Origin of the sequence: Flavobacterium sp. UBA7663 (genome assembly GCF_002483315.1) — a bacterium.
In the GTDB taxonomy this organism is placed as follows: domain Bacteria; phylum Bacteroidota; class Bacteroidia; order Flavobacteriales; family Flavobacteriaceae; genus Flavobacterium.
Genome location: NZ_DLHR01000015.1, coordinates 57,672 through 108,860, shown reverse-complemented (window position 1 = coordinate 108,860; position 51,189 = coordinate 57,672). Strand labels below are relative to the sequence as shown.

Sequence of the window (51,189 nt, the reverse complement as noted above, 5' to 3'; positions counted from 1 at the left end):
GTTCGATTCCCCTACGGGCTACAGAATTAGTTGTAAATAAGTTTTATAAAATAATAATTGGTGTCTCGGTTATTGTTTTATTAGTTAAAACCAAAGTGATTGCAAATGTAATTGTGGGAGGTTTTTCTTTTTTAACTAGTAGTTTATAACAATTATTACAATTAAAAAAAGAACAAAATGGCAAATCATAAATCTGCTTTAAAAAGAATTAGAAGTAACGAGAAAAAAAAAGTGTTGAACAGATACCAACACAAAACTACTCGTAATGCAATCAAAGCTATTCGTTTAGCTACTGATAAAGCTGAAGCTTCTGCAAAATTATCAACTGTAATTTCTATGATTGATAAATTAGCTAAGAAAAATATCATTCATGATAATAAAGCATCTAACTTAAAATCTAAGTTAACTAAACATGTAGCTTCTTTATAGTCTACTGTTACAAATAATACTAAAGCTCTCATTATGAGGGCTTTTTTTTATGTTAAGCAATTATTATTTTCAACTAAAGTGTTGATTACTATAGTGTTTTTACAAAAATAAAGATTACCTTTGCACTTTCAAAAATAAAATAAATGACTTCTATTAGAAACATCGCAATTATTGCACACGTTGACCACGGTAAAACTACTTTGGTTGATAAAATTATGTACCACTGTCAATTGTTTCGTGAAAACGAAAACACGGGAGACCTAATCTTAGATAATAATGATTTAGAGCGTGAAAGAGGTATTACTATTACTTCTAAAAACGTTTCTGTAACTTATAAAGGAACAAAAATCAACATTATTGACACTCCTGGTCACGCCGATTTTGGTGGTGAGGTTGAACGTGTACTTAATATGGCTGATGGTGTTTGTCTTTTAGTAGATGCTTTTGAAGGGCCAATGCCTCAAACGCGTTTCGTATTACAAAAAGCAATTGACTTAGGATTAAAACCTTGTGTGGTTATCAATAAAGTAGATAAAGAAAACTGTACTCCAGAGGAGGTGCATGAAAAAGTTTTCGACTTAATGTTTGAATTAGGTGCTACTGAAGCGCAGTTAGATTTTCCAACAGTTTATGGTTCGGCTAAAAATAACTGGATGTCTGATGATTTTAGAAATCAAACTGAAAACATCGAACCTTTATTAGATATGGTTTTGGCACATGTTCCAGCTCCTAAAGTATCTGAAGGAACACCTCAAATGTTAATTACCTCTTTAGATTTCTCTTCTTTCACTGGTCGTATTGCTATTGGTCGTTTAGAAAGAGGTGTTTTAAAAGAAGGAATGCCAATATCTTTAGTAAAAAGAGATGGTAAAGTAATCAAATCAAGAATTAAAGAATTACATACTTTTGAAGGTCTTGGACGTAAAAAAGTAGACGAAGTAATTGCTGGTGATATTTGTGCAATTATTGGAATTGAAGGATTTGAAATTGGTGATACTATCGCTGATTTTGAAAATCCAGAAGCGTTACAAACTATCGCCATTGATGAGCCTACGATGAGTATGTTGTTCACAATTAACGATTCGCCTTTCTTTGGTAAAGAAGGTAAATTTGTAACATCGCGTCACATTAGAGATCGTCTAACTAAAGAATTAGAGAAAAACTTAGCAATGAAGTTAGGTGAAACCGATTCTGCTGATAAATTCATGGTTTTTGGTCGTGGAGTTCTTCACTTATCGGTTCTTATTGAAACAATGAGAAGAGAAGGTTATGAATTGCAAATTGGTCAACCACAGGTAATTATCAAAGAAATTGATGGTCAAAAGTGTGAGCCAATTGAAGAATTAACAATCGATTTACCAGAAAATCTTTCAGGTAGAGCAGTTGAATTTGTGACTATCCGTAAAGGAGAAATGTTATCAATGGAAGCTAAAGGTGATCGTATGATTATTAAATTTAATATTCCATCTCGTGGAATCATTGGTTTAAGAAATCAATTATTAACAGCTACTGCAGGTGAAGCAATTATGTCTCACCGTTACATTGGATACGAACCTTTCAAAGGAGCAATTCCAGGACGTAACAATGGTTCTTTAATTTCTATGGAAAACGGAAAAGCTATTCCTTATTCTATTGACAAATTACAAGATAGAGGTAAGTTCTTCGTGGAGCCAAATGCTGAGATTTATGAAGGTCAAGTAATTGGAGAAAACTCGCGTGGTGATGATATGTGTATCAACGTAACTAAGGCTAAAAAACAGTCAAACGTACGTTCATCTGGAAATGATGAAAAAGCAAGAATTATTCCACCGATTATTTTCTCATTAGAAGAAGCGTTAGAATACATTCAAAAAGATGAATATGTTGAGGTTACTCCAAAATCTATTCGTTTAAGAAAAATTTATTTAACAGAAAACGACAGAAAACGTTTTAAAGTATAATTAATATGAATCCCGATGAAAATCGGGATTTTTTAGCATAAACAAGAATGGAAATTAAATTGAAATACGGAATTGACAATTTGCTTTTTGGAATGAAAGAGCAAGATGTTACTAAAATTTTGGGTAAACCCGATGCACAATATAAAGACGAAGAAGAAAACGTTGTTTTTATGTATAATGCCAGAAAACTTCGTTTGATTTTTTACAAAGAAGAAGCTTTTAGATTAGGGTATATGACGACATCTAATCCAATAGTGAAGTTATTCAATACGACTATAATTGGAAAGAATTGGAGCGATGTTTTTCCTGTTTTAGAGAAGAACAAAGTAAAATCATTTGAAACCGATACAGTAGAAGGAATGATGAGTTACTTTAATGAAGAAAACTGGTTATTCATCCACGTAGATTACAACGAAATTGTGAAGATTGAAGTTGGTGCAGTTTTTAGTGATAAAGACGAATTTGACTGGAGATTCTAATTTAAATAATAATAAAAAAAGCCGCTAATTTAATTAGCGGCTTTTTTTATTATTGATTTATCTTGATTAATTCAACTTCGAAAATTAAATCGGCATTTGGAGGAATGACACCACCAGCACCTCTTTCTCCATAAGCTAAATTAGATGGGATGTAAAATTTATATTTAGCTCCTTCATTCATTAATTGAAGACCTTCTGTCCAACCTTTGATTACTTGATTCAAACCAAAATCGATAGTTTCACCTCTTTGTACACTACTGTCAAATACTTTTCCGTCTAAGAACATTCCAGTGTAATGTACTTTAACATTACTAGTTGCTACAGGTTTGTTTCCAGTTCCTTCTTGTAATACAATATATTTTAAACCACTTGGAGTTGATGCTGCAGTTGCAAATTCTTTTAAAGCTTTTTCTTTCGCTTCCTTTTGCTTTTCAGCAGCCAATTTTTCAGCAGCATCTTTATTTATGAAATAGTCTGCAAATACTTTTTCAGCATTGAATTTTTTTGCTTCTTTTCCAGCTCTAATAATTTTTACAGATGAAATAACATCATCTTTAACTATTTTGTCAACTACTTCTTGTCCGCTTACAACATGTCCGAAAACAGTATGCTTTCCGTCTAAGTGCGGAGTTGCTTTATGTGTAATGAAGAACTGACTTCCGTTAGTTGCGGGTCCAGCATTAGCCATAGATAAAATTCCTTTTCCTGAATGTTTTAAATCAGCAACAATTTCATCATCAAATTTATATCCAGGTCCGCTAGCTCCAGTTCCATCAGGGCAACCACCTTGAATCATGAAATCAGCAATTACTCGGTGAAATTTCAATCCGTCATAAAATGGTTTTCCTTTGAATTTAGCATTTGCTTTTGGATTTTTTCCTTCTGCTAAAGAAATAAAATTAGCAACCGTAATAGGTGTTTTTTTGTATTCTAATTCAACCACAATTTTCCCTTTTGATGTGTTGAATTCAGCAAAAATACCATCTTGCTTTTTGTTTTGTGCTACAGCGAAAGTTATGCAACTTAACGCTAGAACTGCTATTTTTAAAATATTCTTCATTTTGTAATTATTAGTTTGTTGGTTTATTTTCTAAAAGTTCTACTTCAAAAATGATATTGGCATTCGGTGGAATTACATCTCCAGCACCTTGCTCACCATAGGCTAGGTTTGAAGGAATGTAAATCATTATTTTATCTCCATAACTCATCATGGCTACACCTTCATTAAATCCAGGAATAAAAGGTAAATTACCCATAGTCACCGGATAACCCGCATATCCATTTTGATTAGCTCTGTTTTGATCAAATTTTCCGTATAATTTGGCTACATCTTCATAACTCGTATCAAAAAGTTGTCCATTTTCTAAATAGCCTGCGTAATGAATCAATACTTGTGTGCCATTTGTTGGTTTTTTGTCTGTTCCTTTTTTAATAATTTGATATATTAATCCAGATGCTGTCTTAGTTCCAGTAGCTTTTAACGTAGTAATTTCTTTGGCTTTATTTTCAATAATTTCTTTGGCTTTTTCTTCAGCTTCCTTAATTTCTTTGGCTACAGAAGAATAGTAGTTTTTGAAAATTTTAACGGCATCAAATTTCTTTGCCGCATTACCAATTCTGATAATTGTAATTTTTTCAATAACATCATCTGCTTCAATTGTATTAATTACTTCTAATCCTTCTACAACTTCTCCAAAAATAGTATGCATATTGTCTAACCAAGGTGTTTCTTTGTGTGTGATAAAGAATTGGCTTCCATTAGTACTTGGTCCAGCATTTGCCATTGATAAAATTCCGGCTTTTGAGTGTTTTAAATCAGGATGAAATTCATCTTTAAATTTATAGCCTGGTCCACCTGAACCATCGCCCATTGGGTCACCGCCTTGAATCATAAAATCAGCAATAACGCGGTGAAATTTCAATCCGTTATAAAATGGTTTTCCTTTGAATTCTTCACTTACGAATGGGTTTTTTCCTTCTGCTAAAGTCACGAAGTTAGCAACAGTATTTGGAACTTTTTCAAATTCTAATTTCACAATCATGTTTCCTTTTGCAGTTTCAATATCGGCATACAAACCTTCTTTTAGGTTGTCGTATGATTTGGAACAAGAAGCAAAAAAAGTAGCAATGCTTAATAATAAAATGGAAGTAATTTTCATTTGGTATTAGTTTTTAGATTGGGTATCTACTTTAATATCGTTTAAACTTACGGTACAAATTAGAGGTTCGTTTGTGCCAATTTTTTTATCATCACCATGATAGCCATACGCCATGTGAGATGGAAATAAGAAAGTAACGGTTTCTCCTTTTTTCATCAATTTAATTCCGTCTCGCAATCCCATCATTATGTTTTCTTTATCAACATAGTATACTTGTGGTTTTGTATCCGCAATAGTGTAAATAATTCTACTTTTTAAATCTTTAATTTCATAATCGAAAAAAGCAATGTCACCTCTTTTAGGAGTTGCTGTTACTTCCTCTACTTTGGTTTCATATTTGTACCAATATCCTTTGTTTGAAGCTATGTAAGATTTAAGTGAGTCGTTTTTTATAATTTCAGCAATTAAATCTTCTTCATCTGCAATTAAAACTTTATTACGTTCGATAGATTCTTTTATGAAAGTTCCTGAAGTGTGAGAAATAGGTTTTCTCGCTTGTTGTTGTTGCGAACAACTGGCTAAGAAAATCATTGCTCCAAAAAGGAATAGGTTTTGAATTCTCATAATTGTTTTTTTTCTTCTGCTAAAATAGCAATAAATTGTTGTATCGTTTCGTCTAAACTTGAAAAAGATTTACCACCAGCTGCATTGATATGTCCACCGCCATTGAAATGATTTCGTGCAAATTGATTTACATCAAAATCGCCTTGTGAACGGAAAGAAATTTTGATAATTCCTTCTTCTTTGTGTTCGATAAAAATAGCGGTAAAATCGATTCCTTTGATGCTTAATCCATAATTTACAATGCCTTCTGTGTCTCCTTTTTGATGACCAAATTCGTTTAATTCGTCTTGAGTTAGCGTAATATAGGTCGTTTTATATTCAGGAAGCATTTTCAAGTTTTGAAGTGCTTTTCCTAACAATAACAAACGGTTGTATGATGAATTATCAAAAAGTAAATTGTGAATTTCGCTATTGTTGATGCCTTTTTCAATTAAATCAGCAACACATTTGTGAGTAGCGCTTGTTGTTTTTGGAAAACGAAAACTTCCAGAATCGGTAACAATTCCGGTATATAAACAAGTAGCTACGGTTTTGTTAATTAGATTTTCTAATCCTAGTTGGTAAATAAAATCATAAACCATTTGGCAAGTAGAACCATAAGCAGTATCCGAAAAAGTATAGGTTGCATAACCATCAGGAGCTTGATGATGGTCAATCATTACACTTGTAGCGGTTAGTGTTTTTAACACATTTTCCATTTGGTCTCCTGTTCGGTGTAGCGCATTAAAATCTAATGTAAAAATCAATTCCGATTTTTCTAAAATAGCTTTGCAAGTATCAAAACTTCTTTCAAAAATTAAAACTTTTTCGCTTTCGGGTAACCAAGCTAAAAAATCTGGAAATTCATTTGGAGCTATTACCACAACGTCGTGTTGTAGTTGTTTAAGGATGTGATATAAACCTAAAGTAGAGCCCATAGCGTCTCCATCTGGATTTCTATGTGGTACAATTGTAATTTTTTTTGGCGTAGCTAAAATCGATTTTATAGCTTCAATTTCGTGTATTTGCATCATACTGCGAATATATTATTTTGTAAGCTATTCTGCAATTATTATGCCTAACGTTTTAATGTAAAGTGTCCTTTTACCGATTTGCCGTTAGTTAATTTGATTTCAAACCAATAATCATTGGATGGCAATAGATTACCATTAAAAGTTCCGTTCCAACCTTCGCTTACTCCTGAAATTTGCTTTAATAATTTACCGTAACGATCAAAAACAGTAATAACACTATTTTCTAAGTTTCGTTTATCTAAGTTTTTAATGAACCAAGTATCGTTATAACCATCTCCGTTTGGAGTGAAATATTTTGGAAAATCTAAGATGTAAAACGTTTCGAAAACGATACCACAACCCTTTTTATCTTGCACATAAACCGTGTATTCGCCTGCATTTAGATTATTGAAAATATTAGAATCTTGGTAATTTACACCATCTAATGAAAACTCATAATCGCCTAAACTTGCACTTGAAATTTCAATAGTTGCAGTATTGTTTTCTTGAAAATCGTTAATAGCTACATTTTCAATTGTTGCAATTCCAGAGGCTTCAATTGTAAATGTTTTTGTTTTAGGGCAATTTAAGACATTGGTTACTGTTACTTCATATATTCCTCCTGAATTTACAGTAATTTGTTGGGTAAACTGAGGCGGAATTGTATTCCATTCGTAAGTTGAAAATCCACTTCCTGCATCTAAAGTTAAGATAGAATCTTCACACAGACCAATAGTTTCATCAACTAAAACAGCATCAAAAGTGTTTACTCTTAAATTTACAGGATAATCTGAATAACAACCTTGAACATTCATTATTCTGGCATAAATGATTTGATTGTTTGGAATTGTATTGGTATAACTTGTTGGCAAAGCTGTTGTGTTCGTAGGTATTTCGAAAAAAGAAATCACATAACCTGCAGGAAGGTTAGTAAATAATAGATTTTTAATGTTGTCTAAATTAAATACTGTTTTTCCATCTTGATCTGCATCTGCATCACATTCAGTAAATGAATTTTGATTGATTACTAACGATTCTGCGTATTCGATTTTTAGTGTTTCCGAAGGAGGAGAACAAGTGGTGCCATAAAAAATATTTACCGTATATTCTCCTGCTGATGTAATGTTATAAGTTGGATTTGTTGCGCCAGAAATTGGATTTGTATTTTGAAACCATTGGTAGCCTGTTGCACCAACCTGAGTAGCATCAACAGTTAATGTTTCGCCAGGACAAAGAGGATTTCCTGTAGCAATTAAGCGGTCGTCTCCTAAATCGATTCCGAAATTAAAACTACCACCGCCAAGGAAAATTGCAGAATCAAAGCGATAATTCCCTTCGTCAGCAATTACTAATTTAATGTGGTAGGTTTCCCCTGGTATAACATCAGATTCAGCTTTTAAAATTTTGGTTTGACCATTAAAATTTGTTGGGTGATTTGTGTCATTAAAAGCATCAAAATAAGCTTGGTTAGCTGGCGGACAAATTGTTCCAGAACCTCTTACTGTATTTACTTTTACAGGAATATTAGTATTAGGAACAACAGCTAAATTTTGATAGCTTGTTTCTCCGTTTCTTTTCAATAAAAAGGCAAATCCATCTGTATAATTACATTGATTAGAAGATGGATTTGATAAATATTGTTCGGATGAAAAAATGTAATCAAAACTTATTCTATTTCCTAGTGGAATAAAATCAAATTCTAAAATCGTTGCATTGAAAGTATTGCTTAATCCTAAAGCATCGTTTAAGTCTGAATCACCATTCCAACCCATATTCCCACCATCATCAGATAGATAGGAATTTGGGCCTGGAGCATTATTTATTTTTCCTGTTGAAAGAATAATTCCGTTTTGAAAAGGAAATGTAGTTCCAGTTCCGTCAAAATAGCCAAAGCTTTTTTCTCCAGTAGCAAAATTTCCTCCTGAAACACTTACGTTAAATACATTAGCGCAAGTACTGTTGATTAGAATATCTTCAACTAAATCTTGTGGTGTATATCCTTCGTCAACTGAAATGTTTTGCGCTTTTCCGAATTGGATTCCCAATAAGAAAAGTAAGATAGAAATGGTATTTTTAAAAGTATTCATAGCATCGGCAAAGATACTATAAATCGCGCTTTTTTAAGATATAATAAGATGTTAAAATAAATATAAAAGCCCATAATAAAGCTATGCTTATTTCCGAAAAGTGTACACTGTAATCTTTTGCTACTTTTGCACCACCAATAGTGGTTTCAATCGTTTTAATGGCGCTCAATCTGGTAAAAGGTTCTTTGATTAGATTGCTCATCGATTCCATAGGAAAAAATTGAATCATGGTGTCTCCAAAATTTTTGTGTTTATCATCACCACCTAAGATGACAAATTTAATAATCCAATAAAAAATGTTTTCTGCGATGAACCAAATAAATAAAAATCCTAATGCAAATGCACTTCGCTTTACTAATATTCCTAAGAACAAGCAGAAAGAGAAAAATGCCGTTAGCTTAACAAAAAATGCCAATAAATATTCTAAATCAGAAAATACAATTCCCATTTCATTGTAGGAAGAGAAAGAATATCCTAATATTAACGACATCACAAAAACAAATAGAGTAGAAGCAACAGCAAAAGTTCCCACCACTAAAAATTTGGAAAGAATAAATTCTTTCTTGCTCAATCCGTCAATTAAATTTTGCTTTAAAGTTCCATAAGTATATTCGTTTGCCATCATGGAAACAATTACAATAGCTAAGAAAATTTTGAATAAAGAGGCTATGTATGTGTTAAAATGCCAGATATATGGGAAATTAAAAATTCCTTGATCGGCAATTCTAATTTCGAAGGTTCCAATACTAAATTTTATGGATGCGATTAATGCGATGAAACTTAATAAAACAAAATAAGCAAGAAGTAATACACGGCTGGCTTTGTTTTTCCAAATTTTTTGAAATTCTATAGATAGTAATCTTTTCATGATTGTGTTAGTTTTTGGTTAATTCTAAAAATTGTTCTTCTAAGCTGTTTTTTCTTTTAACAAGATGTTCTAAAACAATTTTTTGTTCAAACAGATACGAGTTTAAATCTTTGGCGGCTATATCTTGTTTTAAATAAACCAATACTTTTCCTTCTTCTTCCTCTATTTTTTCAATTGAAGGATGATTTTGAAGTGCCAATTTAAGTTGCTCTTTATCGTCTGATTTTAACTCGAAAAAGCTATTGTTTTCAATCATATCATGAACCGAACCTTGATATAGCATTTCACCTTTACGCAAAACGACCACATGACTACATACTTTTTCAACTTCGTCTAATAAATGCGAAGCCAATAAAATAGTTGTTCCTTGCGAAGCGATAATTCGGATAATATCTCTAATTTGTCTAATTCCTTGCGGATCTAAACCGTTTGTTGGTTCATCTAAAATTAAAATTTCTGGATCATTCAGTAGGGCAGAAGCAATCGCTAAACGTTGTTTCATTCCTAACGAATAGGTTCTGAATTTATCGTTTTTTCGTTCTAAAAGTCCAACTAATTCTAATTTCTCGTCTACTTTTGAAAGTGATGTTCCTTTGATTTTACAGACCAATTCCAAATTTTCTTTGGCGGTCATGTATGGATAAAAATTTGGTCGTTCAATAATAGCACCTACTTTTTTTAGTGCGTCGTGTGTATTAGATTTCCCTCCAAACCATTCAAAATCGCCTGAAGTTTTATTGACAACGTTTAATACTATTCCTAAAGTGGTTGATTTTCCTGAGCCGTTGGGTCCAAGAATTCCGTAAACATTTCCTTTTTTGATTTCAAAAGACACGTTTTTAACTGCGTGCAAATGTTTATTGAAAATCTTATTAAGATTGGTGATTTTTAAAATGGTTTCCAAGTTTGTAAGTTTTTTGATTTATAAATAAGACGAAAAGTTGTTGTATTTGTTACTAACTTTAAAATATAAAACATAAAAAAATCCCTAACATTATGGCTTAGTTAGGGATTTTAAGTAAACTTGGAGCAAAATTAATATTTTATAAAGTTGTTGATTTTTACATTTTTAGCTTTTAAATCGTGCATTAAATTGTATAGACCAAAGAACGTTCTATTGATGTAAATGAAATGTTTCGAACCTCTATTTCCGTTCATATTTTTCAATTCGGTGCTTTTTGAATAGCGTTCGCCTAAATCAGCAATTTGACCAAAGAATTCATCGTCTGAAAAATCAAATTCTTCTACATGAAATGGTCTTGCGAATAAGCTTAACAATTCGTGAAACATCACAGTAAAAAACTCGGTTTCTTCTTTAGAATCGTCTGTTCTTAATATTTCTAATTCGTATAATTTTGATTTGAAAAATTCTGGATTTGCTAAATTTTCTTTCTTTGCCAATTCAAAATACGGCACATAAAAATCATTTGGAACTTCTTTAATGCAACCAAAATCTAATGCGATTAATTTGGTGTCTTTTGTAATTAAGAAGTTTCCAGGATGCGGATCAGCATGGACTTTTCTTAAATTATGCATTTGAAACATATAAAAATCCCAAAGTGTCTGACCTAAAATATTTGACTTTTCAGTATCAGTATTATAAGCGGTGAATTCTGACAAATGTTCGCCTGTCATCCAATCCATAGTAATAATTTTTTCCGATGACCATTCTGGATAATACTTTGGAAAAATTAAATTAGGAATAGTGGCGCAAGCTTCAGCCATTTCAATACTTTGCTTAACTTCATTGATGTAATTGGTTTCTTCAATCAATTTATCTTCAACTTCTTTGAAATATTTATCGGAATCTTTTCCTTTAATATTGAACATTTTGATTGCAATTGGCTTAACCATAGCCAAATCAGAGCTAATACTTTCTGCCACTCCAGGATATTGAATTTTCACAGCAAGATTTTTCCCATCCTTGCTCGCTTGGTGCACTTGACCAATACTCGCAGCGTTTATTGAAGTGGCATTAAAAGTGTCAAATATTTCGTTTGGCTGTTTGCCAAAATAGTTTTTAAAGGTTTTGTTTACCAATGGTGGCGATAATGGTGGAACCGAAAATTGTGCTAATGAAAATTTCTCCACATAAGCACGAGGCAAAATACTTTTGTCCATGCTTAGCATTTGAGCAACTTTCAAAGCGCTTCCTTTCATTTGTTTTAAACCGTCGTAAATGTCAGAAGCGTTGTTAATGTTTAGATTTTCTTTGGCTTCGGCTTCGGTTTTGGTGATTTTATCTCCGTAATATTTTATGTAATTTACACCAACTTTTGCTCCAGTTTGAATCAGTTTGGATGCTCTCTGAATTTTTGATGTTGGAATACTATCTATAGTTTTCATCTGTGTTTACATTTTAAATGAGGCTTTTTCTTGCCACATAAATTTTCCGAAGTCAATCAAACTTTTTAAAGGTGCAATATCCATTAAATCAAAACTGGTATTGACTGATTTTTCAATGAAAATATCGGTTTTTTCAAAAGATAACGAAGTGTCTTCTATCCAAAATTTCAAAGTGAATAAGAATTGGAACCAAGCCATTTCGCTCATGGTTTTTTCTTGAAATTCGATTAATTTTTCTTGTTTTAAATCGATTTTTTCAATTTCTAAAGTATCAAAGAATTTCTTGAAGTGTTTTCTCAATTCTGTCAATTTAGAAAGACTTTTCAATTTGTTTTTATCTTCTTTTAAAAGTGCAACCGTGAAACTTCTGTTTGCGGTTAACATTTCGAAATACGTGAAATAAAAACTTAATAATTTAGTTCGTGCATCATACGATTCGAAATCTTCACTTTTTTCTAACAAACCTATTGTTTGCTGAAATAATGAAGTGAAAAAGGTTTTTTCTATTTGTTCAAAAGATGAAAAATTAGCATAAAATACAGCTTCTTCAAAATTGTATTGCTTCGCAAATTTATATACCGAATGTGGCGCTTTGTTATTTTCTAAAAAATAATCAATGTAGAAACCTAAAATATCTTGATTAGTAATCTCTTTCTTCTTTGCCATGACTTTTAAAAATTTTATCAAAGATAAAGAATGTTTAATTTACAATCAAAAAAGTTAAACAAAATATTTTGTTAAAGTTCTTTCAAAAAAAACCTCAAGTACAAAGTTGTAATTGAGGTTTAATATTTTGTATTTAAATACCTTATGATTTCTGTTCTTTATTAAAGTAAACCAAATAATAATACATTTGCTTTTCTTCGTCCCAACCTTTTTCAACGAATTTCTCTGCACTTTCTGGGTTGATAAAATCCAATTTGATTTGGATGTTAGTATCTAATTGAATCGTGTTTTTTAACGTACGACGTACATCAGTAACGGCAGCATTCGCAATTGGAAAACTTGAAACGTCTTCGATGCTGTATTTTGCACCTTTATCTACTTTATAATTTTTGAATTCTGGAATGAACTCTGGATTTTGCATTACTTCATTCAAGAAAGCCGTTTCTTCAAATTCATCATTTTTCGCAAAGTGATTGATAGCACGGTTCATAAACAATACTTCTTGTTGTTTGTCTTCGGCTGGTAAAACTACTTCTTTAGCAAACTCTTGACAGAATTTCAAGTATTTCTTAGTCATGAAGTTTTCATCTTGAAACGCATCAACTGACAAGAAATGTTCTAACCAATAACGCGCATCATAACGATTGCTATCCACAGTTAAAATTTTGTAACCTTCTTCTTTTTTATAGTTGAAAATGATACAACCTTTGTCTAACTTATTCAAGTTGATTCCTTGTTGTAAAATCATTTCTAAGTTGCTTTCTTTTTCTTCAAATTGTAAGAAATCGGTTTGCACTTCACTTTTGAATACACCAATTGCATCAACCACATTGTTATCAATAGAAACGTGTGTAAAATAAGCTACATAAACTTCTCCATTTTTAATGTGCGGATGATTTGATTGCTCAAAAAGGTGTTTTGTGATTTTTTTAGAAACGTTGTGAATTTCGCTTGGGTTATTGAAAACTTCGGCAGCAAAATTGTACATTTCGTTATATTCTAAATCTACTTCGTGAGCAAACTGAAAGTAATTTTCTTCTTTTTCACGAAATGGTTTAAAGAAAAATTCTTTTAATAAAGGCATGATTTCATCATTCAACCCGTATGGATTTTCAGATAAGAAGATAGCTTCGTTTCTGCTTTTATTTCCTACGCGGTGAATTGATAAATTCTCAATATGAGCATTAAATAGATTGATCATTTTTTATAGTTTAGATAAAAGAGCCAAGATAGAACAGGTTTGTTTTTTCTTGGCTTTTAAAGATTGTATTTTGGTTTATTCTTTTTAATTCTTTGGCTTTTAGTTCCAATTTTCTTCAAATCCCATGTCTTCAAAACTATCGTCTCCGTCAAACATGTCCAAATCGTCGTCGTCTAAATCATCTTCAAATTCACCGAACATATCTTCATCTGATAAATCACCTCTGAATCCACTTTGAAGTGCTTCTGCAGGAAGTTCACCATGAGAGAATAATAAAGCAGGATATGTTTCTCCAACTTGTTTGTCTGTTTCAATAGCTGCTAATTCTAAGAAAAATGTCCACATCGAAAACAAATCGTACACATAAACTAATTTAGTGTTTTGTTCGTGAACTAAATCGTCTAATCTATATTCAGCCATAGTTTTGATTTCGCCAGGAATATCACCTGTATCAAACAATGGAATACCATCTTCTTCATGCCAAGACCAATCGTTTGCACAGGTATAAAAAGCGCCTACTTCTGTACCATCAAAACCAAATGCATTGATTAAAGCATTGTGTAAATCTTCTAATGAATTGTCGCTTTCGATGGCAATATCTCTAAAAATATCTTCTTCAGCATCGAGAATAGCTCTGAATTTATAAATCATAATCGTTGAAATTTTAAGAACTGCAAAAGTAATTATTATTTACGAGAAACTTTTTTGCTTTTGCGAATTGTTGATAAGATTTTAAAATATAGATAATGAGGTTTCTGTTGTTAATCGTTCTAAGGTTTCTAAACCATAAAATGAATTTCCTTTTTTGTTTAATTTCGGACTCCAAACCGCTACGGTGTAATGATTTGGAAAAACAGCAACGACGCCACCACCAACACCACTTTTTCCAGGAAGCCCAACTTTAAACGTAAATTCACCCGCTTGATCATAAAAACCACACATTTGCATTAAGGCGTTCATGCGTTTACATTTACTTGTAGAAAGGAATTTTTTATCACTTTTTGGAATCACACCATTATTAGCGAAAACTTGAAAACACTTGGCTAAATCAACGCAACTCATTTCAATAGAACATTGATGATAATAAAAGTCTAATACCGCTTCTGGTTCGTTTTTGATGTTGTTGAATGATTTGATAAAGTTTACCAAAGCTGCATTTCTGTAACCAAAAGCTTTTTCAGATTGCGCTACATTTTCGTTGTAATTGATATTTGGATTTTCGGTCAGTTCTCTTACGAAATCAAGAAGGAAGGCTTTTGGATTTTCAAAATGTTCTAACATTAAATCGGCAATAACCAAAGCTCCAGCATTAATAAACGGATTTCTTGGAATACCATTTTCGTTTTCCAATTGCACCAACGAATTAAATGAATTTCCAGAAGGTTCATAACCTACGCGTTCCCATAAATCGTTTCCAATTTTAGAAAATATTAGCGAAGTCGTAATGACCTTTGAAATACTCTGAATCGAAAATTTCTCTAAAGCATCACCTTTTGTAAACACGTTTTGATGTTTATCAACTAAAGCAATTCCATATTTATTCGCATCAACTTTTGCTAATTCTGGAATGTAATCGGCTACTTTTCCGGTGTTTTCAATTTGGATAACTTCGTTATAGATTCCGTCTAAAATATCTTGAAATGCCATAAATCTAATTTTGGTAAAAGTAATTAAATTCGGGAAAGATACAATTCATCCTCAAAAAATGACAGTTGGGTTAGTTTCAATTTTAAACGTGATTTTTCAGTTGCAACTTTGCTTCATCAAAATCAACAAAAATGAAATCAATTCTAACTTTATTAATCGTATTAACTTCACTAATTTCTTTTGGGCAAACCGAAATCAAAGGACAAATTATTGACGAACAGGGAATGCCATTTTCTGGTGCCAATGTTTTTGTAATCGGTACTTATGATGGTACAACATCTGACGAAAAGGGAAATTTTAGTTTTAAAACAACTGCTTCTGGAAATCAGAAATTGCAAATTAGTTTTCTGTCGTATGAAACGATAATTTATGATTTTGTGGTAGAAAAATTTCAATCAAAAGTTTTTACTATTAAAGAAAGTCTCAATACTTTAAATACAGTAGAAGTTACTGCAGGAACTTTCAAAGCTGGCGATAATAGTAAAGCAACAGCTCTTAAAGCGATGGATATTGTAACAACAGCTGGTTCGGCTGGAAACATTATTTCAGCTTTAGAAACTTTGCCAGGAACACAAACGGTTGGTGAAAACGGAAGATTATTTGTTCGCGGTGGAGAAGCAGACGAAACCCAAACCTATGTAGACGGAATTCGCGTTGGACAACCTTATGGAGCAAGTGCCAATAATGTGCCAACAAGAGGTAGATTTTCGCCTTTTTTGTTTAGTGGAATTACATTTTCTACGGGGGGTTATAGTGCAGAATTTGGCGATGCTCTATCGAGTGTTTTGTTGCTAAATACTATTGATGAACCAACTCAAAATCAAACGGATATTTCAATTATGACGGTTGGAGTTGGATTAGGAAAGACTAAAAAATGGGAGAAAAGTTCGTTTACATTTAATACAAGTTACATCAATTTGGCGCCATATCAATTGGTGGTTCCGCAGAATTTAGATTGGAATAAACCTTATGAAACTTTAGCTGGAGAAAGTGTTTTTCGATATAAATTTAAAAACGGCATTTTAAAAGTCTACGGGGCTTTCGATTATTCTACCTTCGATTTGAATCAGAAAGATGTAAATTTTGATGAAAAAATTCGTTTTGATTTACAAAACAATAACTTCTATTTCAATACTTCGTATAAAGGTTATTTGAATGATAATTTACAACTTCAAACCGGATTTAGTTATGGTTATGCGCAAAATAAAATCGGAATTTCAGCAGATAAAGTTGCAAATAATGAACGAACATTACATAGTAAATTCAAATTAAGAAATTCATTCTCAAACCGATTCAAATTGAGTGTTGGTGCCGATTTGTTTCACACGAATTTTGATGAGAATTTCAATGTTTTCGGTTATGGCTATCAAAATAACTCCATTGCTTTTTTCTCTGAAGCGGAAATTTTATTGTCGAGAAAAGTAGCTTTTAATGTTGGATTACGTTCTTCAAATGCTTCTATTGTTGATGAATTTACAGTGGAGCCGAGAGTTTCTTTTGCTTACAAAGTGGCTGAAAATAGTCAGTTTTCTATGGCTTATGGAAATTTCAATCAAACTGCACGACAAGATTACTTGAAATTCAACTCTAATTTAGATTATGAAACGACGTCTCATTACATTTTGAATTATATGTACAACAAACAAGGAAGAATGTTTCGTGCGGAAGCGTATTTTAAGGATTATAAAAATTTAGTAAAATACGATGGAACGCAAGCCAATTTTGACAGTAATTACAATAATAAAGGTTTTGGTTATGCAAAAGGTTTGGATTTGTTTTGGAGAGACAGCAAAACCATCAAGAATTTAGATTACTGGATTTCGTATTCGTTTATCGATTCGGAACGCGATTTTAGAAATTATGAAACACAAGTTACGCCTTCGTTTGTTGCGAATCATAATTTTTCATTGGTTACTAAGTATTTTGTAAGTAAATGGAAATCTCAGCTTAGTGCAACGTATTCTTATAATTCAGGAAGACCGTATGATAACCCAAATGTTGCTGAATTTATGTCTGAAAAGACAAAATCATTCAACAATTTAAGCTTTAGTTGGGCTTATTTGTTATCCCAACAAAAAATATTGTTTTTCTCAGTAACTAATGTTTTAGGAACCGAAAATGTATTTGGTTATCAATATGCGAATACGCCGAGTATTTCGGGACAATTTCAGCGTCAAGCTATTACACAAGCAGCCTATCGATTCATTTTTGTAGGTTTATTTTGGACCATTAGCGACAATAAGAAGACGAATAATTTGGATAATTTGTAGGCTGGATGATGGAAGTTGGATGATTAAAGAAAACAAATTATTACTTAAATCTACAATTCATCATCAAAAATCAACAGTTCGGTAAGTATAAGTTTTAATAGAATAAAATCTAACGGAAATTTGAATCATCAAAATAAAACAACATTAAAATCAATTTTAACAACAAAAAACAAGTTCAACAATTAAACAATAGAAATCATGACAAAAATTATCACTATCATCGCATTATTTGTAGCTTCAGTAGTAAGTGCTCAAGGACAATTTGAACAAGGAATGGGCAAAGCTTTACAAACTTGGAAAGAAGGAAAACCAGCAGAAGCGGTTGCGCAATTAGAACGAATTGCTTCGGTTGAAAAAACAAATTGGTTACCTAATTATTACATTGCTTTTATCAATACAACCCAAGCTTTTGGTGAGAAAGACAAAGCAAAAATGGAATCTTTATTAAGAGTAGCTCAAAAAGCACAAGATATTTGTAATGAACTAGCACAAGATAATCCGGAAGTTTTAGTAATGCAAGCTATGATTCACACCGCTTGGATTGTTTATGATCCAATGACAAACGGACAAAAATTATCGGGAGATGTGATGTATATTTTAAATAAAGCTTACAAAATTGCTCCTGAAAATCCGAGAGTTGTGTTTCAAAAAGCTTCGTTTGAAATTGGAATGGCACAATATTTTGGTCAAGATACAAAACCAATGTGTGCTCAAATTGAAAAATCTATCGAACTTTTTGCTACTTTTAAACCTGAAACAGCTTTTCATCCAAGTTGGGGATTAGATAGAGCGCAGGCTGAATTAAAAAAATGTAAATAGAATCAATTATGATTGATAAATTAATAAAACAGTTTCCGAGAGCTACCTTTATAATGTTAGTTGTATTCGTAGTTTTAATTATTATAAGATTGCTTTCTGGAGGTTCTGTGGGGTTGAATGAAGGATTAGCTTGGCAATTTTTCTACACCATGCTTTACGGATATACGCTTTATTATGCCAATGCTATCATTTTTGTCAAGTTAGATGATGTTTATCAAACGGATAGGTTTTCAAGAAATAGAATCGTTCTAGGCTTTACTCTTTCATTTTTTGTTTCAGTACTTGTAATTTTTTTACTTCGAATTGTAGAAGATGTAGTAATTGAAGGGCAAACAATTCAACAATTTTTAGCGAATGAAAAACCTTCTAATTACATTATTTCAGTCGTAATTACGTTTGTTGTAACCTTAGCCATTCATGCGATTTATTTTTACAAAGCCTATCAAGAAAACAAAGTCAAAGAACAAAAAATTATTGCAGGAACGGCTTCTGCACAGTTTGAAAGTTTAAAAAATCAAATCGATCCACATTTTTTGTTTAATAGTTTGAATGTATTGAGTTCGTTAATCGAAGAAAATCCCGAAAGTGCTCAAAAATTCACAACTTCGCTTTCCAAAGTATATCGCTATGTTTTGGAGCAAAAAGATAAAGAATTGGTTTCGGTAGCAGAAGAATTAAAGTTTGCCAAAACCTATATGAATTTACTAAAAATGCGATTTGAAAACAGCATCACATTTGAAATTCCAGAAGGTTTTGATAATGAAGAAGCAAAAGTAGTTCCGTTATCGTTACAATTATTATTAGAAAACTGTATAAAACACAATGTAGTAAGCGAAGCAAAACCGCTTCATGTAAAAATTAGTATCGAAAATAATCAGTTGGTCGTAACAAATAATCTTCAAAAGAAAGAAGTATTATCAGACCGAAAAGGCGTTGGATTGCAAAATATCGTTAACCGATACGCCATATTAACTAAAAGAACAGTTTTAGTAGAAGAAAACGAGCAAGAATTCAAGATTTTTCTACCTATTTTAACCAAACAAATTACCATCATGGAAACACAAAATATATACAACGAAAACTTAGCTTATCAAAGAGCAAAAGATAAAGTAGAACAATTAAAAGGATTTTATGGCAATTTAATTTCGTATTGCATTGTAATTCCGGTTTTGATAATTATTAATTTACAATCTTCAAATAATTTTCAGTGGTTTTGGTTTCCAATGTTAGGTTGGGGAATGGGATTGACATTTCACGCTTTAGAAACATTTGGTTACGGAAAATCGTGGGAAGAACGTAAAATAAACGAATTGATGAATAAAGACGATAATTCTAAAAACTGGAAGTAATCATGGAAGCAAATCAATTTGACATAGAAAAATACAACAAAGCAAAAGAAAGAGTAAAAGAGTTAAAAGGTTTTTACGGACATTTAGCAAGTTATGTAGTTGTAATTCCGGTTTTGATTTTTATTAACTTATATTTTTCGCCTAAACACATTTGGTTTTATTGGCCTATGTTAGGTTGGGGAATCGGTTTATTTTTTCATGCTGTTGGCGTTTTTAATATCATTCCGTTTTTTGGAAAAGATTGGGATGACAAAAAGATTAAAGAAATAATGGAAAAAGAAAAAAATACAAAATGGGAATAATTTCATTTCCAATTAAAAAATAGAAATCATGAGCACACAAGACGAAATCAAATATCAAGAAGCTTTAAAACGAGTTAAAAAAATTAAAGGCTTTTACACACACGCAATTGTATATGTTTTTGTTAACATAATGATCGTTTTTCTTAATGTTAAGAATTTAGATCCAGGAGAAACTTATTTTCAGTTTAAGAATTTTTTGACGGCATTTTTCTGGGGAATTGGTTTGTTAGCGCACGGACTTTCGGTTTTTGTACCTAATTGGATTATGGGACAAAACTGGGAAGAGCGTAAGATAAAGGAGTTTATGGAGAAAGAAAAAAACAATCAAAATCAGTGGAATTAGTATGAATATCATTATTATTGAAGACGAAAAACCAGCTGCAAGATTATTACAACGTAAAGTTGAAAAATTAGGTTTGCAAGTAAATACGATGTTACATTCTGTAGAAGAATCAATTGCTTGGTTTCGAAATAATGCACATCCTGATTTGATTTTTTTGGACATTCAATTGTCTGATGGTTTGTCGTTTGAGATATTTGAGCAAATCGATATTAAAAGTGCTGTGATTTTTACAACTGCTTATGATGAATATGCTTTGCGAGCTTTTAAGTTAAATAGTATAGATTATTTATTGAAACCAATAGATGAAGAAGATCTAGAAATCGCAGTCAATAAGTTCAAAGCCAGAAATCAAGCGCAAAATATTTCATTAGATTTTGAAGCGATTAAGCGCATGTTAGTTAATCCTGTGGAAAAGGAATATAAAAAGCGTTTTTCGGTGAAAATTGGCCAACAATTAAAAGTGATTTCAATTGAAGAAGTAGAATGTTTTTACAGCGAAAACAAAGGAACTTATATTCACACTTTAGACAATCGCGATTATTTAATCGATTCCACTTTAGAAGTTGTAGAAACCGAAATCAATCCAAAAGATTTTTATCGCGTAAGCCGAAAATTCATAGTTCCGTTGAAAGCCGTTAAAGAAATTCAGGTGTATTCGAATTCAAGATTAAAAATCATTTTACCAACTTACAAAGACGATGAGGTAATTGTAGCTAGAGAACGCGTAAGTGATTTTAAGGAGTGGATTGGTTGATTCTAATCCACTCTTTCGACTTGCAACAAAAATTGATTAAAATCATCAATTATAAAGTAGAATTGTTCAGTTAAATAGATCGTTTTTAAACCCATTATTGTGTATTTATCTTGTTCAGTACCAATAGAAATACGTTTATTTACTTTATTAAATTTCCACTTTTTCCCATTAAGTTCACCTAATAATCCTTTTTGGATAACTGCATTTTTAATTTTTGAAGAAAAGGTAAATTTTTTGTCGGCAGAAAAAGTAAAAATCGCATCATTAAAAATATCCATTAAAACTTTATCTTGTTCGTTCAATTTTTTTTCAGTTATAATTTTGGTAACTTTCCATTTACCAGTCACAAATTGTTCGTTAACAGTTCTAGATTCAACTATTTCTTCTACTTCTTTACTATATTTTATAAATACAGGTAATTTTGTACCGTCGTTTTTTTCAAAATCTAATTTGTATACATCATTGTTTATTCTTGTGTTATTTTTTAACGCATATCCTTCGGCATGATAATTTGTATTTATATTAAACTCAGGAATTAAATAGTATGCTGTTTCGGCTGTTTTTCCATCACCAGAGTTTTTTATAGTTTCCATTAATGAGCTAAAAACAGCTTTGTTTCTGGCGGCTTCAATTTTTAATCCTTTTGCTTCGTAAATATTTTCATTTAATAAGTATAAATCGATATTGAAGGGGTTCTTTTTAATTAGTCTGCTTGATAATGATAATAATTTATCAAAATCAGGTATTTTATTTTCTAATAGATATGAAATACTATCTAGTTCAAGTTCTTCTTCTTTACGATTTGTTTTTTTATTTTGAAATGGACTACCATATAAAAAATAATGATATTCTTCTTTTGTTAATATAGAATCTTTGCTGTGGAACTTATTTTCTAAAGTTTGGTAATAAAATTTAGAAGATTTATTAAATGTTTCTAGTTCTATTTTTTTAAAATTTGGTTTGGGGTTATTTTGTGAAAATAATAAAAGTGGAAGTATCAATAAGAGATAAAATAAAATTTTCATGTTGGCTTTAATTTTAGGTATTGACTAAAAACAAATATATAAATATTTCAATAAGTTGAATATTTTTTTTGAGATTTATCTTATAATTTAATGATTATATGATTTCATTAAAAATTAAAATAAAAACGCCAGTACACAAAAAATCCAATTAAAATTAGATACAATAAACTGTTTAAACTTATTGTAACTAATGCAAAATTATTCCAAAGTTTTTCTTTGATCAGTTTTAAATTGAATCGAATTAGTGGAATGATAATTACTAAAAGTAAATAGGGTAAATAAGAAGTCAAGCTTATAAGTGAGTTATATGAACTTTTATAAGGTGAAGCAAAATAGAAAATATTCACAGTTGTATTTAAAACATACATGTAGTAAAATAAAATGAGTCCAAACGGAATTAAAAGTAATTTTATACTGTTGAACTTATCGGTTTTTCTATTTTTTAAATAATTTAGTAAAAAGTAAACCGAACTCATAAAAAAGAATAATCCGCAAAACACTAAAAATAGACGTAAAATATCATTGTTATGAGGTATTTGATACGAAGCTAGTTTTTCAAATTCATCATTTTTTGGAAATAAAGAATCGACTTTTAGAATGTGATTTCCCTTAGCTAATTCATCTTTAATATTGAATTGAATAGTTTTGTCATATTTATGATAGAAGTATAAATTCACGGTTCCGCAAGTGTTATCCCAAATAGACGTTAATAGTGTTCCGTCGCCAATTTTTTCTCTGCAAACATGCATGGTGTCGGATAATTTTCGGCAAAACTCTAAATCGGTTTCAATTTTGTTATTTAAAAACAAAACACCATTTTGATAGCGTTCTAATTTAGAAGCATCTTCTTTTGACGTTATAGATGGACAAAAATTAGACAAAACATAACTTGCCTCATTTCCTAAAATAATTTTGTAAGGTTCTACCACAATGTATTTTCCAGATGCATCTATATAGATGAAAACGTCTTCAATAAAGTAACTGTAATCGTATTTTTCAATATATTTTTTTACATCTTCAACTGTTTTGCAAGTGTGAAGAATATCTTTTAGATATTGGGTTGGATTGGTTATTTTTAGACGGTTTTTGAAATTAAAATTTTTGCTTTCAGGATGATATGATGCTAATCTTGAAAATATCAGTCCGTGTTCATTCATTCCAGATTGTGGTGCATAACCATTTTTTCCATCAAAACGCGAACCTGTAAAAGCAGCACCAAAAGGAGCTTTTTTGTTCCCAATTTCAAACCAAATATGAGAAGTTGTTCTCCAAGCGTCTTCATTACAACCCACCATGGTTTTTCCATTTTTGGTCACTTTGTACATACTACATGGATTTGCAATATTTATCGATAAAAGAAATAAAAGAGCAAAAACGATTTTAATACTTTTCATACAATTCCATTTGGTTCAATAATAAAACGATTGAATTGCCAAAATGTTACATTCTTAATAAAATTGAATTAATTGAATTTGTCTTTAATTGGGTTGATAAAGAATTGTTAATTAACAGCTAACAAAATAAATATCTCACTATTTTTGATAAAAAAGTAGATGAGATATTTTCGTTTTATTGCATTTTCGTTATTCTTTTTGAGTTTTTCAGCGAAAGCTCAAGACTTGATTACGTTTCAAAACTTTGACGAATTGAATGCTTATATTCAAAATAATTCGGATAAACCTTTGGTAGTTAACTTTTGGGCCACTTGGTGTGCGCCATGTGTGAAAGAATTACCATATTTTCAAAAATTACATCAGGAAAATCCAAATATAAAAGTTGTAACCGTAAGTTTAGATTTTGAAAAACAAGTAGAAAGTAAATTGAAACCATTTTTGAAAAAGAAAAATTACACTTTTGTAACCACCTACATGGCGGATAAAAAATTCAACAATTGGATATCAAAAGTAGATGAAAATTGGTCGGGTTCTATTCCGGCTACTTGGATTATCAATGGAAATAAAGGTGTTTTTGTAGAACAAGAATTTGCCTCGTTTGAAGAATTAAATCAGTTTGTAAATGAATCACTAACTAAAATAAATTAATTACTATGAAAAGAATTGGATTTTTTGCCTTATTAATGTTCGTTTTAATGAGTTTTACTAATCCTACAGGATATAAAGTAGGAGATAAGGCTACCGATTTCAAATTAAAATCGGTTGACAATAAAATGTACAGCATGGCCGATTATAAAGATGCGAAAGGTTTTATCGTGGTGTTTACTTGTAATCATTGTCCGTTTGCTGTTAAGTATGAAGACAGAATTATTGATTTAGCTAAGAAATACAAATCAAAAGGATATATTTTATTGGCAATCAATCCAAATGATCCTGCAGCACAACCTGAAGATAGTTTTGAATTAATGCAAGAACGTGCTAAAGAAAAGAAGTTTTCATTTCCTTATTTGTTTGATGAAGGTCAGAAAATTTATCCGCAATATGGCGCTACGAAAACACCTCACGTATTTTTATTAGATAAGAATTTAGTTGTGAAATATATTGGTGCTATCGATGATAATGTAGAAGATGCTTCTGAAGTGAAAGAAAAATATTTAGAAAACGCCATTGCAGCTTTGGAAAAAGGGCAAGAACCAACACCAAATACTACAAAAGCAATTGGTTGTTCTATTAAGGTAAAAAAATAAATTCTAGATATATTATTAGAAAGAGTGAAATGTAATGTTTCACTTTTTTTGTTTTTAGAATTAATGTATACATGTTTTTCGAATTCCAATCAGAACAAAAATCAACAAAGAGTAAATGATAAAGAATGGAGCGATGAATTCAATCCATCCTAAAGGTAACATGAACGCAATTATTAATAATTGAAAACCTAATCCGTAAAGCGAAAGAGAAGTCATAAACCAATTGGGAAATGTTTTTACTTTATAAGCATCAGCATCTAAGAAGTGAATAATTTTATCGAATATGCTATATACTAAAGTGTAGATTCCAAATAAAATATTAACTGCTTGTTGTGTTTCACCAGGTAAAGCTTTTGGGGTTTTGTATTCGAAAATTTTACTCGTTGCATCGCCTCCAACTGATTTATTTCTCAAAATTACATAGTAATAATTGTAAAGCGTTCCTTGTAATTGAATGCTAATAAAAGCAAGTAATGCCAGCCAAACAGAAGTTTTAGAAACATAGCAAATTGACATCAGAAAAAGAAAATTCAAGATAATATCAAATACGCTATCTAAATATCTTCCCACGTAAGAAGGCGTGTTTTTTAATCGTGCTAATTCTCCATCAGCAGCATCAATTCCTGATTTTAAAACGATAAAAAAAGCAGCAGCGAAATAGGATTGGTTTAAAATACAATAAATTGCAAGTAAGCCGGAAATTCCAAATAAAAGCGTTACATGAATAGGTGTAAATCGTGTTTCTTTTAGTTGAAGTGCGAAAAACCTTCCAAAAGATCTTCCGTAGTCAGATAAATCTAAAAATTTATCCGAAGCATTTAATTTAGACATTTAAAATTAATAACAAAGAACTGTGACAATATAGTCGGTAACCTTATTTTGTGAATCTATGCAATGTAAACGTCATGGCAGTTAATAAAAAGAAAGCCATAATTTGATGTGCTAATCCTAACCAAAGCGGTACATGGAATAGCAAGGTAAAAATTCCTAAAATGAATTGTATAAATACAAAAACTAACAACGTTTTAACTCCGTTATCTTGTGTTTTGTCTAATGTAATTTTTCTACTTTTTATGAATAAATAAATGATTGAAAAAACTACAACATAAGCAAAAGTTCTATGAATGAATTGTACACCGCTTTTTCCTTCTGTGAATGATAAAAGTAAATTCGATTGTTCTAGTTGAATGCTTTCATGGAAAAATTGTCCATCGCTCATTAAAGGCCAATGATTGTGAATTAATCCTGCATTTAATCCAGCAACAAAACCTCCATAAATAATTTGAATGATTAGAATTACTAAAGCAATACGAGCAATTTTTCGTAATTCTAAAACTGGTAATTTTCTTTCTGGATAAATTAAATCTAAAGCCACCCAAAGTGTGTAAGCAAACGTAATAAAAGCAAACGTTAAGTGAATCGCTAATCTGAAGTGACTTACATCTGGCATGTCTTTTAAACCGCTAGCTACCATGAACCAGCCTAAAAATCCTTGAAAAGCACCCATTCCTAATAGAATGAAACATTTTTTAATGGTTTCGTTATCTAATTTTTTCTTAATTAAAAAGTAAACGAAAGGAATAATGAAAACCACACCAATAATGCGACCAATAAAACGGTGAAACCATTCCCAAAAGAAGATGAATTTGTAATCGTCTAATTGAAAATCTTTGTACTGATTTACTTTTTGATATTCTGGAAATTTCTTGTATTCTTCAAAGGCTTTAACCCATTTTTCTTCACTCATAGGAGGGAAGGTGTCGTTGATTAAATGCCAATCGGTCATGGATAGACCTGAGTTGGTTAAACGAGTAATTCCACCAACAGTTACCATGATAAATAACAAAACACATCCCGAAAGTAGCCAGTAAATAACTGATTTATTTGTTTTCATTTTTTTGATATTCAAAAAGCACTTCAAATTTACATAATGCGCATTTGAAAAGTGCTTTAACAGATTATAATTTTTATACTTTTTTTAATCCCATTTTTGAAGCTTTGTTTAAGACAAAATCCTTAGCCGCTTCATATTCATTTGGAATTTCGCCTTCTAAAATTGCTTCTTTAACTGCTTCTTTCAAAACTCCAATTTCTCTACAAGGTTGTAAACCAAATAATTCCATGATTTCTTCTCCTGAAATTGGTGGTTGAAACACACGAACGCGGTCTTTTTCCTCTACTTCTACAATTTTTTCTTTAACAATGTCGAAGTTTTTATGGTATTTCTGAAATTTCTTTGGATTTTTTGTGGTGATATCCGCTTTACATAAAGTCATTAAACTATCAATATCTTCACCTGCATCAAAAACCAAGCGACGAACTGCACTATCGGTAACAATATCTTCTGCAATTACGATTGGGCGCGAACTCATCATCACCATTTTTTGAACGAATTTCATCTTGTGATTCAAAGGCATGTGCAAACGCTCAAATATTTTTTTGACCATTTTCCCACCTAAAAATTCATGTCCATGAAACGTCCAACCTTGTTTTTTGTTGAATCTTTTGGTTGGAGCTTTACCAATGTCGTGTAATAATGCCGACCAACGTAACCAAACATCTTCAGTATTCGGGCAAATATTATCGACAACTTCTAGTGTGTGGTAAAAATTGTTTTTGTGCGTATGACCTTCCACTTCCTCTACATTATTTAAAGCCGTTAATTCTGGTAAAATAATATCTAATAAACCAGTTTGATACAAATGTAAAAATCCAATCGAAGGTTTTTCAGAAGCTAGAATTTTATGCAATTCATCTACAATTCGTTCGCCTGAAATAATGTTGATTCTATCTTTATTTTTTGAAATCGCTTCTAATGATTCTGATTCTATTTCAAAATTTAATTGAGTAGCAAAACGAATCGCTCGCATCATTCGCAACGGGTCATCGGAATAGGTAATATCTGGGTTTAAAGGTGTTTTGATGATTTTCTTTTTCAAATCTTCCACGCCATTAAAAGGATCAACTAAATCTCCAAAGCTTTCAGAATTCAATGAAAAAGCTAATGCATTTATCGTAAAATCTCTTCTTTCTTGGTCATCTTTCAAAGTGCCGTTTTCTACTAATGGATTTCGGCTGTCGTGTGTGTACGATTCTTTTCGAGCACCCACAAACTCCACATCAATGTCATCGTAACGCAACATCGCTGTTCCATAGTTTTTGAAAACCTGAACTTTTGGATGAAACGGAATGAGTTGAGAAACCTTTAATGCCAATTCAATTCCGCTACCAACAGCAACAATATCGATGTCTTTTTTATGGTCTCGTTTAAGTAAAATATCGCGAACAAAACCACCAATCACATAGCATTCCAAGTTAAGTTCTTGTGCTGCTTGTGAAATGATTTTGAAGATGTTATGTTCTAAATGTTGTTTGTAATTCATGATGATACCGCAGATTCGCAGATTTTTATTTTTTTGAAAGTACAACTCTTTTGTGTTCAAGTGATACAGAATTAAAATTAACTAAAAGTGCTAATTCATTTCCTGAAACTTTCAAATAATTTAAACATTGATTGTAATGAGCATTGTTAAAACAATCAACAGTTTTTATTTCTAATATTATTTCGTTAAAAACTACAAAATCAGCATAAAATTTATGTTTCAATACAGTATTTTTATAGTTTACTACGTATTCTTTTTCTCTTTCGTATGGAATGTTTGCTTGTTGAAACTCAAATTCAATGGCGTCTTTATATACAATTTCAGAAAATCCTTTTCCTAAATTTTTATGAACTTCAAATAGAACTCCAATAATTTGGTAAGTTTTGTCTTTATATAAAAAATCATCCATAATATTGTTTTAATCTGGGAATCAGCGGTGCTTTTTTATTTGCGAATCACTTTTACTCGGCTATCTAAACCTAATTTAATTATCGTAGAAGGATTTTTGCAAACTTTATCCTGGTGCAAATTTACTACATAGTCGACACCTTTTATAATTTCGGGACTAATTTCTTTGAAAGTTTTTGGTGTAAACATTCCCGATATATTTGCTGAAGTAGAAACTAACGGTTTTTTCATACGTTCCATAAGTTTAAAACAGAAAGGCTCGGTTACAATACGAACACCTAAAGTATTATCTTCGGCAACGATATTTTTGGCTACATTTCTAGGGTTATCTAAAATTAAAGTTGTTGGTTTTTCTGATAAATCTAAAATTTGCCAAGCTACTTCAGGAATTTCTTTGAAAACATTGTACATCATGCGTTCTCCGTTCATTAAAACAATCATGCTTTTGGTTTCTTCGCGTTGTTTTAAAGCATAGATTTTTTTTACGGCTTCTTCATTTGTAGCATCGCAACCAATTCCCCAAACAGTATCTGTTGGATATAAAATAATGCCGCCATTTTTAATGACTTCAAATGCGTTGTGTACTTCGGTGTTTATGTCTCTCATTTTAAAATTGTCTTTAATAAATAATAAAGGTAATTATTCAAATTTTAATTTTTTTACCCAAATATTTAGGTAAAAAAATCTATTCATATTTTTTTCTATTTCAAATAAAATTTCAAAAAAAACTAAGTGCTAAAATTGTTCACAAATTTACGATTACAAACAAACATATTCATCAAAAATATTTTATTATTATTACTTGAATGATGAATTGTACTTTTTTAGATATTCTTGTATTTAGAAATGATTTGAATTTTATTAATTTATAAATTTTAATATTGTAATCTCTATCTTTGAAACTTACAAGAAGTATTTAAAATAATGAAAAAATCAACAATTCAACTTCACGATATTAAGGTAGAAAATAATAAAGTAATTTATGACTACAGTTATAGTTCAGATTTAAAGATTTATTTTAAAAATAAAGAAAAGTTATATGTTACTTATGATTTTGAGGTAAGTGCTATTCCTAAAAGTATTTTAGCTATTCCTTGGTTGGCTAATTTTATTACTATTTCTTGGTTTTCGGGATGTACCATTATAATTGATGAAATTGATGATAATTTTTTAGAATGTTTAGAAATTTTAAAAAAAGGTTTTGCAGAAGAACATGTTGTAATTTTAGCAAAAAATTCAAATTTAATCGTAAATAAAAGTATAAAGAACACTTATGCTGTTGATAAAGAGGCAATGCTTTTTAGCGGAGGTTTAGATGCTTGGACTACTTTTTTAAAACATAAAGAAAAAAAATTAGATTTAATTACTATTCAAGGTTCTGATATTGAATTAGGAAACGTTGAGAAAATGGACTTGATAAGGAATTCTTATCATGAAAATTCTTTGTTGACTGGGTTGCCAGTGCATTTTATTGCTTCTAATTTTCGTGATTTTCATACCCGTCACATAGAAAAATTAATTTACTTTAATTATGTAGATTGGTGGACTATGGTGCAATTTGGTATTGTTTTAACCGCTTCAACAGCACCTTTAGCCTATTATTATGGTTTTTCAAATGTTTTTATTGCTTCTAGTCTTAATGAAAAAGAAGATATGATTTGGGGTTCTTCTAAATTAGATAATCATATAAAATTTGGAAATACAACCGTAACTCATGACGGACAAGAGTTTAATAGATTTCAAAAAACAGAATTTGTTATTAAACATGTTGATAGTTTGCATAAAACATTTCCATTAAGGGTTTGTTATAAACATAATTTTTCTGGTTTAAATTGTGGAAAATGTGCAAAATGTTTAAGAATGATTATCTCATTAATTTTAAAAAACAAAAACCCAAATGATTTTGGATTTAATGTTGACAAGGATGTATATAATTTTATTATTAAACAGCTAACTAATTCATCATTCGGTTTTAGAGAATATGCTTTTTGGCTAGAAATTGATTCAGAAATTAAAAACGATATTGAATTTTATGTTTTTGAAAATCAAAAAGAAGAGAAAGAAAAAATACTACATATAAGTTCATTATTTAATGAAATAAATGCAAATTTTCCTAGTAAAACATTTAAAATAAAACGATTAAAAAATAAAATGAGAAATAAATGGCTATATTGGAAAGTGAAAAATATCTTGTAAAAAGCTATAATCTATCCATTTTAAATTTTATTTTTTCATAAAGTTAATTGCTGTTTCTTTAATGTTATCTCTTATAACTTTAAAATCATCTTTATTTTTAAATGCTGATTTTAAATTAAATTTTTGGCCATTTTTTAATAAATCACAAGATAATCTATTTCCGTTTGTATGGATAATGTGGAAAAATTCTTTAATTCCATTTAGTCTACAAGAACTTACGTTGTGGTCGTTTGGAATGTCAATATACAACGTAGGAGTTCCTAAAGATAAACTTGGTAAGGCGCAGTGAATTCTAGATGTAACTACATATTTTGCCGAAGCATATTTTCTTAATAATTCTTCACCATAAGTAAATATTTCGGTATCATTATTAAATTTATTAGCAGGCATGTAATGTTTTACATAGATAGCTTTTTTTAAAACTTCATCATCAAATAGTTGTGAAAATGAACGATAAAAATCTAAAGTTTTTCTCCAACTTTTTTTGTTATTATATCTTATGTATCTGGAACGAATAACACTAATAGTATTAAATTTTGTTATCAATAAATACAAACGAATTAATTGATCTACCAAACCTCTCGCTTTTTTATATCTTGGATCAACAAAGTAAATATTATCGTTTTTTTCGTTTGAACTATATTTTTCTGATAATGTTAAGGTAAGACAACCTGTGTAATAACATTTTACTCCTAAACTTTCTAAAAACTCTAAAGTAAAGTAGTCTCTACATCCAACAGGTTCGTTTTTTTTATAAAAATTGACAACTTCTTCTTTTCTAAAATGGGAATGAACAGAAGTATTGATGTGATGCGAAACTAATAAAGGCGTTATTTTTTCTGATGGAGGAAAGTTTTCTCCATTCATTAGAAACCAACCATTCATTATTAGTTTCACTTGTTCTCCATCGTATTCATTTAAAGCTTCTCTACTAATTAAAATAGGATCTTGGTTGTTTAAAAATTGTTTAGCAGCTAAACTTTGAATGTAATCACCAATGTTTAATCCGTTATCTGTAAAATCATATTTTAATAAAGCTTCCTTCATGCTTAAGTTTTTTATTTTTTGTTCTGAGTGAAAATAGATAAATATTTTAAATTATGCTATTTTATAATAGTTGTTGTTTATTTTATTGAATGAATTTTGAAAAATAAATTTATATACTTTAAAAAGTAATTTTAAAATAAAATTTCTATTGCCATAAAAGTTTAATAGAAAAACTGATTTTTCATTTTTATAATTTATAATATAATTAAAGATAAAAATTTTTTTTTCAATTTTCTTATTTAGTTTAACAACCTTTCTTTCTACGATTGTTTTGTTAAAGCAAGTTTTTATTTTATCAAATGTTTCTTTTTTGTCAAGATTAGCACATCGATTAATTAATTCCAGCATTTGAATTTTTAAAAAAATGATATATACTCCAATCAAGTCCTTTGTTTTTTTGTTATTACATTTTAGATAGTACTTTTCATAAATTTGTTCAATTATCGTTATGTAATCAAAAATGTTCTTTTGTTTAATGTTTTTTGTTATTGCGGTGTTATTATTTATATTATAATAGTAAGTTGTTTTTTCTGAACAAAAAAAAGTATTAGCTAATAACATAGTTTCAAAATACCATAATACATCTTCATGCAAAATACCATTGTAAAAGAGCAAATCATTATTTTTTAAAAAATTCAAACGATACAAACGATTTTGCGCAATACAAGTTGTGCTTTTTTCAATCATATATTCAATTAAATTATCTTCAACATTATGAAGTAATTTATTTTTTGGCCATTCATTTAAAAGATGGCTAACTGGTTTAAATTCTTGACCATTTGTGCAAAGAGTTTGACCAACAACAATATCGATGTTTTTATTTGATTCAATAACATGAAATAAGTCAGTCAAAGCATTTTCGGGCATACTATCATCTGAATCTAAAAAGAATATATAATCACCCTTTGCGAGATTAATTCCGTAATTTCTTGTGCTTGATAGTCCTTTATTTTCTTGAGAAACAAAATGAAACCTATTATCGTTATTTATTTCATCATTAATAATTTTTTTACTCTTATCTTTACTTCCATCATCAATTATTATACATTCCCATTCGCCAAAGGTTTGATGTTTTATTGAGCTTATTGTGTTTTTTATAAATGATTCTCCATTAAAACAAGGGACAATAATCGAAATAGATGGTTTCATATTATGCACTATTTTAATCGAACAAATATATCATTATTTTTAAATATTAAATACTCGTGTTGAGTTCTAAAATTAACAATTATTATATTTACATTTATTTTACAAATGATACTAAATTTATTGAATGTAGTTTAATTAAAAATATGTAAACGCCTAATGAAAATACTTTATTTCTATCCTGAAAATCCGTTTGTTTTAAATCAAGGAAATAATGCCAGAGCATTTGCTTTGCTACAATATTTCAAAAGTAAGAATCATGAAATTGATTATATAGGAATTGCTTCAAAGTCATTTTCTGAAGTTGATTTAGAATCAATTAAAAAAGCTGATTTGATAGATAATGGCTTTCTTTTAAAAAAAGATAAACGTATTTCTAAAACTTTTGCTTACTTGTTTTCCTATGCAATCCCAAACAAATTAAAAGGAAGAATTAGAGATTTTGATAGAACAAGATTTGGTCATAAAACACAGTTTTCAAAAATTTTGAAAGACAATCAATATGATTACATTGTTATTTCGTATGCTTATTGGGCTGAATTAATTAGAAAAAATAAACATTTAAAAAATGCTAAGCTAATAATTGATACTCATGATTTTTTGACTTCGCAGTTTCAAAATCAAAAGCGATTTAACTTGGGTAAGTATTTTAACAAAGAAATTGAATTATTGAATTTGTTTCAAAAAGTTTGGGTCATTTCCTCAGATGAAAATTATATTTTTTCGCAATTTGTTTCAAGTGATGTAATCACGATTCCACATACTTTGGAAGCTAAATTTCAATTGAATAGTACAAAAAAATATGATTTGGTTTATGTTGCTAGTAGTAATGAACACAATGTGAAATCGGCAAAATGGTTTTTTGAAGAAGTTTATCCTAAATTAAATCCTAATCTGTCAATCTGCGTTGTTGGAAAGATAAATGAACATATTCCTGAACTTCCAAATGTTACTAAAATGCATTTTGTTGAAGATTTGAATCAAGTTTACAGCGAATCAAGAGTCGCAATTTGTCCAATGTTATCTGGGACTGGACTTAAAATTAAAGTGGTTGAAGCGCTTTCTTTTGGTTTGCCTGTTGTTTGTAATCCAAGAGGAATTGATGGATTAATAAACAAAACTAATAATGGATGTTTAGTAACAGAAGATGCTGCAATTTTTGCAAAATATATTGAACAGATGCTAACGGATGAATACTTTTACCAGCAACAACAAACATTGTCTAAAAATTTCTTTGTCAATTATTTATCAGTAGAATCGGTTTATTCAGCGTTAGATAACGTTTTTAAATAGATCGAATTACATTTCGCAAATGTTCTTTTGAAAATGGTTTTAAACTATCTTCACTCGCATTGCTTAATTTTTGCCAAAGCTCTTCGTTTTCATAAAGTTCAATAATTTTATTGGCAAATTCAGTAGAATGGTTGGTTATTATGGCATGATGATTATTTGTTAAATTCATCCCTTCTGCACCAATATCTGTTGTGATAACGGGTAAATAATATTCAAATGCTTGACCAATTTTACCTTTTACACCTGCACCATATCGCAAAGGAGCAACCATTAATTTACTATTCAAAAAGTAAGATTCAACATTCGGAACATAACCTAAAAATTCAAACATGGGATGTGAAATTCCTTTGATTTCTTCAGCAACATCTCCAATAATTTGCACTTTTATATCTTTATTAGTTTTCCAAACTTTAGGCATAACTTCATTGTAAAGAAAGTAAATAGCATCAATATTTGGGGTGTGTTTTGAACCTATAAATAAAATATTTTGTCTTTGGCTAAAAGTTGGAATTTCAGCTTTACTAACTTTTGGATAATGAATGTTTGAAATAGTAATTACTTTTTCTGGCGATACATATTTACTAATTAATTCTTTTTCTTTCTCAGAAATTGCAACAACAATTGAGGCATTCTGAATTAATTTAGTTTCAATTTTTTTGTATTTGAAATACCTTTTGTAATCCGAAATTTTAAACGGATTTAATAGTAGTGATCTTTTGTATCGTAAAAAATGAACATCTACCATATCATAGATGATTTTTGATTTAGGTAAATGCTGAGAAACAAAATTCAGATTTTTTTTAAATGAATTCGGACCATTAAACCAAACATAGTCAACATTTTTTAAAGATTGAATTTTCTCAATTTCTGAAACATTTAATATTGCAACACCAATCTCGGAGAAATAACACCAATATTTACTTCTAGAATCGTTTTCGTTAGTTAGAAAATAGCATTCAAAATTAGCGTTAAGAAACTCTTCAATAATCTCTTTTAATCGATTAGCTCCTGAATCTTTATCGAATGTTGGAAGACTGTTACTAACAAAAACAATACTTTTTTTCATTTTAAATTTTAATTATTTTTTTAGAAGCGAATGATTCAATTGACCACCTTTTATTAAAACTTTGAAAATATTCCAATATTCAGGTTTAAAAAAACTTCGGATAAAATATTTTACTATGAAAAACAATAAAATTAATTTATGAGCCCACCAACCATAATGTTTTTTGATAACGTAAAGTGTTGAAAGTTTTAATTCCGTCTTTATAGCAATCGATTTTTTTGTACTAGCGCCGTGAAAATGAATAAATTTAGCTTCCGGAATTAAATAAGCGTATTTGTTAATTTTTAATAATCTTTTGCAAATATCTGTTTCCTCTTGGTATAAGAAGATTTTAGTGTCAAATCCTCCAATTTTATCAAAATCTTCTTTTCTAAATACCATAAAACTTCCGCTAACAAATTGACCTCTTTGAGGTTTAGAATATATTTGTTTTCTTTTTGGATATCTTTTTGGGTTTATAAATTCTAGAAAAGCTCTTCCAAATAATTCTTTACTCGGTGAAGTAAAATGATCAATTGTAGGTAAAAAATCACCATTTTCTTTAAATGATTGTGGACTACAAACGCCATAACTAGGATTTGATTCCATTGCATTAATTAAAATAGAAAAACAATCGTTTTGTAGAAGAGTGTCGTTATTAACAAAGGCTAAAAACTTTCCATTAGCTTCAGATGATCCAACTGTATTTCCACCACCAAAACCACTATTTGTTGGATTTTTAATTAACTTTAAGTGATTGTATTTTTTTATTTGCTCTTCTAAGTTTTGGAGATCAGTAATTTCAGAACAATTATCAACAAGAATTATTTCGTAACTAACGCTATCAGAAATAGTGTTTACAATACTCTCTATACAATTTATAGTATATTTACTCGTATTGTAGTTAATTATTATTATTGATAAATCCATTTGTTGTTTACTATCGTAAGTTAAATAAAATGCAATTTTTTTATTTTAATTTTTAATTTATATAATTTTACAAAATCAATCAATCAAAATCAAAATCAAATTCAATGAAAATATTACATATATCTGGAGCAAAAGGATGGGGTGGCAATGAGCAACAGATGATGTATATTTTACCCGAATTAGAAAAAAATGAAGTTGAAAATTTAGTTTTTGGTATTGAAGATTCGGTATTAGAAAGTCAATGCGCTAAAAAATCAATTTCATTTATCGGCGTCAAAGATAGAAAATTAAATAAACTAAGAAATTATTCTTTACTAAAGAATGTAATTAAAGATTTTCATCCAAATATAATACACTTACATACAAGTGATTCGCTTACTTTTTATGTAATTGCAAAAATTCTATTTGGTATTAAAACCAAAACTGTTTTTTCAAAAAAAGGAATGGGAACTAGCAGTAGCTTCTTAAGTAATTTAAAATATAATTTTAAAGGACTAGCTTCAATTATTTGTGTTTCTAATTCTGTTAAAAGGGATTTAGGTAAAATTTTAAACGAAAAAGCAAAAAGCAAAACAGTAGTAGTTCACGATTGTGTTTCGATGGAAATATTAAATTTGAAACCGGTTTTAGATATAAGAGAAACCTACAAAATTGATTCAGGGCTTAAAGTTGTTGGAAATATAGCCAATCATTCCAATGCAAAAGATTTGCCAACGTTCATAAATGTTGTTGACGAAGTAGTTAATAAGCTAAACCGCAAAGACATTAAGTTTATCCAAATTGGCGAATTCACAAAAAATACGCCTGGATTAAAACAACTAGTAAAAGATAAAGGACTGGAAGATGTAATAATCTTCACAGATAAAATCGAGAATGCTTCTTCATTAGTTCCACAATTTGACACTTTTTTAATGACATCACAAAGGGAAGGCGGACCAACGTCTGTTTTAGAAGCCATGCTACTGGGAACTCCGGTTGTTTCAACTCAAGTTGGAGTGGTTCCAGATGTTATTCAAGATGGAAAAAATGGTTTCATTGCTCCAGTGAAAGATTTCAAGCAATTGGCTACTAGAGTTTTAACTCTCTTAGGTGATGAAAGCTTAAGGTCTGAGTTTGTTGTAAAAAGTAAAGCAATTATTCAAAATGATTTCAATGCAGAAAATATTGCTAAGCAAACAAAAGAAGAATACCTTAGAGTAATGAAACTATAAATACTGATTCACACCTTTTTCAACAAAAGTTATCTTTTTTTCTCTTACTTCATCTTCAATAGCATTGTTCAAATGAATGTGACTCTTGTCTTGTTCTTTATGGTAGATATGATAAGCAATTCCAACATTTTTTAATCGTTTTCCTTGAATTCCGATATTGTGAATACGTTGAATTAACTCAGAATCATCAACTCCCCAACCTACTAAACCTTCATTAAAACCATTTACTTTAATGAAATCTTCTTTCCAAAACGACATGTTACAACCTCTAAGTTTTGAAGAACGTTTGTCGTGAAGTTTAGCAGAATTCATAAAGAATGGAATTCGTAATGTTCTTCCACGTTTTTTAATTCCTATGGAAAAGAAATGAAACGAAGTAGTTTTGTTCTTGAAAATACTTTCTAAAATTGATTTTTGAATATTTACTCGTGAACCAAATAAATAAACCCCTTTTTCAGCATAAGTTAAATGATCTTTTACAAAATCAGGATGCATAATGATATCGCCATCAATTTCTACGATGTATTCGTATTTAGCTTGCGCAATGGCTTTATTCATGATTTTTGGCTTTTGATTGCCATTATCTTCATGCCAAACGTGAATTAACGGAACAGGAAATGATTTTTGAAAGCGCTCAATTAACAAACGAGTTTCCTCTTTTGAACCATCATCAGCAACAATTACTTCATTGGGTAAAACAGTTTGTTTAGTAATGCTTAAAAGTAATAATTCAAGCGCTTCGGGCCAATTATATGTTGGTGTAACTAAGGAACATTTTGGTAATTCTTTCATATTTGTTTGCTAAAATCATGTAAAAATATTCAATAAATTGGAATTATAACCAACAATAGCTACTTTTGAATAAAAAAAATATGCTAGCGCAGTATCATCCTAACTTCTCAAAATATAAAACTCAAATCGAAAATTGTATTACCCATTTTACATCATCTGGAAAAGATTTTGTTATTGGAAAACGAAATGCAATTAAACTTTTTGAATTGGGAAATGAAGTGATTAGCATAAAATCGTTCAAGAAACCTAACATCATTAATAAAATTGCTTATCGCTATTTTAGAAAATCAAAAGCGCGTCGTTCTTTCGAGTTTGCTTCTAAATTGATAGAAATGCAAATTGGTACGCCACAACCAGTAGCTTTTTTTGAAAATTATGATTTTATAGGATTAAAAGAAAGTTATTACGCTTGCGAACATTTGGAAAATGTATTTGAATTTAGGGAAATTGTTCAAAATGAAGCGTTTGAAAATAGAGATTTTATCATCCGAAAGTTTACCCAATTTACCTTTGAAATGCACGAAAAAGGTATTGAGTTTTTAGATCATTCACCTGGAAATACCTTAATTCGTAAAAATAATGACGGAAGTTATTCCTTTTTTCTAGTAGATTTGAATCGAATGAAGTTTCATGAAACTATCGATTTCAAAACCCGAATGAAAAATTTATCGAAAATCACGCACAAAAAAGACATGATTGCAGTGATGAGTAACGAATACGCAAAACTTTCAAACGGTGACGAAACTACTATTTTTGAAACTATGTGGGGTTTAACGGCCGATTTCCAATATCGCTTTCACCGAAAAAAAAGAATCAAAAAGAAATTAAAGTTCTGGAAAAAGTAGTATTTTTCACTTTTAATTCTTTACATGAAATTATCGGTAATTATCACCACTTACAATTCGGAAGAATGGCTTCAAAAAGTGCTTGTTGGATACAGTGTCCAAACCGAGCCAGATTTTGAGGTTGTTATTGCCGATGATGGTTCTACCGAAAAAACAAAAGCAATAATCGAATCTTTTCAAAGCCAATTTAAGTTTCCAATTGTTCATGTTTGGCAAGAAGATAATGGTTTTCAGAAATGTAAAATCTTAAATAAAGCTATTCTCAAAACCAATTCTGATTACTTGCTTTTTACCGATGGCGACTGTATTCCACGAAAAGATTTTGTTGCCCAACATTTAAAGTACCAAGAAGAAGGCTATTTTCTTTCCGGAGGATATTTTAAATTACCAATGGAAACGTCTCAGAAAATTTCATTAGAAAATATCCAAAAGCAAGATTGTTTTTCTATTTCTTGGTTGATAAAAAATGGCGTTTCCAAGACTTTTAAATTATCAAAGTTGACGAAAATTTCTCTTTTTGCCAATTTCATGAATTGGTTAACACCAACAAAGCGAACCTTCAACGGTCACAATACATCATGTTTTAAGAAAGATTTAGTTGTGGTGAATGGTTTTAATGAAGAAATGCAATACGGCGGTTTGGATAGAGAAGTAGGCGAACGTTTGTTCAACTTCGGAATTTTATCCAAGCAAATTCGTTACAGTGCCGTTTGTTTGCACTTAGACCACAAAAGAGGTTATGCTACGCCCGAAACTTGGGAGAAAAACAATACCATTCGCAATTTCAATAAAAAACACAATGTGACTTTTATTGAAAATGGTTTGTCGAAATATCTTAGCGAATAATCTCAAAAAAATCTTTCAATTTCTTTTTAATTAAGGCAATCGGATATTCTTCAAAATATTTGAATGTATTTTCTTTGATAAATTTTTCGTCAACTTCGGTATAAATTTCTGGTTTCAAATCTTTTAAATGGATTGAGATGTTTTTCTCATCTTCAAAAATTTGCCACGTTTCTTTATCAACACTTGGCGAAAACAAGGAAAATGTTGGAACAAATAATGCTTTTGCCATATTTACACTTCCGCCTTCGTTACCAATTAAAGCATCACATTGCGACAATAAACCTAAAAATGAACGTAAATCATTGGCATACAAATCAAAATAAATACGTTGTTGTGTTTCGGGAAGACATAAATCAAAGATTTTTTGAGCGTCTTCTTTTTGTTTCGGAATGTAGTTGAAGAGTAAATTCGCATCAGTTGTTTGAACCGTGAAATCTAACAATTCCGCCATTTTTTCAAACGGATAGGTTTTGTACCATTCGCTACCTAAAATCCCAATCATAAAAGTGGGTTTGTCGGTTTTTAAAGGAAATTTTGATAGCATTTCCTTTGCTTGATTAATTTCCAAATCCGTTAAAAAAACTTTTGGTTTATAATCGGTAATTTCTTCCTCAATAAGTGGTTTTAGTAAACGTAAACGATTAATAATTGCCAATCCAATATCCGATTTTGTGCCGTTTTTTAGTCGTTCAATATTATAGTTATAAAAAATATTAGAGTAGCCTTTCTTGTACGAGATTTTATATTTTGCACCAGAAAATAAAGTGATTAAATTGGTTTCCAACTTACTGTAAGCATCAATCACCGCATCATATTTGGTGCTTCTAATTTTGAAAATAAATTGAAAAAGGGAAAGATAATTTTTTCGCACTTTTTCTTCCAAAACAATAATATTATCAATGTTTGGATTGTTTTTTAGTACATCAACACAATTGGCGTAGCACATGTAGTCCACTTGCGCATCCGGATATTTTTGCTTTAAATTATTGGATAGAATAGTTGAGGTTAGTACGTCTCCAATTCGCTTTTGCTGTATGACTAAAATTTTCATTTTTGATAAAATATTTGGCTAAAATACACTGATTTTGAAACTTTGCCAACAAAATAATTTGATTACTTTTGTGAAAATTCAATTTTTATGGCAATTAGCGGTTTAGTCATTACTTATAATGAAGAAAAAAATATTGGAAAATGCATCGATGCTTTGTTTGAAGTATGTGATGAAGTAATCATTGTTGATTCGTTAAGTGCTGATAATACAGTAAAAATTGCCGAAGAAAAAGGCGCAAAAGTTATTTCTCAAAAGTTTCTTGGCGATGGTCCACAACGCACACATGGATTGCCATTTTGCAAAAACGATTGGATATTAAATTTAGATGCAGACGAATTTTTAGATAAAGATGCTAAAGAATTTATCTTAAAAGAAAAATATTTAGAAGGAAATTACGATGCTTTTTCGTTTCGAGTTAAAAACTTTTTAGCCGATGAATTGATTGATTTTTCAGGTTGGTATCCCGATCATAAAGTGCGTTTTTTCAATAAGAAAACAGCGAAACCTTCAGAAGCTAAAGTGCATCAAAAAATTGAAACGACTAACGAGAAAAAAGTAGCCGTTCATATTTTACATTACGGCTGGGAATCTTTTGAGCAAATTATCGCTAAGAAAAACCAATATTCCACATGGCATGCGCAACAACTTTTTGATCAAGGAAAAAGAGTAGGAGCAATGAAACCTGTTATTAATGGTTTGACCGCTTTTATAAGATGTTATTTCTTCAAAAAAGGTATTTTTAACGGAATTGATGGGATTACAATCGCTTTAATCCAAGGGTTTTTCTCACACATGAAATATGCTAAATTGTTGAAATTACAACGCCAAGAAAAATTATTTAAGCGTTAATTTATTTCCAATCATTCGCTCATTAAACGATTGAATATAGGCTTTTATAAACGTTTCCATTTCGGTTGCTTTAGCTTTTTCGGTTTTGATTACATTGGTTTTAAGTAATTCATCTTTCTTGAAATTATATAATCCCAACGATTTTTTTCCGTCGAAAGCTAAATAATAATCACCCGAAACATAATGGTAGATGTTGTCTAAATAATACACCACAAAATCTTTTTCAGACTGATACGATTTACCATAGGTAATCATTTTACTATCGATATTCAAATAATCAATTATCGAAGGCATGATGTCAATTTGTTGTAAATTCTTCTGATTTTTCCCAACAATAGAAGGATTTGAAGGATCGAAAAATAAAATAGGAACTCTAAATTTCCCGACATTAGTTTTAAACTTTTTCTCTGTTGGTTCTGATGAGGTGTGATCGGAAGTTATTACGAATAGCGTGTTTTTATACCAATCTTCTTTAGAAGCCGTTTCAAAAAAGCGTTTCAAAGCATAATCAGAATAAGCAATACTTTCATGAATTTTAGTAGTTCCTTTTGGAAATTTCCCTTTGTGTTTTTCTGGAATAATGTATGGATTATGAGACGAAATTGTGAAAATCGTACTGAAAAAAGGTTGTTTGAATTCAGTCATTTTAGCTGAAAAATATTGCATAAATTCTTCATCAAAAATGCCCCATCTTCCATCAAAAGCTTCTGGACCAACGTATTCATTCTTCCCAAAATAATTATCAAAACCAGCTACTTTACAATATTGGTCAAAATTCTGACTTCCGTTAAAAGCTCCATGAAAAAACGCAGTTTGATAACCATTATCTTTTAAGATTTTTGGTAAACCATATACTTCGTTAATCGAATAACTTGACGTAATTAACGAATTATTCATCAAACTCGGAATACTTGAAAGCGTTGAAGGAACGGCATCAATTGAAAGTTTTCCATTAGCAAAACCGTTTTCAAAGAATAACGATTTTTCAATCAAACCATCTAAAAATGGCGTTTGGCCACGCTGAATATTTTCTCTTCCAAAGCTTTCTAAAATAATAATCACCACATTTTTTTTGTTCGGATTTTCAGTTGAAGAGATTTCCGTAATGGGGTTGAAAATTTGATTTAATTCTGTTTCCGAAAAGTATTTTGGTGATTCTAATGTTTCTTTTTTACCAATAGTTTTAATAATGCAAAACGGTGTATTCAACACAATTGCGGATTGATTTATCGAACCATAATTTACTGCATCAACAATACGCAACGGTTTTTTTTGAAAGCCACCACGACCTAACAAGAAAACAAATCCCATTAAAAGAATAAATATTCCGGATTGTTTCGCAATTTGTGACCAGTTTGCACTTTGTTCGCTTGCTGATTTTAACTTCGGAATTACTTTCCAAAATAGTATTCCTAAAATCAAAGCAAGAATTGGCAAATACCAAAACTCAACTAAAAAAGAAAAGATTAATCCGCCAATTTCATTCTCCATTCCGCTTGCGGTAATCATGCCAAAAGTACTTCTTCTGCCGGTGAATTTGTAATATTCGAAATCAACAAAATTGGTTAAAATGAAGATGAAATTCACAATGAAGAAACCAATTTTCAAATACTTTTGATAGTTGGGTTTGTATTTAAAATTACCTGGCATAAAATGCAAAAGTGCAAAAACTAAGTTGATGTAAGCTATTGCCGATAAATCAAAATGAATGCCACCTAAAAAACCTTTAGCAGAAATGTTTTCAAAGGCATTTTTATTGAAAAAGTAAAACAACAAACGACAAATTTGATATATAAAAAGAACAATAAAAAAGCGCTTGAAAAATAGTTTTACACTGCTAAAATAGTTTGACATAGAAAGGTAATTTTCAGCAAATTTAACCATTCATATAAAATTTACAATTTATTTACTTGTAATTTACTTTTAAAGGAAAATAAAAATTCCAATTCACAACAGTTTTGTCATGAATTGGAATTCAAGTTTATATTTTAATTTTGATTACACCGCCACGTTATACTCTCTCAATGCATCATTTAACGAAGTCTTCAAATCGGTTGAAGGTTTTCTTTGACCAATGATAATGGCACAAGGCACTTGATAATCTCCAGCTGGGAATTTCTTCGTATAACTTCCTGGAATTACTACCGAGCGAGCCGGAACAACTCCTTTATATTCAATAGGCTCATCGCCTGTAACATCAATAATTTTGGTAGAACCTGTCAAACATACATTCGCACCTAAAACCGCTTCTTTACCCACATGAACTCCTTCTACCACAATACATCTTGAACCAATGAAAGCACCATCTTCAATAATTACTGGAGCTGCTTGTAATGGTTCTAAAACACCACCAATTCCAACACCACCTGAAAGGTGAACATGTTTTCCAATTTGTGCACAACTTCCTACGGTTGCCCATGTATCCACCATCGTACCTTCATCTACATAAGCACCAATGTTTACGTAACTTGGCATTAAAATTACTCCTGATGAAATATAAGCACCATATCTAGCCACTGCATTTGGAACTACACGAATTCCTTTTTCAGCGTAATTGCGTTTCAACAACATTTTATCGTGATATTCAAAAATACCCGATTCCCAAGTTTCCATTTTTTGAATAGGGAAGTACATAACCACTGCTTTTTTAACCCATTCGTTTACTTGCCAGCCATTTTCAACTGGTTCAGCGACACGAAGTTTTCCGCTATCTAATAATTCGATAACTTCTCTAATGGCTTTTTGCGTAGTTTCTTCTTGTAATAAAGCACGATTTTCCCATGCTTGTTCTATTGTTGCTTGTAAATTAGTCATGATTGTAAAAATTTGTGATGCAAATATAACATTTTATGAATTTTGGAATTCTTTTTGATATAAGAAATAAATCGTAAATTTACATTAATCACAAAAAAACAAGCAACATGAAAAAAAGTCTATTTCTATCAGCCCTAATTGCTCTAAGTTGTATCTCTTGTAAAGAAGAAATAAAAGATGACTCAGAAGTTTCATTGTTGGATTCTACTGAAGTGGTAACTGATGGTCATAATGCTATGAACGCCTTAGATTATCAAGGAGTTTACTATGGTGTTTTACCTTGTGCTGATTGCGAAGGTATCGAAACAACAATTACCTTAACTGCTGATAGCTACACTAAAGAAGTGGTATATCAAGGAAAATCAAAAGAAATAATAACCGAAAAAGGAACTTTCACTTGGAATGAAGCTGGTAATACCATCACACTTTCTGGTTCTCAAGCTCCAAATCAATATTTTGTAGGTGAAAACGATTTGTTTCATTTAGATGTAGATGGAAACAGAATTGAAGGAAAAATGGCTTCTAAATACAGATTACAAAAGTTAGATACCACTACTTTGTCAAAAGATAGTAAAGTTTCGGAAGCTATGGCTACGGGTAATGAAGCAAGAAAAATAGTAGATGCAAAAGTTGAACTTAAAAAGTCAAAATGGCGTTTAGTAAAAATGAATGGAAATGTAGTGAAGAAAGATTCAAATATTGAAAAAGAATATGGAATTACGTTTAATCCAGACGGAAGATTTTCAGCTTATGCAGGTTGTAATAGTATGGCGGGAAGTTATGAATTAAAAGAAGAAGTTAGTAGAATTAAATTCTCAAAAGTAGCTTCAACCATGATGGCTTGTCAAGATATGGCAACCGAGCAAGAATTAGCTAAAATTTTAGAAATGGCAGATAATTATAATTTTGATGGTAAAACGCTAAAACTAAACAAAGCTAGAATGGCACCATTGGCCGAGTTTGAAATTATCAAATAATTGACCGTATATTTGTTGAAAATAATTAGCAATGCGAATATTAGCCATAGATTACGGAATCAAAAGAACAGGTATTGCCGTTACTGATGAAATGCAGATGATAGCTTTTGGGCTAACCACAATTCCATCCGAAACTGCAATTGCATTTTTAAAAGACTATTTTTCTAAAGAAAAAGTAGCCTGTGTAATTGTTGGCGAACCCAAACAAATGGATGGAACACCTTCGCAAAGTGCCGAAATTATCAATGCGTTTGTGGTAAAATTTCAAGAAGCTTTTCCTGAAATGCCTGTGAATAGAGTAGATGAACGTTTTACATCCAAAATGGCGTTTCAAACGATGATTGATAGTGGTTTAAATAAAAAACAACGCCAAAATAAAGCGTTGGTAGACGAAATTGCCGCAACAATTATACTTCAAGATTATTTACGTTATAAAAAATAGTACTTTTGCATTTTTAAAATTAATACGATTACCATGATTTTACCAATATACGGATACGGAGAACCAGTCTTACGCAAACTATGTGAGGACATTACACCAGAATATCCGAATCTTAAAGAAACAATTGCTAATATGTATGACACTATGTATCATGCACACGGAGTTGGTTTGGCTGCTCCACAAGTTGGGTTGCCAATTCGTTTGTTTATTGTAGATACTGAACCTTTTAGTGATAGTGATGACGTTTCTAAAGAAGAAGCAGCTTTAATGAAAGAGTTCAAAAAGACTTTCATCAATGCCAAAATCATCAAAGAAGAAGGTGATGTTTGGGGATTCAATGAAGGTTGTTTGAGTATTCCAGATGTGCGTGAAGATGTTTTTCGTCACGATACGATTACGATTGAATACATGGACGAAGATTTCAATAAGAAGACCGAAGTATATGATGGTTTAATCGCGCGTGTTATCCAACATGAGTACGATCACATCGAAGGAATTTTATTTACCGATCACTTATCGATGTTGAAAAAGAAGCTAATTGGGAAAAAATTGCAAAACATTATGGATGGTAAAGCAAGACCCGATTATAAAATGAAGTACGTAAACAAAAAAGGACGTTAAAATTTTTGCATTTTTAAATAAAGATTAGATATTTGCCAACCTTAATAAGTAAGAAACATGAGCATTCAAAAAATATTAGCTATTTCTGGGAAACCAGGTTTATATGAATTAAAAATTCAAACACGTACAGGATTTGTAGCCGAGTCTTTATTAGACGGAAAAAAGATAACTGTAGGAATGAGAGCTAACGTAAGTTTGTTATCAGAAATTGCAGTATACACGTATTCAGAAGAAGTGCGTTTAGCAGAAGTTTTCAAAGCAATTGCTACTAAAGAAAACGACGGTTTAGCAATGTCTCACAAAGAAGACGATGCAAAATTAAAAGCCTACTTTAGAGAAATTTTACCAGAATTTGACGAAGACAGAGTATATACGTCTGACATCAAGAAAATCTTAAACTGGTACAATTTGTTACAACCTAAAGGTTTCGTTTCATTAGAAGCGTTATCTAAAGAAGTAAAAGAAGAAGAAGCTCCAGCTGCTGAATAAGTAGTTGAAAACTATATTTTAAAATCCTGCGTTTTCCACGTGGGATTTTTTATTTTTACATAAACAAGTGCAAAAATCAAATTCAAGAACAATTTCAAACTTGAAACTTGAAACAAAAAACAAAATCATGAACACACGCCAACAACAACTACAAGCTTTCAATCGACTTTTAGATATCATGGACGATTTACGCGAAAAATGTCCGTGGGATAAAAAGCAAACACTAGAAAGTTTACGTCATTTAACGATTGAAGAAACCTATGAATTAGGCGATGCTATTTTAGATAACGATTTGCAGGAAATCAAGAAAGAGTTGGGCGATGTTTTGTTGCACATTGTGTTTTATGCCAAAATTGGTAGCGAAACCAATGCGTTTGATATTGGCGATGTAGCGAATTCCATTTGTGATAAATTAATCGATCGTCATCCGCATATTTATGGCGATGTGGTAGTGGCTGACGAAGAAGAAGTAAAACAAAATTGGGAAAAACTAAAACTGAAAGAAGGCAAAAAATCAGTATTAGAAGGAGTGCCAAAAAGTTTGCCAGCATTAGTAAAAGCAAGTCGCATTCAAGATAAGGTAAAAGGCGTTGGATTTGATTGGGAAGAGCCGCACCAAGTTTGGGATAAAGTGCAAGAAGAACTAAACGAACTTCAAGTTGAGGTACAAGCTGGCAATCAAGATAAAATAGAAGCCGAATTTGGCGATGTTTTGTTCTCCATGATAAATTACGCCCGATTCTTAAAAGTAAACCCTGAAGACGCCTTAGAACGCACCAACAAAAAATTCATCAAGCGTTTCCAATTTTTAGAAAGCAAAGCCACCGAATTAGGCAAACCTTTAATGGATATGACGCTAGCGGAAATGGATGTTTTTTGGGAAGAAGCAAAGAAGTTGTAGTGTTCAGTGGTCAGTCTCAGTATTCAGTTTTAACGTTTAGTTTGTCATGCTGAAAGCATCTCTTGTTTAAACACATAGTCACAATAGAAATACTTTGTCTATGATTTTAGGCGTTGCACTTGGCATAGAACACATTAGCGATTCGATAATTTAAAAATTTAATTATGTACTACGCAGTAATTTTTACTTCTACTAGAACCGAAATGGAAGCAGGTTATGCCGAAATGGCAATTAAAATGGTTGAATTAGCCAAAGCCCAACCTGGATATATAGGCATGGAAAGCGCACGAAGCGAAATTGGAATTACCGTTTCGTATTGGGAAAGCTTAGAAGCTATTCAAAACTGGAAAGCTAATATGGAACATGTAGAAGCACAAGAAAAAGGTAAAACCACTTGGTATAAAAATTACAAAGTAAGAATTGCCAAAGTGGAAAGGGAATATGAGTTTTAAAAGGTGATTTAAACGCAAAGGCGCTAAGTTTTTTACTTCGTCAATTCGACCTTTGGTCTCGGGTCGCAAAGCACGCAAAGTTTTTATCTCGTTTGTCATGCTGAGGTAACGAAGCATCACATAACGCATATCACGCCCAGTTTGTCATGCTGAAAGCATCTCTTTTATGCCATCCCTACGGGATTTTTACCAGCTATGTTACTTTAAGTTACCCATATTTCATGCCTAACGGCATTTTCAAACAGTTGTATTTACTTTTTTAGTTCCGTAGGAACGGTATATAGTAGCTCCATAGGAACGTAATATCGGTAAAAAATAAACACAACGATTAGAAAATCCTGTAGGGACGATATTTTTAGTTGTTTTTGTATTCACGAGCGTGATTCTCGTGCTAGCCTAGCATTGAGTTTTATTTACTAGTTTTTCTAAAATAATTATCGCTCCAATTATAAATGTTGCAATTGTTAAAAAGAAGAAAATGTAACTACCAATCAATGTCTTTTGATATACTTTACCTCGCAATTTCACATTTTTATTATTATCAAATCTTTCGTTTATTTTCTCTTTCGATATCCCATAATATTCACAAAGCTTATTTTTGTATTCTTCTATTTGAACTTCAATATCGTTGCCGTCTGCTAAAGATTTGTAATAATTTATAAGAAGTGTTCTGTATTCTTTTATACTTTCTTGTGAACTGTTTGAGAAGTCTGGTTTTTCTTGAATGATTTTAAAATCTTGTTCAAAATAATAGATTATATCTTCAATTGTATCGCTATTCTTTATTTTTCTGGGGGTTGGAAATTCTAATGTAGTTGAAAAGCCATCCGCATAACCAGCAAAATCCATATTAATTGCAGTTAATAACATTTGTGAAAAAAAAGAAAAAATTCTAAAGATTAATCCAAAAATAACAACAATCAATGAAACTATAGTTATTTGATTTGATAACTCTGTTATGGTTTTATAATTTGGGTTTTTTATGTCATAGTCTTTGGTGAAAAGTATTACGAAAATACCGATTGAAAATCCAACAATCCAAATTATAATTCTATCAGCTCTTTCAAAACTTTGATTACTTCTTTCTCCATTTTCAATTGTTGACTTGCTTATTTTTGAATAAAGATATTTTAAAAATTGATTTGTCATAATTCATTTTTTGAGTTGCAATTATCTCTAAATTGTTTGATACAATTAACTTCTTCCACAAATATACCCAAATTCCCACAAACTCAATTACAGATTTTCTGTACATTTTAAAAAAGAAACAAAAAAAATCCCGAGCCTAAACTCGGGATTCTATCTTACATATTTTTAATTTGCTGTAGCTTTTCTTTCCACAATTTCAAGTCGTCTTTGTGGCGTTCAATGTTTTTCTGAACTTCTTTAATAAAAGGATTTTCACCTTTCGAACTACTGCTAATAAACTGAATGTTGTTCTCTAATTGGAAAATTTCGCTTTGTACTTCGTCAATTTTCTTTCTAATAAAGAATTGCTCTTGTTCTAAAGCTCTGCGGTCGTCACCTTCCGATAATTGCTCTAAACGGTTGCTAAAACGCATCATTTCGGTGTCTTTTTTAGACATACTTAGTTTTTCAAACAAGGCATCTAAAATCTTATTGAATTTCCCTTCAATGTGTCTTCTGTTAAAAGGCACTTTTCCAAAGGTTTTCCAAGTCGCAATGTGTTCTTTTATCGCATCTAAATCGGCCTTATGTTCACCACTTAAAGTAAACGATTTCAACTCTTCTAAGAATGCTTTTTTCTTTTCAAATGCTTCTACTTCTTCACCTGTTTCGGCATTTTTAGCTTCGTGCATTCTATCAAAATAAGCATTACACGCATCTTTAAAGTCTTTCCAAATGCTATCAGAATATTTACGAGGCACATGTCCAATTTTTTTCCAATCGTCCTGAATTTTCTTCATAATTGGAGTAGTCACAGCGAAATCGGTACTTTCTTTTAACGATTTTGCTTTTTCTACTAATTCCAATTTCTTAGTTAAATTCTCGTGTTGCTCGTGTTTGATGTCTTTATAGAAAACGTTTTTGTGTGCATTAAACGCTCGAACCGCATTTTTAAATTTAGCCCAAGTTTCCTCAGTTACTTCCGCTGGAACTTTACCTGCTTTAAAAAACGCTTCGCGCAATGCTTCCATTTTCTTAATTTGCGCTTGCCATCCACTGTGCGAATCGATTTTCTCGGTTCCTAAAGCTTCAATTAGCACTATAATTTCGTTTTTAACCGCTAAATTATCCGTTTCTTTTCCTCTTGCTACTGCATACAAAGCTTCGCGCTTGTCGTGCATTTGCTTGGTAATTTCGCTAAATTCGTCCCATATCGCTTCTCTGTGTTCACGATCAACTGGACCAATTTCTTCTTTCCAAACGCGGTGTAACAATTGCAATTCACGGAATGCTTTCATTACGTCTTCCTCGTTTAACAATTCCTTCGCTTTAGCAATAATCAATTGCTTTTGCTCTAAATTGTGTTTCAAATCTAAATCACGCGCTTCTTTGTCTAAATGCATGATGTCGTAAAAACGCTCAATATGAAAATGGTAATTGTT

The 51,189-nt window shown here is 30.7% G+C and carries 52 protein-coding genes (1 of these 52 cut by a window edge); 23 read left to right on the top strand and 29 right to left on the bottom strand.

From position 1 onward, the window contains the following. Nucleotides 1-177: 177 nt before the first annotated feature. The 3 genes from rpsT to B2741_RS05080 all read left to right on the top strand — a co-directional run bounded on the left by rpsT (nucleotide 178) and on the right by B2741_RS05080 (nucleotide 2,848). A complete protein-coding gene (rpsT, locus tag B2741_RS05090) occupies nucleotides 178-429 on the top strand; it encodes a 30S ribosomal protein S20 (protein ID WP_291136032.1) in 252 nt (83 codons plus the stop codon). A gap of 143 nt (nucleotides 430-572) precedes the next feature. Further along, nucleotides 573-2,369 (top strand): translational GTPase TypA, encoded by a 1,797-nt coding sequence (gene typA / locus B2741_RS05085; RefSeq protein ID WP_291136030.1) that lies wholly within the window; start codon nucleotides 573-575, stop codon nucleotides 2,367-2,369. A gap of 47 nt (nucleotides 2,370-2,416) precedes the next feature. Then, nucleotides 2,417-2,848: a hypothetical protein gene (locus B2741_RS05080; protein ID WP_291136028.1), complete on the top strand. Its 432-nt coding sequence runs from the start codon at nucleotides 2,417-2,419 to the stop codon at nucleotides 2,846-2,848. 49 nt (nucleotides 2,849-2,897) lie between these two features. Here the strand turns inward: B2741_RS05080 and B2741_RS05075 are convergent, their stop codons facing one another. From B2741_RS05075 to B2741_RS05020, 12 genes are all read right to left on the bottom strand, one after another. Beyond that, nucleotides 2,898-3,908, bottom strand: coding sequence for a peptidylprolyl isomerase (locus B2741_RS05075; RefSeq protein ID WP_291136026.1), 1,011 nt, complete (start codon nucleotides 3,906-3,908; stop codon nucleotides 2,898-2,900). A 10-nt stretch (nucleotides 3,909-3,918) separates the two neighbouring features. Continuing rightward, nucleotides 3,919-5,007: a peptidylprolyl isomerase gene (locus tag B2741_RS05070; protein ID WP_291136024.1), complete on the bottom strand. Its 1,089-nt coding sequence runs from the start codon at nucleotides 5,005-5,007 to the stop codon at nucleotides 3,919-3,921. 6 nt (nucleotides 5,008-5,013) lie between these two features. Beyond that, nucleotides 5,014-5,571: a gliding motility-associated peptidyl-prolyl isomerase GldI gene (gene gldI, locus B2741_RS05065; protein WP_291136022.1), complete on the bottom strand. Its 558-nt coding sequence runs from the start codon at nucleotides 5,569-5,571 to the stop codon at nucleotides 5,014-5,016. Further along, nucleotides 5,568-6,584, bottom strand: a complete 1,017-nt coding sequence (locus B2741_RS05060; RefSeq protein WP_291136020.1) for a DHH family phosphoesterase — start codon at nucleotides 6,582-6,584, stop codon at nucleotides 5,568-5,570. The genes gldI and B2741_RS05060 overlap by 4 nt, the downstream gene beginning before the upstream one ends. Before the next feature lie 44 nt (nucleotides 6,585-6,628). Beyond that, nucleotides 6,629-8,650 carry a T9SS type B sorting domain-containing protein gene (locus B2741_RS05055; RefSeq protein WP_291136018.1) on the bottom strand — a complete coding sequence of 674 codons (2,022 nt, stop codon included), beginning with the start codon at nucleotides 8,648-8,650 and terminating at the stop codon, nucleotides 6,629-6,631. Nucleotides 8,651-8,666: 16 nt separating this feature from the next. Then, nucleotides 8,667-9,518: an ABC transporter permease gene (locus B2741_RS05050; RefSeq protein WP_291136016.1), complete on the bottom strand. Its 852-nt coding sequence runs from the start codon at nucleotides 9,516-9,518 to the stop codon at nucleotides 8,667-8,669. 7 nt (nucleotides 9,519-9,525) lie between these two features. Continuing rightward, complete coding sequence (locus B2741_RS05045) at nucleotides 9,526-10,422, bottom strand: ABC transporter ATP-binding protein (RefSeq protein ID WP_262317867.1); 897 nt, start codon at nucleotides 10,420-10,422, stop codon at nucleotides 9,526-9,528. 131 nt (nucleotides 10,423-10,553) lie between these two features. After that, nucleotides 10,554-11,864 (bottom strand): ABC1 kinase family protein, encoded by a 1,311-nt coding sequence (locus tag B2741_RS05040; protein WP_291136013.1) that lies wholly within the window; start codon nucleotides 11,862-11,864, stop codon nucleotides 10,554-10,556. 6 nt (nucleotides 11,865-11,870) lie between these two features. Continuing rightward, nucleotides 11,871-12,530 carry a TetR family transcriptional regulator C-terminal domain-containing protein gene (locus B2741_RS05035; protein ID WP_291136011.1) on the bottom strand — a complete coding sequence of 220 codons (660 nt, stop codon included), beginning with the start codon at nucleotides 12,528-12,530 and terminating at the stop codon, nucleotides 11,871-11,873. Between the two features lie 142 nt (nucleotides 12,531-12,672). Next, nucleotides 12,673-13,731, bottom strand: coding sequence for a nucleoid-associated protein (locus tag B2741_RS05030; protein WP_291136010.1), 1,059 nt, complete (start codon nucleotides 13,729-13,731; stop codon nucleotides 12,673-12,675). 99 nt (nucleotides 13,732-13,830) lie between these two features. Beyond that, nucleotides 13,831-14,382 (bottom strand): IS1096 element passenger TnpR family protein, encoded by a 552-nt coding sequence (locus B2741_RS05025; protein WP_291136008.1) that lies wholly within the window; start codon nucleotides 14,380-14,382, stop codon nucleotides 13,831-13,833. Between the two features lie 81 nt (nucleotides 14,383-14,463). Then, nucleotides 14,464-15,378: a glutaminase gene (locus tag B2741_RS05020; RefSeq protein WP_291136006.1), complete on the bottom strand. Its 915-nt coding sequence runs from the start codon at nucleotides 15,376-15,378 to the stop codon at nucleotides 14,464-14,466. Between the two features lie 131 nt (nucleotides 15,379-15,509). On the opposite strand from B2741_RS05020, the gene B2741_RS05015 reads away from it, so the two are divergent. The 6 genes from B2741_RS05015 to B2741_RS04990 all read left to right on the top strand — a co-directional run bounded on the left by B2741_RS05015 (nucleotide 15,510) and on the right by B2741_RS04990 (nucleotide 21,215). Next, nucleotides 15,510-17,648: a TonB-dependent receptor gene (locus B2741_RS05015; protein ID WP_291136004.1), complete on the top strand. Its 2,139-nt coding sequence runs from the start codon at nucleotides 15,510-15,512 to the stop codon at nucleotides 17,646-17,648. A gap of 198 nt (nucleotides 17,649-17,846) precedes the next feature. Then, complete coding sequence (locus tag B2741_RS05010; RefSeq protein WP_291136002.1) at nucleotides 17,847-18,467, top strand: hypothetical protein; 621 nt, start codon at nucleotides 17,847-17,849, stop codon at nucleotides 18,465-18,467. 8 nt (nucleotides 18,468-18,475) lie between these two features. Next, the gene (locus tag B2741_RS05005) at nucleotides 18,476-19,816 is read left to right on the top strand and encodes a 2TM domain-containing protein (protein WP_291136000.1); all 1,341 of its coding nucleotides are present in this window, start codon (nucleotides 18,476-18,478) and stop codon (nucleotides 19,814-19,816) included. 2 nt (nucleotides 19,817-19,818) lie between these two features. After that, nucleotides 19,819-20,118, top strand: a complete 300-nt coding sequence (locus tag B2741_RS05000) for a 2TM domain-containing protein (RefSeq protein ID WP_153200192.1) — start codon at nucleotides 19,819-19,821, stop codon at nucleotides 20,116-20,118. Nucleotides 20,119-20,146: 28 nt separating this feature from the next. Continuing rightward, nucleotides 20,147-20,461 carry a 2TM domain-containing protein gene (locus tag B2741_RS04995; protein WP_291135997.1) on the top strand — a complete coding sequence of 105 codons (315 nt, stop codon included), beginning with the start codon at nucleotides 20,147-20,149 and terminating at the stop codon, nucleotides 20,459-20,461. Between the two features lies 1 nt (nucleotide 20,462). Then, entirely contained in the window at nucleotides 20,463-21,215 is a 753-nt protein-coding gene (locus tag B2741_RS04990; RefSeq protein WP_291135995.1) for a LytR/AlgR family response regulator transcription factor, read from the top strand. A 2-nt stretch (nucleotides 21,216-21,217) separates the two neighbouring features. Here the strand turns inward: B2741_RS04990 and B2741_RS04985 are convergent, their stop codons facing one another. Both B2741_RS04985 and B2741_RS04980 read right to left on the bottom strand, forming a co-directional pair. Next, nucleotides 21,218-22,240: a DUF4919 domain-containing protein gene (locus B2741_RS04985; RefSeq protein ID WP_291135993.1), complete on the bottom strand. Its 1,023-nt coding sequence runs from the start codon at nucleotides 22,238-22,240 to the stop codon at nucleotides 21,218-21,220. 107 nt (nucleotides 22,241-22,347) lie between these two features. Next, nucleotides 22,348-23,634, bottom strand: a complete 1,287-nt coding sequence (locus B2741_RS04980; RefSeq protein WP_291135991.1) for a hypothetical protein — start codon at nucleotides 23,632-23,634, stop codon at nucleotides 22,348-22,350. Nucleotides 23,635-23,793: 159 nt separating this feature from the next. Here B2741_RS04980 and B2741_RS04975 point away from each other — a divergent pair, with 159 nt between their 5' ends. Next, nucleotides 23,794-24,282: a TlpA family protein disulfide reductase gene (locus B2741_RS04975; protein ID WP_291135989.1), complete on the top strand. Its 489-nt coding sequence runs from the start codon at nucleotides 23,794-23,796 to the stop codon at nucleotides 24,280-24,282. A gap of 5 nt (nucleotides 24,283-24,287) precedes the next feature. Then, on the top strand, nucleotides 24,288-24,881 hold the full coding sequence (locus tag B2741_RS04970) for a thioredoxin family protein (RefSeq protein WP_291135988.1): 594 nt from the start codon (nucleotides 24,288-24,290) through the stop codon (nucleotides 24,879-24,881). 60 nt (nucleotides 24,882-24,941) lie between these two features. On the opposite strand, the gene B2741_RS04965 is transcribed toward B2741_RS04970, so the two are convergent. The 5 genes from B2741_RS04965 to B2741_RS04945 all read right to left on the bottom strand — a co-directional run bounded on the left by B2741_RS04965 (nucleotide 24,942) and on the right by B2741_RS04945 (nucleotide 29,278). Continuing rightward, complete coding sequence (locus B2741_RS04965) at nucleotides 24,942-25,712, bottom strand: CDP-alcohol phosphatidyltransferase family protein (RefSeq protein WP_291135986.1); 771 nt, start codon at nucleotides 25,710-25,712, stop codon at nucleotides 24,942-24,944. A 43-nt stretch (nucleotides 25,713-25,755) separates the two neighbouring features. Continuing rightward, nucleotides 25,756-26,775 carry a COX15/CtaA family protein gene (locus B2741_RS04960; protein WP_291135984.1) on the bottom strand — a complete coding sequence of 340 codons (1,020 nt, stop codon included), beginning with the start codon at nucleotides 26,773-26,775 and terminating at the stop codon, nucleotides 25,756-25,758. A 73-nt stretch (nucleotides 26,776-26,848) separates the two neighbouring features. Next, on the bottom strand, nucleotides 26,849-28,264 hold the full coding sequence (locus B2741_RS04955) for a CCA tRNA nucleotidyltransferase (protein WP_291135982.1): 1,416 nt from the start codon (nucleotides 28,262-28,264) through the stop codon (nucleotides 26,849-26,851). 25 nt (nucleotides 28,265-28,289) lie between these two features. Then, entirely contained in the window at nucleotides 28,290-28,673 is a 384-nt protein-coding gene (locus B2741_RS04950; protein ID WP_291135980.1) for a GxxExxY protein, read from the bottom strand. A gap of 35 nt (nucleotides 28,674-28,708) precedes the next feature. Next, complete coding sequence (locus B2741_RS04945) at nucleotides 28,709-29,278, bottom strand: L-threonylcarbamoyladenylate synthase (RefSeq protein WP_291135978.1); 570 nt, start codon at nucleotides 29,276-29,278, stop codon at nucleotides 28,709-28,711. 318 nt (nucleotides 29,279-29,596) lie between these two features. Between B2741_RS04945 and B2741_RS04940 the strand changes: the two genes are divergently transcribed. Beyond that, nucleotides 29,597-30,868 (top strand): hypothetical protein, encoded by a 1,272-nt coding sequence (locus tag B2741_RS04940; protein WP_291135976.1) that lies wholly within the window; start codon nucleotides 29,597-29,599, stop codon nucleotides 30,866-30,868. Nucleotides 30,869-30,895: 27 nt separating this feature from the next. Here the strand turns inward: B2741_RS04940 and B2741_RS04935 are convergent, their stop codons facing one another. Next, the gene (locus tag B2741_RS04935; protein ID WP_291135974.1) at nucleotides 30,896-31,915 is read right to left on the bottom strand and encodes a polysaccharide pyruvyl transferase family protein; all 1,020 of its coding nucleotides are present in this window, start codon (nucleotides 31,913-31,915) and stop codon (nucleotides 30,896-30,898) included. 51 nt (nucleotides 31,916-31,966) lie between these two features. Beyond that, complete coding sequence (locus B2741_RS04930) at nucleotides 31,967-33,064, bottom strand: glycosyltransferase family 2 protein (RefSeq protein WP_291135972.1); 1,098 nt, start codon at nucleotides 33,062-33,064, stop codon at nucleotides 31,967-31,969. Nucleotides 33,065-33,220: 156 nt separating this feature from the next. Here B2741_RS04930 and B2741_RS04925 point away from each other — a divergent pair, with 156 nt between their 5' ends. Then, the gene (locus B2741_RS04925; protein ID WP_291135970.1) at nucleotides 33,221-34,354 is read left to right on the top strand and encodes a glycosyltransferase; all 1,134 of its coding nucleotides are present in this window, start codon (nucleotides 33,221-33,223) and stop codon (nucleotides 34,352-34,354) included. Here the strand turns inward: B2741_RS04925 and B2741_RS04920 are convergent. Both B2741_RS04920 and B2741_RS04915 read right to left on the bottom strand, forming a co-directional pair. Continuing rightward, on the bottom strand, nucleotides 34,347-35,420 hold the full coding sequence (locus B2741_RS04920; protein WP_291135968.1) for a glycosyltransferase: 1,074 nt from the start codon (nucleotides 35,418-35,420) through the stop codon (nucleotides 34,347-34,349). The two genes, B2741_RS04925 and B2741_RS04920, sit on opposite strands and share 8 nt — an antisense overlap. 12 nt (nucleotides 35,421-35,432) lie before the next feature. Continuing rightward, a complete protein-coding gene (locus tag B2741_RS04915; RefSeq protein ID WP_291135966.1) occupies nucleotides 35,433-36,329 on the bottom strand; it encodes a glycosyltransferase family 2 protein in 897 nt (298 codons plus the stop codon). Between the two features lie 104 nt (nucleotides 36,330-36,433). Here B2741_RS04915 and B2741_RS04910 point away from each other — a divergent pair, with 104 nt between their 5' ends. Continuing rightward, nucleotides 36,434-37,540: a glycosyltransferase family 4 protein gene (locus B2741_RS04910; RefSeq protein ID WP_291135964.1), complete on the top strand. Its 1,107-nt coding sequence runs from the start codon at nucleotides 36,434-36,436 to the stop codon at nucleotides 37,538-37,540. Here B2741_RS04910 and B2741_RS04905 read toward each other — a convergent pair. Next, nucleotides 37,535-38,332, bottom strand: a complete 798-nt coding sequence (locus B2741_RS04905; RefSeq protein WP_291135962.1) for a glycosyltransferase family 2 protein — start codon at nucleotides 38,330-38,332, stop codon at nucleotides 37,535-37,537. The genes B2741_RS04910 and B2741_RS04905 overlap by 6 nt on opposite strands. 65 nt (nucleotides 38,333-38,397) lie before the next feature. Here B2741_RS04905 and B2741_RS04900 point away from each other — a divergent pair, with 65 nt between their 5' ends. After that, nucleotides 38,398-39,177 carry a lipopolysaccharide kinase InaA family protein gene (locus B2741_RS04900; protein ID WP_291135960.1) on the top strand — a complete coding sequence of 260 codons (780 nt, stop codon included), beginning with the start codon at nucleotides 38,398-38,400 and terminating at the stop codon, nucleotides 39,175-39,177. A 24-nt stretch (nucleotides 39,178-39,201) separates the two neighbouring features. Further along, the gene (locus tag B2741_RS04895) at nucleotides 39,202-40,023 is read left to right on the top strand and encodes a glycosyltransferase family 2 protein (RefSeq protein ID WP_291135958.1); all 822 of its coding nucleotides are present in this window, start codon (nucleotides 39,202-39,204) and stop codon (nucleotides 40,021-40,023) included. On the opposite strand, the gene B2741_RS04890 is transcribed toward B2741_RS04895, so the two are convergent. After that, entirely contained in the window at nucleotides 40,013-41,074 is a 1,062-nt protein-coding gene (locus tag B2741_RS04890; protein ID WP_291135955.1) for a glycosyltransferase family 9 protein, read from the bottom strand. The genes B2741_RS04895 and B2741_RS04890 overlap by 11 nt on opposite strands. An 87-nt stretch (nucleotides 41,075-41,161) precedes the next feature. On the opposite strand from B2741_RS04890, the gene B2741_RS04885 reads away from it, so the two are divergent. Continuing rightward, on the top strand, nucleotides 41,162-41,923 hold the full coding sequence (locus B2741_RS04885; protein ID WP_291135953.1) for a glycosyltransferase family 2 protein: 762 nt from the start codon (nucleotides 41,162-41,164) through the stop codon (nucleotides 41,921-41,923). Here B2741_RS04885 and B2741_RS04880 read toward each other — a convergent pair. Then, a complete protein-coding gene (locus B2741_RS04880) occupies nucleotides 41,909-43,777 on the bottom strand; it encodes an LTA synthase family protein (RefSeq protein WP_291135951.1) in 1,869 nt (622 codons plus the stop codon). The genes B2741_RS04885 and B2741_RS04880 overlap by 15 nt on opposite strands. 144 nt (nucleotides 43,778-43,921) lie before the next feature. Further along, a complete protein-coding gene (locus tag B2741_RS04875) occupies nucleotides 43,922-44,737 on the bottom strand; it encodes a 2,3,4,5-tetrahydropyridine-2,6-dicarboxylate N-succinyltransferase (RefSeq protein WP_133609979.1) in 816 nt (271 codons plus the stop codon). A gap of 107 nt (nucleotides 44,738-44,844) precedes the next feature. Here B2741_RS04875 and B2741_RS04870 point away from each other — a divergent pair, with 107 nt between their 5' ends. The 6 genes from B2741_RS04870 (at nucleotide 44,845) to B2741_RS04845 (ending at nucleotide 48,619) form a co-directional block, all read left to right on the top strand. After that, entirely contained in the window at nucleotides 44,845-45,714 is an 870-nt protein-coding gene (locus B2741_RS04870) for a copper resistance protein NlpE N-terminal domain-containing protein (RefSeq protein ID WP_291135948.1), read from the top strand. A 31-nt stretch (nucleotides 45,715-45,745) separates the two neighbouring features. Further along, nucleotides 45,746-46,156 (top strand): Holliday junction resolvase RuvX, encoded by a 411-nt coding sequence (ruvX, locus tag B2741_RS04865; RefSeq protein WP_291135946.1) that lies wholly within the window; start codon nucleotides 45,746-45,748, stop codon nucleotides 46,154-46,156. Nucleotides 46,157-46,189: 33 nt separating this feature from the next. Further along, nucleotides 46,190-46,777, top strand: a complete 588-nt coding sequence (gene def / locus B2741_RS04860; protein WP_291135944.1) for a peptide deformylase — start codon at nucleotides 46,190-46,192, stop codon at nucleotides 46,775-46,777. A 57-nt stretch (nucleotides 46,778-46,834) separates the two neighbouring features. After that, the gene (locus B2741_RS04855) at nucleotides 46,835-47,266 is read left to right on the top strand and encodes a DUF5606 domain-containing protein (protein ID WP_291135942.1); all 432 of its coding nucleotides are present in this window, start codon (nucleotides 46,835-46,837) and stop codon (nucleotides 47,264-47,266) included. A 127-nt stretch (nucleotides 47,267-47,393) separates the two neighbouring features. After that, nucleotides 47,394-48,167 carry a nucleoside triphosphate pyrophosphohydrolase gene (gene mazG, locus B2741_RS04850; protein ID WP_291135940.1) on the top strand — a complete coding sequence of 258 codons (774 nt, stop codon included), beginning with the start codon at nucleotides 47,394-47,396 and terminating at the stop codon, nucleotides 48,165-48,167. Nucleotides 48,168-48,331: 164 nt separating this feature from the next. After that, on the top strand, nucleotides 48,332-48,619 hold the full coding sequence (locus tag B2741_RS04845; protein ID WP_291135938.1) for an antibiotic biosynthesis monooxygenase family protein: 288 nt from the start codon (nucleotides 48,332-48,334) through the stop codon (nucleotides 48,617-48,619). Between the two features lie 396 nt (nucleotides 48,620-49,015). On the opposite strand, the gene B2741_RS04840 is transcribed toward B2741_RS04845, so the two are convergent. Continuing rightward, nucleotides 49,016-49,768, bottom strand: a complete 753-nt coding sequence (locus B2741_RS04840) for a hypothetical protein (protein WP_291135936.1) — start codon at nucleotides 49,766-49,768, stop codon at nucleotides 49,016-49,018. Between the two features lie 155 nt (nucleotides 49,769-49,923). Continuing rightward, nucleotides 49,924-51,189, bottom strand: the 3' portion of a protein-coding gene (locus B2741_RS04835; RefSeq protein ID WP_291135934.1) for a DUF349 domain-containing protein. 618 nt of this gene lie beyond the right edge of the window; only the last 1,266 of its 1,884 coding nucleotides appear in the window; the start codon falls outside the window, past its right edge — the gene reads right to left on this strand; it ends in the stop codon at nucleotides 49,924-49,926.

What these genes read in the sequence shown, in the direction of transcription:
- B2741_RS05040 (WP_291136013.1), bottom strand. Translation starts at nt 11,864, where the DNA reads ATGAAAACTATAGATAGTATTCCAACATCAAAAATTCAGAGAGCATCC.
- B2741_RS05060 (WP_291136020.1), bottom strand. Translation starts at nt 6,584, where the DNA reads ATGATGCAAATACACGAAATTGAAGCTATAAAATCGATTTTAGCTACG.
- B2741_RS05030 (WP_291136010.1), bottom strand. Translation starts at nt 13,731, where the DNA reads ATGATCAATCTATTTAATGCTCATATTGAGAATTTATCAATTCACCGC.
- B2741_RS05015 (WP_291136004.1), top strand. Translation starts at nt 15,510, where the DNA reads ATGAAATCAATTCTAACTTTATTAATCGTATTAACTTCACTAATTTCT.
- typA (WP_291136030.1), top strand. Translation starts at nt 573, where the DNA reads ATGACTTCTATTAGAAACATCGCAATTATTGCACACGTTGACCACGGT.
- gldI (WP_291136022.1), bottom strand. Translation starts at nt 5,571, where the DNA reads ATGAGAATTCAAAACCTATTCCTTTTTGGAGCAATGATTTTCTTAGCC.
- B2741_RS04940 (WP_291135976.1), top strand. Translation starts at nt 29,597, where the DNA reads ATGAAAAAATCAACAATTCAACTTCACGATATTAAGGTAGAAAATAAT.
- B2741_RS04855 (WP_291135942.1), top strand. Translation starts at nt 46,835, where the DNA reads ATGAGCATTCAAAAAATATTAGCTATTTCTGGGAAACCAGGTTTATAT.
- B2741_RS05010 (WP_291136002.1), top strand. Translation starts at nt 17,847, where the DNA reads ATGACAAAAATTATCACTATCATCGCATTATTTGTAGCTTCAGTAGTA.
- B2741_RS04885 (WP_291135953.1), top strand. Translation starts at nt 41,162, where the DNA reads ATGGCAATTAGCGGTTTAGTCATTACTTATAATGAAGAAAAAAATATT.
- mazG (WP_291135940.1), top strand. Translation starts at nt 47,394, where the DNA reads ATGAACACACGCCAACAACAACTACAAGCTTTCAATCGACTTTTAGAT.
- rpsT (WP_291136032.1), top strand. Translation starts at nt 178, where the DNA reads ATGGCAAATCATAAATCTGCTTTAAAAAGAATTAGAAGTAACGAGAAA.
- B2741_RS04895 (WP_291135958.1), top strand. Translation starts at nt 39,202, where the DNA reads ATGAAATTATCGGTAATTATCACCACTTACAATTCGGAAGAATGGCTT.
- B2741_RS04845 (WP_291135938.1), top strand. Translation starts at nt 48,332, where the DNA reads ATGTACTACGCAGTAATTTTTACTTCTACTAGAACCGAAATGGAAGCA.
- B2741_RS04950 (WP_291135980.1), bottom strand. Translation starts at nt 28,673, where the DNA reads ATGGATGATTTTTTATATAAAGACAAAACTTACCAAATTATTGGAGTT.
- B2741_RS05075 (WP_291136026.1), bottom strand. Translation starts at nt 3,908, where the DNA reads ATGAAGAATATTTTAAAAATAGCAGTTCTAGCGTTAAGTTGCATAACT.
- B2741_RS05035 (WP_291136011.1), bottom strand. Translation starts at nt 12,530, where the DNA reads ATGGCAAAGAAGAAAGAGATTACTAATCAAGATATTTTAGGTTTCTAC.
- B2741_RS05055 (WP_291136018.1), bottom strand. Translation starts at nt 8,650, where the DNA reads ATGAATACTTTTAAAAATACCATTTCTATCTTACTTTTCTTATTGGGA.
- B2741_RS04980 (WP_291135991.1), bottom strand. Translation starts at nt 23,634, where the DNA reads ATGAAAAGTATTAAAATCGTTTTTGCTCTTTTATTTCTTTTATCGATA.
- B2741_RS04995 (WP_291135997.1), top strand. Translation starts at nt 20,147, where the DNA reads ATGAGCACACAAGACGAAATCAAATATCAAGAAGCTTTAAAACGAGTT.
- B2741_RS04975 (WP_291135989.1), top strand. Translation starts at nt 23,794, where the DNA reads ATGAGATATTTTCGTTTTATTGCATTTTCGTTATTCTTTTTGAGTTTT.
- B2741_RS04925 (WP_291135970.1), top strand. Translation starts at nt 33,221, where the DNA reads ATGAAAATACTTTATTTCTATCCTGAAAATCCGTTTGTTTTAAATCAA.
- B2741_RS04920 (WP_291135968.1), bottom strand. Translation starts at nt 35,420, where the DNA reads ATGAAAAAAAGTATTGTTTTTGTTAGTAACAGTCTTCCAACATTCGAT.
- B2741_RS05005 (WP_291136000.1), top strand. Translation starts at nt 18,476, where the DNA reads ATGATTGATAAATTAATAAAACAGTTTCCGAGAGCTACCTTTATAATG.
- ruvX (WP_291135946.1), top strand. Translation starts at nt 45,746, where the DNA reads ATGCGAATATTAGCCATAGATTACGGAATCAAAAGAACAGGTATTGCC.
- B2741_RS04840 (WP_291135936.1), bottom strand. Translation starts at nt 49,768, where the DNA reads ATGACAAATCAATTTTTAAAATATCTTTATTCAAAAATAAGCAAGTCA.
- B2741_RS05080 (WP_291136028.1), top strand. Translation starts at nt 2,417, where the DNA reads ATGGAAATTAAATTGAAATACGGAATTGACAATTTGCTTTTTGGAATG.
- B2741_RS04945 (WP_291135978.1), bottom strand. Translation starts at nt 29,278, where the DNA reads ATGAGAGACATAAACACCGAAGTACACAACGCATTTGAAGTCATTAAA.
- B2741_RS04965 (WP_291135986.1), bottom strand. Translation starts at nt 25,712, where the DNA reads ATGTCTAAATTAAATGCTTCGGATAAATTTTTAGATTTATCTGACTAC.
- B2741_RS04880 (WP_291135951.1), bottom strand. Translation starts at nt 43,777, where the DNA reads ATGTCAAACTATTTTAGCAGTGTAAAACTATTTTTCAAGCGCTTTTTT.
- B2741_RS05070 (WP_291136024.1), bottom strand. Translation starts at nt 5,007, where the DNA reads ATGAAAATTACTTCCATTTTATTATTAAGCATTGCTACTTTTTTTGCT.
- B2741_RS04890 (WP_291135955.1), bottom strand. Translation starts at nt 41,074, where the DNA reads ATGAAAATTTTAGTCATACAGCAAAAGCGAATTGGAGACGTACTAACC.
- B2741_RS04910 (WP_291135964.1), top strand. Translation starts at nt 36,434, where the DNA reads ATGAAAATATTACATATATCTGGAGCAAAAGGATGGGGTGGCAATGAG.
- B2741_RS05000 (WP_153200192.1), top strand. Translation starts at nt 19,819, where the DNA reads ATGGAAGCAAATCAATTTGACATAGAAAAATACAACAAAGCAAAAGAA.
- B2741_RS04955 (WP_291135982.1), bottom strand. Translation starts at nt 28,264, where the DNA reads ATGAATTACAAACAACATTTAGAACATAACATCTTCAAAATCATTTCA.
- B2741_RS04935 (WP_291135974.1), bottom strand. Translation starts at nt 31,915, where the DNA reads ATGAAGGAAGCTTTATTAAAATATGATTTTACAGATAACGGATTAAAC.
- B2741_RS05050 (WP_291136016.1), bottom strand. Translation starts at nt 9,518, where the DNA reads ATGAAAAGATTACTATCTATAGAATTTCAAAAAATTTGGAAAAACAAA.
- B2741_RS05020 (WP_291136006.1), bottom strand. Translation starts at nt 15,378, where the DNA reads ATGGCATTTCAAGATATTTTAGACGGAATCTATAACGAAGTTATCCAA.
- B2741_RS04930 (WP_291135972.1), bottom strand. Translation starts at nt 33,064, where the DNA reads ATGAAACCATCTATTTCGATTATTGTCCCTTGTTTTAATGGAGAATCA.
- B2741_RS04875 (WP_133609979.1), bottom strand. Translation starts at nt 44,737, where the DNA reads ATGACTAATTTACAAGCAACAATAGAACAAGCATGGGAAAATCGTGCT.
- B2741_RS04985 (WP_291135993.1), bottom strand. Translation starts at nt 22,240, where the DNA reads ATGAAAATTTTATTTTATCTCTTATTGATACTTCCACTTTTATTATTT.
- B2741_RS04905 (WP_291135962.1), bottom strand. Translation starts at nt 38,332, where the DNA reads ATGAAAGAATTACCAAAATGTTCCTTAGTTACACCAACATATAATTGG.
- B2741_RS04990 (WP_291135995.1), top strand. Translation starts at nt 20,463, where the DNA reads ATGAATATCATTATTATTGAAGACGAAAAACCAGCTGCAAGATTATTA.
- B2741_RS04960 (WP_291135984.1), bottom strand. Translation starts at nt 26,775, where the DNA reads ATGAAAACAAATAAATCAGTTATTTACTGGCTACTTTCGGGATGTGTT.
- B2741_RS05025 (WP_291136008.1), bottom strand. Translation starts at nt 14,382, where the DNA reads ATGATTTATAAATTCAGAGCTATTCTCGATGCTGAAGAAGATATTTTT.
- B2741_RS04970 (WP_291135988.1), top strand. Translation starts at nt 24,288, where the DNA reads ATGAAAAGAATTGGATTTTTTGCCTTATTAATGTTCGTTTTAATGAGT.
- B2741_RS04870 (WP_291135948.1), top strand. Translation starts at nt 44,845, where the DNA reads ATGAAAAAAAGTCTATTTCTATCAGCCCTAATTGCTCTAAGTTGTATC.
- B2741_RS04915 (WP_291135966.1), bottom strand. Translation starts at nt 36,329, where the DNA reads ATGGATTTATCAATAATAATAATTAACTACAATACGAGTAAATATACT.
- def (WP_291135944.1), top strand. Translation starts at nt 46,190, where the DNA reads ATGATTTTACCAATATACGGATACGGAGAACCAGTCTTACGCAAACTA.